59 protein-coding genes and 3 tRNA genes (2 of these 62 only partly in view) are annotated in these 54,170 nt (G+C 63.4%); 39 read left to right on the forward strand and 23 right to left on the reverse strand.

Annotated elements, in window-relative coordinates; genetic code table 11:
• On the reverse strand, nt 1-51 hold the start of the coding sequence (gene sfsA, locus NHF53_RS08490; RefSeq protein ID WP_252833826.1) for a DNA/RNA nuclease SfsA. Its footprint begins 678 nt before the window's first position; 51 of the gene's 729 nt are visible here — the first part of the coding sequence; the start codon lies at nt 49-51; its stop codon lies beyond the left edge, outside the window.
• Between the two features lie 9 nt (nt 52-60).
• Complete coding sequence (locus NHF53_RS08495; RefSeq protein WP_252833827.1) at nt 61-1,908, reverse strand: alpha/beta hydrolase; 1,848 nt, start codon at nt 1,906-1,908, stop codon at nt 61-63.
• Nucleotides 1,909-2,069: 161 nt separating this feature from the next.
• Between NHF53_RS08495 and NHF53_RS08500 the strand changes: the two genes are divergently transcribed.
• From NHF53_RS08500 to recJ, 4 genes are all read left to right on the forward strand, one after another.
• On the forward strand, nt 2,070-2,480 hold the full coding sequence (locus tag NHF53_RS08500) for an SHOCT domain-containing protein (RefSeq protein ID WP_114363117.1): 411 nt from the start codon (nt 2,070-2,072) through the stop codon (nt 2,478-2,480).
• A gap of 218 nt (nt 2,481-2,698) precedes the next feature.
• The gene (locus tag NHF53_RS08505; protein WP_114363298.1) at nt 2,699-3,922 is read left to right on the forward strand and encodes an LL-diaminopimelate aminotransferase; all 1,224 of its coding nucleotides are present in this window, start codon (nt 2,699-2,701) and stop codon (nt 3,920-3,922) included.
• A gap of 99 nt (nt 3,923-4,021) precedes the next feature.
• Nucleotides 4,022-5,344, forward strand: coding sequence for a homoserine dehydrogenase (locus tag NHF53_RS08510; RefSeq protein ID WP_114363118.1), 1,323 nt, complete (start codon nt 4,022-4,024; stop codon nt 5,342-5,344).
• Nucleotides 5,345-5,452: 108 nt separating this feature from the next.
• Nucleotides 5,453-7,255, forward strand: coding sequence for a single-stranded-DNA-specific exonuclease RecJ (recJ, locus tag NHF53_RS08515; protein WP_252834942.1), 1,803 nt, complete (start codon nt 5,453-5,455; stop codon nt 7,253-7,255).
• A 32-nt stretch (nt 7,256-7,287) separates the two neighbouring features.
• Here recJ and NHF53_RS08520 read toward each other — a convergent pair.
• From NHF53_RS08520 to gloA, 3 genes are all read right to left on the reverse strand, one after another.
• Nucleotides 7,288-7,362 (reverse strand) — tRNA-Glu (locus tag NHF53_RS08520).
• A 243-nt stretch (nt 7,363-7,605) separates the two neighbouring features.
• Complete coding sequence (locus NHF53_RS08525) at nt 7,606-8,322, reverse strand: hypothetical protein (protein WP_114363119.1); 717 nt, start codon at nt 8,320-8,322, stop codon at nt 7,606-7,608.
• Between the two features lie 121 nt (nt 8,323-8,443).
• Nucleotides 8,444-8,884, reverse strand: a complete 441-nt coding sequence (gene gloA, locus NHF53_RS08530) for a lactoylglutathione lyase (protein ID WP_252833828.1) — start codon at nt 8,882-8,884, stop codon at nt 8,444-8,446.
• Between the two features lie 184 nt (nt 8,885-9,068).
• Here gloA and NHF53_RS08535 point away from each other — a divergent pair, with 184 nt between their 5' ends.
• The 6 genes from NHF53_RS08535 to NHF53_RS08560 all read left to right on the forward strand — a co-directional run bounded on the left by NHF53_RS08535 (nt 9,069) and on the right by NHF53_RS08560 (nt 11,688).
• Nucleotides 9,069-9,647 carry a cold-shock protein gene (locus tag NHF53_RS08535; protein ID WP_114363121.1) on the forward strand — a complete coding sequence of 193 codons (579 nt, stop codon included), beginning with the start codon at nt 9,069-9,071 and terminating at the stop codon, nt 9,645-9,647.
• Between the two features lie 11 nt (nt 9,648-9,658).
• Complete coding sequence (locus NHF53_RS08540; RefSeq protein WP_252833829.1) at nt 9,659-10,132, forward strand: DUF192 domain-containing protein; 474 nt, start codon at nt 9,659-9,661, stop codon at nt 10,130-10,132.
• Between the two features lie 93 nt (nt 10,133-10,225).
• A tRNA-Pro gene (locus NHF53_RS08545) sits at nt 10,226-10,302 on the forward strand.
• 71 nt (nt 10,303-10,373) lie between these two features.
• Nucleotides 10,374-10,679, forward strand: a complete 306-nt coding sequence (locus tag NHF53_RS08550; protein WP_112689792.1) for an ETC complex I subunit — start codon at nt 10,374-10,376, stop codon at nt 10,677-10,679.
• Between the two features lie 60 nt (nt 10,680-10,739).
• Nucleotides 10,740-10,816 (forward strand) — tRNA-Arg (locus NHF53_RS08555).
• Nucleotides 10,817-10,923: 107 nt separating this feature from the next.
• On the forward strand, nt 10,924-11,688 hold the full coding sequence (locus tag NHF53_RS08560; protein ID WP_252833830.1) for a nuclease: 765 nt from the start codon (nt 10,924-10,926) through the stop codon (nt 11,686-11,688).
• An 86-nt stretch (nt 11,689-11,774) separates the two neighbouring features.
• On the opposite strand, the gene NHF53_RS08565 is transcribed toward NHF53_RS08560, so the two are convergent.
• The 4 genes from NHF53_RS08565 to NHF53_RS08580 all read right to left on the reverse strand — a co-directional run bounded on the left by NHF53_RS08565 (nt 11,775) and on the right by NHF53_RS08580 (nt 16,046).
• A complete protein-coding gene (locus NHF53_RS08565; RefSeq protein ID WP_112689790.1) occupies nt 11,775-12,545 on the reverse strand; it encodes an amino acid ABC transporter ATP-binding protein in 771 nt (256 codons plus the stop codon).
• 15 nt (nt 12,546-12,560) lie between these two features.
• A complete protein-coding gene (locus NHF53_RS08570; protein WP_252833831.1) occupies nt 12,561-13,718 on the reverse strand; it encodes an amino acid ABC transporter permease in 1,158 nt (385 codons plus the stop codon).
• 1 nt (nt 13,719) lies between these two features.
• Nucleotides 13,720-14,913, reverse strand: coding sequence for an amino acid ABC transporter permease (locus NHF53_RS08575; protein WP_252833832.1), 1,194 nt, complete (start codon nt 14,911-14,913; stop codon nt 13,720-13,722).
• Nucleotides 14,914-15,017: 104 nt separating this feature from the next.
• A complete protein-coding gene (locus NHF53_RS08580) occupies nt 15,018-16,046 on the reverse strand; it encodes an amino acid ABC transporter substrate-binding protein (protein ID WP_114363128.1) in 1,029 nt (342 codons plus the stop codon).
• Nucleotides 16,047-16,405: 359 nt separating this feature from the next.
• Here NHF53_RS08580 and NHF53_RS08585 point away from each other — a divergent pair, with 359 nt between their 5' ends.
• On the forward strand, nt 16,406-17,596 hold the full coding sequence (locus tag NHF53_RS08585) for a cystathionine beta-lyase (RefSeq protein WP_252833833.1): 1,191 nt from the start codon (nt 16,406-16,408) through the stop codon (nt 17,594-17,596).
• 2 nt (nt 17,597-17,598) lie between these two features.
• On the opposite strand, the gene NHF53_RS08590 is transcribed toward NHF53_RS08585, so the two are convergent.
• Nucleotides 17,599-18,762 carry an FAD-dependent monooxygenase gene (locus NHF53_RS08590; RefSeq protein WP_252833834.1) on the reverse strand — a complete coding sequence of 388 codons (1,164 nt, stop codon included), beginning with the start codon at nt 18,760-18,762 and terminating at the stop codon, nt 17,599-17,601.
• A 31-nt stretch (nt 18,763-18,793) separates the two neighbouring features.
• Entirely contained in the window at nt 18,794-19,039 is a 246-nt protein-coding gene (locus NHF53_RS08595) for a zinc-finger domain-containing protein (protein WP_114363131.1), read from the reverse strand.
• 175 nt (nt 19,040-19,214) lie between these two features.
• Between NHF53_RS08595 and NHF53_RS08600 the strand changes: the two genes are divergently transcribed.
• Nucleotides 19,215-20,000, forward strand: coding sequence for an alpha/beta fold hydrolase (locus NHF53_RS08600; protein ID WP_252833835.1), 786 nt, complete (start codon nt 19,215-19,217; stop codon nt 19,998-20,000).
• Between the two features lie 12 nt (nt 20,001-20,012).
• On the opposite strand, the gene NHF53_RS08605 is transcribed toward NHF53_RS08600, so the two are convergent.
• A complete protein-coding gene (locus tag NHF53_RS08605) occupies nt 20,013-20,816 on the reverse strand; it encodes an enoyl-CoA hydratase-related protein (RefSeq protein WP_252833836.1) in 804 nt (267 codons plus the stop codon).
• Between the two features lie 73 nt (nt 20,817-20,889).
• Between NHF53_RS08605 and cysE the strand changes: the two genes are divergently transcribed.
• The 8 genes from cysE (at nt 20,890) to NHF53_RS08645 (ending at nt 27,405) form a co-directional block, all read left to right on the forward strand.
• On the forward strand, nt 20,890-21,714 hold the full coding sequence (cysE, locus tag NHF53_RS08610; protein WP_252833837.1) for a serine O-acetyltransferase: 825 nt from the start codon (nt 20,890-20,892) through the stop codon (nt 21,712-21,714).
• 144 nt (nt 21,715-21,858) lie between these two features.
• Nucleotides 21,859-22,062: a DUF3126 family protein gene (locus tag NHF53_RS08615; protein WP_112689780.1), complete on the forward strand. Its 204-nt coding sequence runs from the start codon at nt 21,859-21,861 to the stop codon at nt 22,060-22,062.
• A 191-nt stretch (nt 22,063-22,253) separates the two neighbouring features.
• Nucleotides 22,254-22,613 carry a phasin family protein gene (locus NHF53_RS08620; protein ID WP_252833838.1) on the forward strand — a complete coding sequence of 120 codons (360 nt, stop codon included), beginning with the start codon at nt 22,254-22,256 and terminating at the stop codon, nt 22,611-22,613.
• Nucleotides 22,614-22,858: 245 nt separating this feature from the next.
• Entirely contained in the window at nt 22,859-23,206 is a 348-nt protein-coding gene (gene clpS, locus NHF53_RS08625; RefSeq protein ID WP_114363134.1) for an ATP-dependent Clp protease adapter ClpS, read from the forward strand.
• A 9-nt stretch (nt 23,207-23,215) separates the two neighbouring features.
• The gene (clpA, locus tag NHF53_RS08630) at nt 23,216-25,675 is read left to right on the forward strand and encodes an ATP-dependent Clp protease ATP-binding subunit ClpA (RefSeq protein WP_252833839.1); all 2,460 of its coding nucleotides are present in this window, start codon (nt 23,216-23,218) and stop codon (nt 25,673-25,675) included.
• Nucleotides 25,676-25,812: 137 nt separating this feature from the next.
• On the forward strand, nt 25,813-26,208 hold the full coding sequence (locus NHF53_RS08635) for a nuclear transport factor 2 family protein (RefSeq protein ID WP_252833840.1): 396 nt from the start codon (nt 25,813-25,815) through the stop codon (nt 26,206-26,208).
• Nucleotides 26,209-26,326: 118 nt separating this feature from the next.
• Nucleotides 26,327-27,079 carry an AzlC family ABC transporter permease gene (locus tag NHF53_RS08640; RefSeq protein WP_252833841.1) on the forward strand — a complete coding sequence of 251 codons (753 nt, stop codon included), beginning with the start codon at nt 26,327-26,329 and terminating at the stop codon, nt 27,077-27,079.
• A complete protein-coding gene (locus NHF53_RS08645) occupies nt 27,076-27,405 on the forward strand; it encodes an AzlD domain-containing protein (protein ID WP_114363137.1) in 330 nt (109 codons plus the stop codon). The genes NHF53_RS08640 and NHF53_RS08645 overlap by 4 nt, the downstream gene beginning before the upstream one ends.
• Before the next feature lie 3 nt (nt 27,406-27,408).
• On the opposite strand, the gene NHF53_RS08650 is transcribed toward NHF53_RS08645, so the two are convergent.
• Nucleotides 27,409-28,290, reverse strand: coding sequence for a LysR substrate-binding domain-containing protein (locus tag NHF53_RS08650; RefSeq protein ID WP_252834943.1), 882 nt, complete (start codon nt 28,288-28,290; stop codon nt 27,409-27,411).
• 115 nt (nt 28,291-28,405) lie between these two features.
• Here NHF53_RS08650 and NHF53_RS08655 point away from each other — a divergent pair, with 115 nt between their 5' ends.
• Nucleotides 28,406-29,272: a DUF1989 domain-containing protein gene (locus NHF53_RS08655; RefSeq protein WP_252833842.1), complete on the forward strand. Its 867-nt coding sequence runs from the start codon at nt 28,406-28,408 to the stop codon at nt 29,270-29,272.
• Nucleotides 29,273-29,287: 15 nt separating this feature from the next.
• Nucleotides 29,288-29,770: a hypothetical protein gene (locus NHF53_RS08660; RefSeq protein WP_252833843.1), complete on the forward strand. Its 483-nt coding sequence runs from the start codon at nt 29,288-29,290 to the stop codon at nt 29,768-29,770.
• Nucleotides 29,771-29,808: 38 nt separating this feature from the next.
• Here NHF53_RS08660 and NHF53_RS08665 read toward each other — a convergent pair whose 3' ends face one another.
• From NHF53_RS08665 to NHF53_RS08680, 4 genes are all read right to left on the reverse strand, one after another.
• Nucleotides 29,809-30,234, reverse strand: coding sequence for an HIT family protein (locus tag NHF53_RS08665; protein WP_112689772.1), 426 nt, complete (start codon nt 30,232-30,234; stop codon nt 29,809-29,811).
• A gap of 61 nt (nt 30,235-30,295) precedes the next feature.
• Nucleotides 30,296-31,489, reverse strand: coding sequence for a GNAT family N-acetyltransferase (locus NHF53_RS08670; RefSeq protein WP_252833844.1), 1,194 nt, complete (start codon nt 31,487-31,489; stop codon nt 30,296-30,298).
• A gap of 10 nt (nt 31,490-31,499) precedes the next feature.
• Nucleotides 31,500-32,234 carry a glycerophosphodiester phosphodiesterase gene (locus tag NHF53_RS08675; protein ID WP_252833845.1) on the reverse strand — a complete coding sequence of 245 codons (735 nt, stop codon included), beginning with the start codon at nt 32,232-32,234 and terminating at the stop codon, nt 31,500-31,502.
• Nucleotides 32,231-32,698 carry a RidA family protein gene (locus NHF53_RS08680; protein WP_252833846.1) on the reverse strand — a complete coding sequence of 156 codons (468 nt, stop codon included), beginning with the start codon at nt 32,696-32,698 and terminating at the stop codon, nt 32,231-32,233. Before NHF53_RS08680 ends, NHF53_RS08675 begins: the two co-directional genes overlap by 4 nt.
• 120 nt (nt 32,699-32,818) lie before the next feature.
• On the opposite strand from NHF53_RS08680, the gene NHF53_RS08685 reads away from it, so the two are divergent.
• The 14 genes from NHF53_RS08685 (at nt 32,819) to lpxB (ending at nt 46,999) form a co-directional block, all read left to right on the forward strand.
• The gene (locus NHF53_RS08685; RefSeq protein WP_252833847.1) at nt 32,819-33,643 is read left to right on the forward strand and encodes a cell envelope integrity EipB family protein; all 825 of its coding nucleotides are present in this window, start codon (nt 32,819-32,821) and stop codon (nt 33,641-33,643) included.
• Between the two features lie 199 nt (nt 33,644-33,842).
• The gene (rpsB, locus tag NHF53_RS08690) at nt 33,843-34,610 is read left to right on the forward strand and encodes a 30S ribosomal protein S2 (protein ID WP_112689767.1); all 768 of its coding nucleotides are present in this window, start codon (nt 33,843-33,845) and stop codon (nt 34,608-34,610) included.
• Between the two features lie 264 nt (nt 34,611-34,874).
• On the forward strand, nt 34,875-35,801 hold the full coding sequence (gene tsf, locus NHF53_RS08695) for a translation elongation factor Ts (RefSeq protein ID WP_129331002.1): 927 nt from the start codon (nt 34,875-34,877) through the stop codon (nt 35,799-35,801).
• Between the two features lie 94 nt (nt 35,802-35,895).
• Nucleotides 35,896-36,618 carry a UMP kinase gene (pyrH, locus tag NHF53_RS08700; protein WP_112689765.1) on the forward strand — a complete coding sequence of 241 codons (723 nt, stop codon included), beginning with the start codon at nt 35,896-35,898 and terminating at the stop codon, nt 36,616-36,618.
• A gap of 57 nt (nt 36,619-36,675) precedes the next feature.
• Nucleotides 36,676-37,236, forward strand: coding sequence for a ribosome recycling factor (frr, locus tag NHF53_RS08705; protein WP_114363147.1), 561 nt, complete (start codon nt 36,676-36,678; stop codon nt 37,234-37,236).
• A 52-nt stretch (nt 37,237-37,288) separates the two neighbouring features.
• Nucleotides 37,289-38,032: an isoprenyl transferase gene (locus NHF53_RS08710; protein ID WP_148157134.1), complete on the forward strand. Its 744-nt coding sequence runs from the start codon at nt 37,289-37,291 to the stop codon at nt 38,030-38,032.
• A gap of 2 nt (nt 38,033-38,034) precedes the next feature.
• Nucleotides 38,035-38,868 carry a phosphatidate cytidylyltransferase gene (locus NHF53_RS08715; protein ID WP_252833848.1) on the forward strand — a complete coding sequence of 278 codons (834 nt, stop codon included), beginning with the start codon at nt 38,035-38,037 and terminating at the stop codon, nt 38,866-38,868.
• Between the two features lie 24 nt (nt 38,869-38,892).
• The gene (rseP, locus tag NHF53_RS08720; protein WP_252833849.1) at nt 38,893-40,023 is read left to right on the forward strand and encodes an RIP metalloprotease RseP; all 1,131 of its coding nucleotides are present in this window, start codon (nt 38,893-38,895) and stop codon (nt 40,021-40,023) included.
• Between the two features lie 193 nt (nt 40,024-40,216).
• Complete coding sequence (gene bamA / locus NHF53_RS08725; RefSeq protein ID WP_252833850.1) at nt 40,217-42,547, forward strand: outer membrane protein assembly factor BamA; 2,331 nt, start codon at nt 40,217-40,219, stop codon at nt 42,545-42,547.
• A 50-nt stretch (nt 42,548-42,597) separates the two neighbouring features.
• Nucleotides 42,598-43,662: a UDP-3-O-(3-hydroxymyristoyl)glucosamine N-acyltransferase gene (gene lpxD, locus NHF53_RS08730; protein ID WP_252833851.1), complete on the forward strand. Its 1,065-nt coding sequence runs from the start codon at nt 42,598-42,600 to the stop codon at nt 43,660-43,662.
• The gene (fabZ, locus tag NHF53_RS08735; RefSeq protein WP_252833852.1) at nt 43,655-44,122 is read left to right on the forward strand and encodes a 3-hydroxyacyl-ACP dehydratase FabZ; all 468 of its coding nucleotides are present in this window, start codon (nt 43,655-43,657) and stop codon (nt 44,120-44,122) included. The genes lpxD and fabZ overlap by 8 nt, the downstream gene beginning before the upstream one ends.
• Nucleotides 44,119-44,934, forward strand: coding sequence for an acyl-ACP--UDP-N-acetylglucosamine O-acyltransferase (gene lpxA, locus NHF53_RS08740; protein ID WP_252833853.1), 816 nt, complete (start codon nt 44,119-44,121; stop codon nt 44,932-44,934). The genes fabZ and lpxA overlap by 4 nt, the downstream gene beginning before the upstream one ends.
• Before the next feature lie 5 nt (nt 44,935-44,939).
• Nucleotides 44,940-45,818, forward strand: a complete 879-nt coding sequence (locus NHF53_RS08745; protein ID WP_252833854.1) for an LpxI family protein — start codon at nt 44,940-44,942, stop codon at nt 45,816-45,818.
• Nucleotides 45,815-46,999: a lipid-A-disaccharide synthase gene (gene lpxB, locus NHF53_RS08750; RefSeq protein ID WP_252833855.1), complete on the forward strand. Its 1,185-nt coding sequence runs from the start codon at nt 45,815-45,817 to the stop codon at nt 46,997-46,999. Before NHF53_RS08745 ends, lpxB begins: the two co-directional genes overlap by 4 nt.
• Before the next feature lie 27 nt (nt 47,000-47,026).
• On the opposite strand, the gene NHF53_RS08755 is transcribed toward lpxB, so the two are convergent.
• Nucleotides 47,027-48,226 (reverse strand): GTP-binding protein, encoded by a 1,200-nt coding sequence (locus tag NHF53_RS08755; RefSeq protein WP_252833856.1) that lies wholly within the window; start codon nt 48,224-48,226, stop codon nt 47,027-47,029.
• Nucleotides 48,227-48,319: 93 nt separating this feature from the next.
• Nucleotides 48,320-49,285 (reverse strand): zinc ABC transporter substrate-binding protein ZnuA, encoded by a 966-nt coding sequence (gene znuA, locus NHF53_RS08760; RefSeq protein WP_252833857.1) that lies wholly within the window; start codon nt 49,283-49,285, stop codon nt 48,320-48,322.
• Nucleotides 49,286-49,388: 103 nt separating this feature from the next.
• Between znuA and NHF53_RS08765 the strand changes: the two genes are divergently transcribed.
• The 3 genes from NHF53_RS08765 to NHF53_RS08775 are packed head-to-tail and all read left to right on the forward strand — an operon-like array spanning nt 49,389 to nt 51,535.
• Nucleotides 49,389-50,315 (forward strand): metal ABC transporter ATP-binding protein, encoded by a 927-nt coding sequence (locus NHF53_RS08765; protein ID WP_252833858.1) that lies wholly within the window; start codon nt 49,389-49,391, stop codon nt 50,313-50,315.
• Nucleotides 50,308-51,117, forward strand: a complete 810-nt coding sequence (gene znuB / locus NHF53_RS08770) for a zinc ABC transporter permease subunit ZnuB (RefSeq protein ID WP_252833859.1) — start codon at nt 50,308-50,310, stop codon at nt 51,115-51,117. The genes NHF53_RS08765 and znuB overlap by 8 nt, the downstream gene beginning before the upstream one ends.
• Nucleotides 51,118-51,139: 22 nt before the next feature.
• On the forward strand, nt 51,140-51,535 hold the full coding sequence (locus NHF53_RS08775; protein ID WP_114363160.1) for a Fur family transcriptional regulator: 396 nt from the start codon (nt 51,140-51,142) through the stop codon (nt 51,533-51,535).
• 21 nt (nt 51,536-51,556) lie between these two features.
• Here NHF53_RS08775 and NHF53_RS08780 read toward each other — a convergent pair whose 3' ends face one another.
• From NHF53_RS08780 to NHF53_RS08795, 4 genes are all read right to left on the reverse strand, one after another.
• Entirely contained in the window at nt 51,557-52,084 is a 528-nt protein-coding gene (locus tag NHF53_RS08780) for a gamma carbonic anhydrase family protein (protein ID WP_252833860.1), read from the reverse strand.
• A 41-nt stretch (nt 52,085-52,125) separates the two neighbouring features.
• Nucleotides 52,126-52,389 (reverse strand): hypothetical protein, encoded by a 264-nt coding sequence (locus NHF53_RS08785; protein WP_252833861.1) that lies wholly within the window; start codon nt 52,387-52,389, stop codon nt 52,126-52,128.
• A 51-nt stretch (nt 52,390-52,440) separates the two neighbouring features.
• Nucleotides 52,441-53,874, reverse strand: a complete 1,434-nt coding sequence (locus NHF53_RS08790; protein ID WP_374591172.1) for an SPOR domain-containing protein — start codon at nt 53,872-53,874, stop codon at nt 52,441-52,443.
• 156 nt (nt 53,875-54,030) lie between these two features.
• Nucleotides 54,031-54,170, reverse strand: partial view of a hypothetical protein gene (locus tag NHF53_RS08795; protein WP_252833862.1) — the final stretch only. 658 nt of this gene lie beyond the right edge of the window; the window shows 140 of its 798 coding nt (coding positions 659-798); its start codon lies off the right edge, out of view; the stop codon is at nt 54,031-54,033.

Genomic DNA, 54,170 nt, shown 5'->3' on the forward strand with positions numbered 1-54,170 from the left:
CTTGTAACGCCGGATGAGTGTGGCGGGGACGAGAGGCGGATCGAACCTCATTGTCCGACGTCACGCCCGTTCGAGGACGTAGGTTCCGGGGGCGTCGGCGATCGCATTCAGCGCGCCGCCGCCGACCTTGCGGGCAGGGACCCGCTTGCCGTCGAGCGACTCGATCCAAGTTTGCCAGTGCGGCCACCAGGAGCCCGGCGTCTCCTCGGCCTTTTCCAGCCAGTCCTCGAAGGCGCCGGTCGGCTCGCCGTCGGTCCAGTACTGGTATTTCTGCTTTCCGGGCGGGTTGACGACGCCCGCGATGTGGCCGGAACCGCTGAGGACAAAGGTGACCGGCCCGCCGAACAGGTCGCTGCCGACGAAGACCGATTTTGCCGGTGCGATATGGTCCTCGCGGGTCGCGAGATTGTAGATCGGGATCTTCACGTCCTTCAGCGACAGCGTCTTGCCGGCGATCTTCATCCGGCCCTTGCTCAGAGCATTGTCGAGATAGCAGTTGCGTAGGTAAAACGAATGGTTGGCTGCCGCCATCCGGGTCGAGTCCGAATTCCAGAACAGCAGATCGAAGGGCATCGGCTCCTCGCCCTTCAGGTAATTGTTCACGAAATAGGGCCAGATGAGCTCGGAAGCCCTCAGCATGTTGAAGGCGGATGCCATCTTCGAGCCATCGAGATAGCCGCTCGCCCGCATGCGCTCTTCCATGGCGTCGAGCTGTTCCTCGTCGACGAACACCTTGAGATCGCCCGCATGGGTGAAGTCGACCTGGGTGGTGAAGAGCGTCGCGCTCGCGATGCGTTTGTTGCGCTCCTTGGCGTGCAGGGCGAGCGCCGCCGAAAGCAGTGTGCCGCCGACGCAGTAGCCGATTGCGTTGACCTTGCTCTCGCCGGTCGCCTTCTCGACGGTCCCGAGCGCAAAATCGATGCCCTCGCGGATATAGGCTTCCCAGTCCTTCGTAGCATGTCGCTCGTCGGGATTGACCCACGAGATGACGAAGACGGTATGCCCCTGGTCCACGCACCACTTGATGAAGGACTTTTGCGGGTTGAGGTCGAGGATATAGAACTTGTTGATCCACGGCGGCACGATCAAGAGCGGCCGCTTGAGGACCGTGTCGGTCGCCGCCTCGTATTGCAGGATTTCGCAGATATCGTTCTGGGCGATCACCTTGCCGGGTGTGACGGCCATGTTCTCGCCGACGGTAAACTTGCTGTAGTCGGTGTGGCGTAGCCGCAGGTCGCCGCCGCCGGCGGCGATATCCTCGGCGAGCATCTTCATGCCGCGAACGAGGTTGTCGCCGTGGCTGGCGACTGTTTCGCGGTAGACCTGCGGATTGGTGACGACGAAATTGGCGGGCGAAAGGGCAGCCGTGATCTGCCGGACGTAGAAGGCCGCCTTGTGCCGGGTGTGCTCGTCGAGCCCCTCGGCATCGCTCACCATGCGCTCCGCCCACTCGCTGCCGATGAAATAGACCTGGCGCAGGAAGTCGAAGAACGGATTGCGCTGCCAGTCCTCGTCGGAGAATCGCTTGTCGTTCGGAAGTTGTGGCGAAGGCTCCGCGGTTTCTCCTCCGGCCAGCCTCTGCGCCGTCCGCGTCCAGGCGCCGAACATGCCGGCAAGCAGATAGCTCTGCGCTTCCAGCGTCCGCTTCGGGTCCGACATCCAGTACTCGGCGACCTTCGACATCGTCTTGACGAGTTCCGTGAGCGGCTGCGATACGGGGTCGACGATTTCGCCCCGCTCGCGCGGCGCAAGCCACGTCGAAGCGGCCTTGCCGAGGTTTTCGAGCGCACGGGCGACGTTGAGCGCCAACGCTTCGGGATCCTTGACGATGTAGGGTTCAATCAGCTTCGGATCGAAGCCTTGGGCCGTGGCACCGGATGTAGTACCGTCGTCGGTGTCTCTGCTCAAGCTGTTCCTCCCGAGAGCGCTCCTGCGAGTCCTCTTTTGTGTTTGCCTATCCTGCCCGAAAACGACTACAAGTTCCAGCAATACGAAAGCCACTCCTGACGTATTCGGGAGTAGGGATCAACCGCCGGATGCAGCGTGCGGCCGGTATGGGATATATAGGTATGATTGCAGCGATGTGGGCGATGAAAACGTGGCGTCTTGGCTCCAGTCTGGTACTGGCCTCAGCACTCGGTCTCGCCACGGGATGCTCGTCGACGGGCGGGAAGACGGCCGCGGCCGAGCCGCGTTCCTCCGTGCTCGACGTGACCGTCACCGACGACGCTCGCGCCCCGCAGACGCCGGCGCTCGGCACGTCTCCGGACGGTTACCCGGATTTCTCGCAACCACTGACGGCCGCGAGCGTTCAGATGAGCGACGAGGAGGCGGTGGCCCTGCAGGCGAAACTGTCTGCGCTCGCCTCCGCCCGCAAGGCAGGCACGATCTCCGAGGCGGAATACCAGCAACGCGTGGCGGAGCTGCGCAAGCTCGCCGCCGAGCACGGCGTCGACGTACAGGCAGCGCTGGCCAAATAGCGCTTGCCTTTGTGCTGTTTTGGAAGCAAAGCAAACAAGGTGCGACCGCTCGCTTCGGCCCGTCCGTCGCTTTTCGACGGACATAGATTTGCCGCAGCGTTTCGCCATTGCATCATAACAAAGTCTGTTCCGGTTTCGGGTTCGTTGCGGAACATGTCAGGAGCAACAAACGAACCCGCTTGACGCGGATGCTGCCGCGCGATCCCACGGGGTTTGAGATGGAAGAGTTTCATAAAGTTCGGCGCCTGCCGCCCTATGTTTTCGAACAGGTCAACCGTTTGAAAGCTAGCGCGCGAGCCGGTGGCGCCGACATTATCGACCTTGGCATGGGTAACCCCGACCTGCCGACCCCGAAAGCCATCGTCGACAAGCTCTGCGAAGTGGTCCAGGACCCGCGCACCCACCGCTATTCGTCTTCCAAGGGCATTCCGGGCCTGCGCCGCGCCCAGGCCGCGTATTATGCCCGCCGCTTCGGTGTGAAGCTCAATCCGGAAACCCAGGTCGTCGCGACGCTGGGTTCCAAGGAAGGTTTCGCCAACATGGCGCAGGCGATCACGGCGCCGGGCGACGTCATTCTCTGCCCGAACCCGACCTATCCGATCCACGCTTTCGGCTTCCTGATGGCCGGCGGTGTCATCCGTTCGATGTCGGTGGAGCCGGACGAGACCTTCTTCCCGCCGCTCGAGCGGGCCGTGCGCCATTCGATCCCGAAGCCGCTCGCGCTCATCATCAACTATCCGTCGAACCCGACGGCGCACGTCGCCTCGCTCGACTTCTACAAGGACGTGATCGCGTTCGCGAAGAAGCATGACCTGATCGTGCTCTCCGACCTTGCCTATTCTGAGATCTACTTCGACGACGCCCCGCCGCCGTCGGTTCTCGAGGTCCCGGGGGCTATGGACATTACGGTCGAGTTCACCTCGATGTCGAAGACCTTCTCGATGCCGGGCTGGCGCATGGGCTTTGCCGTCGGCAACGAACGGCTGATCGCGGCGCTGACCCGCGTGAAGTCCTATCTCGACTACGGCGCCTTCACGCCGATCCAGGTGGCGGCGACCCACGCCCTCAACGGCGACGGTTCCGACATCGCCGAGGTCCGTTCCGTCTACAAGCGCCGCCGCGACGTTCTGGTCGAGACCTTCGGCAAGGCCGGTTTCGAGGTGCCGCCGCCGGCGGCGACCATGTTCGCGTGGGCCAAGATCCCGGAAAAGTTCCGCCCGCTCGGCTCGCTCGAATTTTCCAAGCTTCTCATTGAGAAGGCGGACATTGCCGTCGCCCCCGGTATCGGTTTCGGCGAGATGGGTGACGATTATGTCCGTATCGCGCTGGTCGAGAACGAGCACCGCATCCGCCAGGCCGCGCGCAATCTCAAGCGCTTCCTGTCGACGGCCGACGAGACGATGCACAACGTCATTTCGCTGAACGCCCACCGCCAAGGTTGAGCTTTCCCGCCGACGACGATAACGTCACCGATCATCAGGTCCAGGCGGCCCGTTCGCGGCCGCCTTTCATGCAATTCGTAAGTTTCGGGAAATTGATCTATGGCGGATGCCCTCAGGATTGGCATTGCGGGTCTGGGCACCGTCGGTGCCGCGCTGGTTCGCATTCTTCAGCAGCGCAGCAATGAGCTTGCCATTTCCTGCGGCCGGAAGATCGAGATTGCGGCGGTGTCCGCCCGCAACCGGAATAAGGATCGTGGCATCGATCTTTCCGGGATCGCCTGGTACGACGAACCTCTCGACCTTGCCGCCAATGCCGATATCGACGTCTATGTCGAACTGGTCGGCGGTGCGAACGGTGCGGCGGAGGCATCCGTCAGGGCGGCGCTGGCGCGGGGTCTGCATGTCGTGACCGCCAACAAAGCGCTGCTGGCGCGCTACGGCGTCGAACTGGCGCGCATCGCGGAAAAGAACGGCGCGCTCCTCAATTACGAGGCGGCGGTCGCCGGCGGCATTCCGGTGATCAAGGCGCTGCGCGAATCGCTGACCGGCAACCATTTCTCCCGCGTCTACGGGATCATGAACGGCACCTGCAACTACATCCTCAGCCGGATGGAGAAGGAGGGCCTTTCCTTTGACGAGTGCCTGAAGGATGCCCAGCGGCTCGGCTATGCCGAGGCCGATCCGAGCTTCGACATCGAGGGCAACGACACCGCCCACAAGCTCGCGATCATGACGACGCTCGCTTTCGGCAGCGAGATCGCCGCCGATGACATCTACCTCGAAGGCATCACCAATATCTCGATCGAGGACATCCGCGCGGCGAACGAACTCGGCTACCGCATCAAGCTCCTGGGCGTCGCCCAGAAAACCGATACCGGCATCGAGCAGCGCGTTCACCCGACCATGGTGCCGCTCGATTCGGTGATCGCGCAGGTCGATGGCGTCACCAATGCCGTGGCGCTGGAATCCGACATTCTCGGCGAGCTGCTGATGGTCGGCCCGGGTGCCGGCGGCAGCGCCACGGCATCGGCGGTGCTCGGCGACATCACCGACATCGCCAAGAGCCGTCCGGGTGCCCAGCAGGTGCCGGTGCTCGGTCGCCCGGCGCATCTGCTCGAACCCTATCGTCGCGCACAGATGCGCAGCCACGAAGGCGGCTATTTCATCCGGCTGACCGTTGCCGACAGGATCGGCGTCTTCGCGAACATCGCGACCCGGATGGCCGATAACGGCATCTCGCTCGAATCGATCGTGCAGCGCTCGCAGCCCGATGCCGAGCCCGGTGCGCCGGTGACGATCATTCTCGTGACCCATGCGACGATGGAGGAAGCGGTCCGCAACGCGGTCTCGGCCATCCGCGCGGAGGGATATCTTGTCGGCGAGCCGCAGACGATCCGCATCGAGCGGCCGAAGACGGTGTGACCGCCTCCTGCCTTCCGGGCGGGGCGGCCGAGGCTGTCTCCGGCTTGCTGCGTGCGATCTCGTATGGGCGCGAACCTGGAATGATGACGGGTGGGAAGACAAATGGGCATGATTGAACCGGTCGATCCGGTGCCGCGCGCATTTTTGAGCGTGGAGAGTTCCGTGAGCGGCCAGCGGTGGGTCTCGCGCCTGGATCAGGCCGGACAGAACCGCGCGCTCGCCATCGCCCAGCTTCACGGAATGCCGGAGCTTCTGGCCCGCGTGCTGGCTGGCCGCGGTGTCGGCGTCGATGACGCGCCGGCCTTTCTCGATCCGACCATCCGTTCCCTGATGCCGGACCCGGCCTCGCTTACCGACTGCGAGGCGGCGGCGGCACGGCTCGCGCGGGCGATCGCCGCGGGCGAGCGTATCGCGATTTTCGGCGACTATGACGTCGACGGTGCAGCCTCGTCGGCGCTCCTCTACCGCTTTCTTCAGCATTTCGGCGCTGAGGCGGAGATCTACATCCCCGACCGCATTTTCGAGGGGTATGGTCCGAACCCGGCGGCGATCGGCCAGTTGATCGAGCGCGGTGCTCGGCTGGTGGTCACCGTCGATTGCGGTTCGACGAGTTTCGACGCGCTGGAGGAGGCACGCCGGCGCGGTATCGACGTCGTCGTCATCGACCACCACCAGATGGCGCACGCCATGCCGGCCTGTCACGCGCTGGTCAATCCAAACCGCGAGGACGACCTGTCGGGGCAGGGGCATCTCTGCGCGGCGGGCGTCGTCTTCCTCGTGCTGGTCGCCACGTTGCGCCTGCTGAGGCAGCAGGGCAACAGCCGTGCCGGATCGCTCGACCTGCTCGCCTGGCTCGATCTCGTGGCGCTCGCGACGGTCTGTGACGTCGTTCCGCTCAAGGGACTGAACCGTGCCTATGTGGTGAAGGGGCTGGTCGCCGCCCGCCATCAGCAGAATGCCGGTCTCGCCGCCCTGCTGCGCGTGGCCGGCATCGGCGGTCCGGTGACACCCTATCATTTCGGTTTCCTCGTCGGTCCCAGAATCAATGCGGGCGGTCGTATCGGCGACGCGGCGCTCGGAAGCCGGTTGCTGACGCTCGATGATGCTGCCGCCGCCGGTGAGATCGCCGCGCGACTCGACGAACTCAACCGCGAGCGTCAGGCGATGGAGGCCGCCATGCTGGCGGAGGCGGAGGCTGAGGCGCTGGCCGAATACGGAACGGGCGAAACCGCCTCCGTCATCGTCACGGCCCACGAGAACTGGCATCCGGGCATCGTCGGACTGCTTGCCGCCCGCCTGAAGGAGAAGTTCAAGCGGCCTGCCTTCGCGATCGCTTTCGATCCTTCGGGGAAGGGGACCGGCTCAGGGCGCTCTATCAACGGCTTCGACCTCGGGCGGATGGTACGGGCGGCGGTCGACGCCGGCCTGCTCGTCAAGGGTGGGGGCCACGCCATGGCGGCCGGTCTGACCGTCGAACGCGCCAATCTGGGCCGGCTGCGCGCCTTCTTCGACGAGGCAACAGGCAGCCAGGTATCGACGCTTGCCGCCAATCGCAGTCTGAAGATCGACGGAGCGCTGGGTGCATCCGGCGCCACCATCGCGCTGATCGACCAGCTGGAGACGGCCGGCCCCTATGGGGCGGGCCACCCGCAGCCCTGTTTCGCGATCCCTGCACACCGGTTGCGGGATTCGCGCCTCGTGGGCGTCAATCATGTCAAGGTGACGGTCGAGGCGCAGGACGGATCGCGGCTCGACGGAATCGCATTCCGCGCCGCCGAAACGCCGCTCGGCGATTTCCTGCTGTCCTCGCGAGGCAGCCAGATCCACATCGCAGGCTCGCTCAGCGCCGAGCACTGGCAGGGAACGCGGCGCGTGCAGATGCGCATCATCGACGCAGCGAAGGCGTTCTGAGGAGACTCTGGCGGTGTTCGGGAGATTGGAAGTGGCACGCCCTAGGGGAGTCGAACCCCTCTTCCCAGAATGAAAATCTGGTGTCCTAACCGATAGACGAAGGGCGCGTGCGCTTCGTTGTGGCGCCCTTATAGTCAGGGCTTCAGAATCCCGCAAGCGGCTTTTCTCTGTTTTTTGCAAAAAATGTGACGGCTGTGGATTCTTCCGAAGAAAGCACAGGAAAGACGTATTATATCAACTACATAATGGCTGATTCTACGCTGTCTTTAGGCCGTATTGCCTTACGGAAGGCTGCCAAAACGAGCGGCACACCCTCCACCTGTTGAGCTGCAGGGAGCGGGAGGCGCGCTCTACGACTTCGCCTTGCCGAGCAGGCGACCGAGAATCGGCAGAAGCGTCTTCTTCTTCGCAGGTTCTGTCGGCGTTTCCTCGGCCATAGGTGTGGCCGGGTCCGTGCTGGCTTCCTCTTCGGGCTCCGATGCGGTCGGCAGGCCGGCAGCATCGGCGAGGGGAGCTTCTTCGGGCGGCAATCCGGTCGCCTGCTCGTCAGCCGGCAGACCGGCCGGCTCGACGGAGGCATATTGCGGGGCACTGAACAGGCTGCCGGTCATCGGATTTACGCGCCGCGTCGGCATTTCGGCGGGCACGAGGCTCGCGGCCGTCATCGTCGAGGCGCCGGCCTCGACCGGCACCTGCTCCGCTTGCTGGGCGAAAATGCTGGAACGACCGGCATTGATCGCGGCCGGCTGCATGACGACATCGCCGAGGTTGGCGGGGTTGGCGAACGCCGGCGAGGCCGCGTACGAAGGCCGGGCGGCGGCGGCGTCGCCCGGGGCCATGGAAACCACTGTCGGGTCCGAATAGCCGGCATCTGCCGGCCCGGGCTTCCTTGCTGCCACGGCCTTGGCGGGAGAGCCTGTGGTCTGCGCAGCAGGTGCGGCGACTTTCTCGATGGACGCCTTTTCGCCGGTCGTCGCGCAGCCTTGCAGCGCCGTCAGGGCGACGCCGCAGAGGGCGAGGCGAAACGCGATCCCGCGACGCACCGACGATATCGGCAGGCAGTCCATGGAAGAAACCCCGCAGAACTGGTTGGCAGCGGCCCGGCACCGGAACAGCGAGTGAGTCGGCGCGGCCGCAGGTTCTGCATGGAGGTAGCCCGCCAAGCTTGCGCGAGGCGGGCCGAAGCCGTCACCAGGCGCCGGTATTCGGCATCGAGAGCCAGGGCTCGGCCGGGGCCAGACCCTCGCCCTTCTGCAGGATCTCGATCGAGATGCCGTCCGGTGAGCGCACGAAGGCCATGTGGCCGTCGCGCGGCGGACGGTTGATCGTCACGCCGTTTTCCATCAGCGTCCGGCAGGTGGCGTAGATATCGTCGACCTCGTAGGCCAGGTGACCGAAGTTGCGACCTCCGGTGTAATCCTCGGTGTCCCAGTTATAGGTGAGCTCCAGGCAGGGCGCCTTGTTGTCGCGCGCGGCCTCGACGTCGTCCGGGGCGGCCAGGAAGACCAGCGTGAACCGGCCCTTTTCGTTCTCCATGCGCCGGACCTCGATGAGGCCGAAGACACGGCAGTAGAAGTCGAGCGACGCATCAAGATCTTTGACGCGTACCATGGTGTGAAGATAGCGCATGATGTCCTCCTAATAACGTGTCCGGATATGGAACAGACGACAGCTTCGAGCAAGGATGAAGCGTCAAAAGGATTTGGGTATATCTTAGACAGGGACTTGCGCGACACCAACCTGCGAATGTTAATCTGATAGTCAAGAATCAGTTAACGAACCGGTGTGACGCGTTTTCGAGGGGCGTGAGGAAATGGCCGACAGGATTTCATCGAAAGGGCTCGCCGAGTTCGAAGAGCTGTCCGGCGAAGCCGTCGAACTTCTCGAGATCACCGGCGTGGTCAAGTGGTTCGACGTCGCCAAGGGGTTCGGCTTCATCGTTCCGGACAACGGCATGCAGGATGTCCTGCTGCACGTGACCTGCCTGCGACGTGACGGCTACCAGACCATCCTGGAGGGCACGCGCATCGTTGCGCTGATCCAGAAGCGCGAGCGCGGTTACCAGACCTTCCGCATCCTCTCCATGGACCAGTCCACGGCGATCCACCCCTCGCAGATGCCTCCGGTGCGCACCCATGTGCAGGTAACGCCGACGAGCGGGCTGGAGCGGGTGCTGGTGAAGTGGTTCAACCGCACCAAGGGTTTCGGCTTCCTGACGCGTGGCGAGGGTACCGAGGACATTTTCGTTCACATGGAAACCCTTCGGCGCTATGGTCTTACGGAACTTCGGCCCGGCCAGAGCGTTCTGGTGCGCTTCGGTAATGGCGACAAAGGGTTGATGGCCGCCGAAATCCATCCCGACAATCCGGGTCCGGCGACCCGAGCCCATTGAGGCACTGTCTCATGATCCGTGAAATCTGGAGAAGCGCTGTCCTGGCGCTTTTTTTGTTGCTTCCGGTCGCGGCGTCGGCGGAAGAGGCCGGCCTGCGCAAGGTGGCGCTGGCGATTGAAACGCCGGGCGGCGACCGCCATGTCTTTCAGGTGGAATGGGCAGGCACGCCGGCAGAGCGCGAGCGTGGCCTGATGTTCAGGACCGAGCTTGACGCCGACGCCGGCATGATCTTCGATTTCGGCGAGGTCCGGACGGTGATGATGTGGATGAAGAACACGCCGCTGCCGCTCGATATGCTGTTCATCGACGAGAAGGGCGTCGTCAGCCGGATCGCCGAGCGCACCGTGCCCTATTCGCAAGATATCATCGCCTCTGCGGGGCCCGTACGCTACGTGCTGGAGATCAACGGCGGGCGGTCTGCTACGCTCGGCATCGTCCCGGGCAGCCGCGTAGATGTCGATGCGGCCCGGGCGTCGTTGAAATGACAGCGTTTTTGTGACCGTTCATGGTGGCGGAAAGTCGATTTTAGCTGTTGCCCCTGACGGGTGAACCGTGTATCTCGGCATTGATCGCTGGAACGGAGTGTAGCGCAGTCTGGTAGCGCATCTGGTTTGGGACCAGAGGGTCGGGAGTTCGAATCTCTCCACTCCGACCACCGCGGTGGTCCTGCGATCGTCCGGGGAGGGGACCTTCCTTCTTTCGCAGTCCTTTGGAGCTCGTTGCGACATGACCGCCAAGATTTATCGCCCCGCCAAGACCGCCATGCAGTCGGGCAAGGCCAAGACGCAGTTCTGGCTGCTTGAGTACGAGCAGGAAGTGCCGCGCAAAGTCGAGCCGATGATGGGCTATACGAGCTCGGCCGATACGCGCCAGCAGGTCAAGATCACCTTCGAGACGCTCGAACAGGCAGAAGCTTTCGCCAAGCGCAACGGTATCGAATACCGCGTGATCCTGCCCAAGGAAGCCAAGCGCCAGGTCGTATCCTATACCGACAATTTCCGTTATAACCGCCTGCAGCCCTGGACGCACTGACCGCGTCCGGCCTTGCAGGACCGCCGTCGTCGTTCGCCGGACCAGAAGGCGACGCACGGAGGCCCCTTAGCTCAGCTGGATAGAGCACCTGCCTTCTAAGCAGGTTGTCGTTGGTTCGAGTCCAACAGGGGTCGCCATTCTCCCCGTTACGCGCGCCCGCCGTCGCGACGTGTTCCCGTCTCGTTCTCATGGCCTCTGGCGACGACTCCCTTGCCGTGATAATGGCGGGACGTGAGGTATTCGCATGGCCCGTTCTCCTTCGTCGTCACCCAAGCGCGCGCCGCGCAAGCGCCGCAAGTCGTCCAGCTCGCGTTCGTCCGGCAGCCTCTGGCCATGGGCTGGCGCGCTGATCGTCGTTGCCGGCGCCATCGCCGTTTACGATAGTCGTGATCAGTGGCGCGGGAGCTGGCCGAGGATTGCCGCTCTGGTGCAGCCGAAGAGCGGCGGCGCTGGCAAAAGCGAGGACAGAAAGCCCGCGAGCAAGCCGTCGTCCGCAAGACCCGTTCCACCAGCGCCTGTCGGCGCGTCACCGAAGCCGAAATCCGAACCGGGCCGAACAACGACAGCGGCACTGATCCCACCCGCGCCCGTCGGGGCTGCTTCGCCGCAGACCGTACCCCAGCAGCGGCCGGCAGAGGGTGGCATGGAGGGCAGGGGATTTGCCGGAACCTTCTACTATTGCGGTACATCCGGGCTCGACAACTGCGTGGCGAGCGGCGACACCTTCTGGCATCGCAGGACGAGGATCGTGCTTGCCGATGCCGTCGCGCCGCAGACCGAGAGGGCGAAGTGTCAGGCCGAACGGGACAAGGGCTTTGCCGCCAAGGTCCGTCTCAAGGAGTTGCTCAACGCCGGAACCTTCGATCTCGTCGCGCCGGGCATGCCGGTTGCGGCTTCAGGCAGTGAATTCAAGGTGGTGCTGCGCAACGGGCGTTCGCTCGGTACGATCCTTCTGAACGAGGGGCTGGCGCAGCCGCGGACGGGGGAACGCAAGGGCTGGTGCCCGTAGGCGGCACTCGGGAATGGCAGGAAGCAAAGAGAAACCCGCCGCGACGCGAGCCGGGCGGGTTTTCGTTCAGGCGCTGAGTCTGCCTCTCAGTGCAGGATCTGGCTCAGGAACAGCTTGGTACGCTCATGCTGCGGATTGTCGAAGAACTCGGCCGGCGAGTTCTGCTCGACGATCTGGCCCTGGTCCATGAAGATCACGCGGTTGGCGACCTGACGGGCAAAGCCCATTTCATGCGTCACGCAGAGCATGGTCATGCCCTCTTCGGCGAGGCCGACCATGGTGTCGAGCACTTCCTTGACCATTTCCGGGTCGAGTGCCGAGGTCGGCTCGTCGAAGAGCATGATCTTCGGCTTCATGCAGAGCGCGCGCGCGATCGCCACACGCTGCTGCTGGCCGCCGGAAAGCTGGCCCGGATACTTGTTCGCCTGTTCCGGGATCTTCACGCGCGTCAGGAAGTGCATGGCGACCTCTTCCGCTTCCTTCTTCGGCATCTTGCGGACCCAGATGGGCGCAAGTGTGCAGTTCTCGAGGATCGTCAGGTGCGGGAAGAGGTTGAAGTGCTGGAACACCATGCCGACTTCGCGGCGGACCTCGTCGATCTTCTTGAGGTCGTTGGTAAGCTCGATACCGTCGACGATGATCTGCCCGGCCTGATGCTCCTCGAGCCGGTTGATGCAACGGATCATGGTCGACTTGCCCGATCCGGAGGGACCGGCGATGACGATGCGCTCGCCCTTCATGACCTTGAGGTTGACGTCGCGCAGCACGTGGAAATCCCCGTACCACTTGTTCATGTTGACGATTTCGACGGCGACTTCCGTCTGCGAAATTCCGGGTTGAACGGCTTGCTGGGCCATGTTTGTTCCTCTCATTTATCTCTTGTGGCCTCTGTCCAGGCGGCGCTCGACGAAAGCCGAGTAGCGCGACATCCCGAAGCAGAACAACCAGAATACGAAGCCGGCGAAGATAAGGCCGGTGAGCGGGGTCACCGGGGTCAGCCAGCTGGCATCGCCGAAGCTCGCCTTCACGATGCCGAGCAGGTCGTACATGTTGATGATCGACACGAGCGAGGTGTCCTTGAACATGCCGATGAAGGTGTTGACGATGCCAGGAATGACGAGCTTGATCGCCTGCGGCATGATGATCAGGATCATCTTCTGCCAGTAGGTGAGGCCGAGAGAGTCGGCGCCTTCGTACTGACCCTTCGGAATGGCCTGCAGACCGCCGCGGATGACTTCCGCCATGTAGGCGGAGGCGAAGATCGAGACGCCGACCAGAGCGCGCACGAACTTGTCGATGTTGTTGCCGGGCGTCAGGAAGAGCGGCAGCAGCACGCTCGCCATGAAGAGCACGGTGATCAGCGGCACGCCGCGGACGAGCTCGATGAACCCGATGGAGGCGGAGCGCACGATCGGCATGTCGGAGCGGCGGCCGAGCGCGAGCACGATGCCGAACGGCAGTGAGACCACGATCCCCACGAAGGAGAGGATCAGTGTCACCATCAGCCCGCCCCACTGGCTCGTCTCGACGTGCGAGAGGCCGAACCAGCCGCCGAGCAATAGCACATAGGCGAGGATCGGCAGGGCGGCGAGGAGCAGTAGCGCGTTGAGCCCCTTGCGCGGTGCAGACGGAACGAGCATCGGGACGAGCAGGCCGACGAAGAGAATGGCGATCAGGATCGGACGCCAGAGCTGGTCGCGCGGATAGGAACCCACCATGAACTGGGTGAACCAGTCACCGACATAGGCCCAGCATGCGCCGCTCCAGCCTTCCGGCTGGATACCGCCCTGAACGGTGGTGGCGCAGACAGCACGGTCTTCGCCCGTCCAGACGGCCGAGACGAACAGCCAGTCGAACGCCGATGAGGCGAACCAGAGGATGATCGCACCGAAGACGACCGTCGTGACCGCGTCGAGCGGGGTTGCAAACAGGTTCTTGCGGGCCCAGCCGAACGCCGAGCGGTCGCTGAGCGGAGCGGGCTGGGGCGCCAGGAACTCCTGGCGGAGATAGGAGACGTTGTTTTCGCTCATGTCAGCGCTCCACCAGGGCCATCTTGGCGTTGAACCAGTTCATGAAGAGAGAGGTCGCGAGGCTGATCGACACGTAGATCAGCATCCAGATCGCGATGATCTCGATGGAATGGCCCGACTGATTGAGGATCGTTCCGCCGACCGCGACCAGATCGGCGTAACCGATGGCGACGGCGAGCGAAGAGTTCTTCGTCAGGTTGAGGTACTGCGAGGTAAGCGGCGGAATGATGATCCGCAGCGCCTGCGGCAGGACCACAAGACGCGTCGTCGGGCCTCTGCGCAGGCCGAGCGCGCTCGCCGCCTCTGTTTGACCTTTCGGCACGCCCCGGATGCCCGCACGGACGATCTCGGCGATGAAGGCGGCTGTGTAGAACGACAGCGCCATGTAGAGCGACAGGAACTCCGGACCGATGGCTGTGCCGCCCCGCATGTTGAACTTGCCGAGCTCCGGAATGTCGAAGGTGACCGGTGCGCCGATGATCGCGAAGGCGACAAGCGGCAGGCCGATGATCAGCGCGATATTGATCCAGAGGACGGGCGGGCGCTTGCCGGTGGCGAGCTGTTTCTTCGTCGCCCAACGCGCATAGAGGATGGCTGCGACGACGCCCGCGACGAAGGCGGCGGCGACCAGGGACATGCCCTCACCGAAGACTGGCGCCGGCATGTAGATGCCGCGGTTGCTGACGAAGACCGACAGAGGCAGTGCCAACGACGAACGGACGTCCGGCAGCAGCGAGAGAACGCCCTTGTACCAGAAGAAGATGACGAGCAGCGGCGGGATGTTGCGGAACACCTCGACATAGACCGTTGCGAGCCGCGAGATCAGCCAGTTGTGCGAAAGTCGGCCGATGCCGACGATCAGCCCGATGATGCTGGCCGTGATGATCCCGCAAACGGCGATGATCAAGGTATTGACGAGGCCGACTGCGAGCGCCTGCAGATACGTATTGTCGCTCGAATAGGCGATCGGCGTCTGGGCGATGTCGAAGCCCGCCCGGTTTCTCAGAAACTCGAACCCGGCCGTCATGTTGGCGCGAGCGAGGTTCTGGGCGGCATTGGTTCCGGCGAACCAGAACAGCCAGACGATGAAGACGAGGGTCAGTGCCTGATAGACGAACTGACGGAAAGCTGGATTGTACAGCAAAGAGTGCACCGAACGGCTATTGCCGTCCCGGCCCGAGGCGACCACTGCCATGCATTATCCCCTGTTCGCAGCCATCATTTTTCGTAGCTGCCTTTTTTCATTCTGTCGATCGGAAAGGCGCCGTGGCGCCTTTCCGGTATGCTGGTTGCGACCGCTTAGCGGATCGGCGGAGCGTACTGCAGACCGCCCTTGGTCCACAGGGCATTGAGGCCGCGCTCGATCTTCAGCGGGCTTCCGGCGCCGACATTGCGCTCGAAGGATTCGCCGTAGTTACCGACCTGCTTGACGATGTTGTAGGCCCACTTCTCATCCAGGCCGAGGTCCTTGCCGATCGTCTGGTCCTTTTCTTCGCCGAGGAAGCGCTTGATGTCCGGGTTTTCGGACTTCAGCATTTCGTCTACGTTGGCGGAGGTGATGCCGAACTCTTCAGCCGAAACCATGGCGTAGTGTGCCCAGGTCACGACGTCGAACCACTTGGAGTCGTTCTGGCGAACGGCCGGACCGAGGGGTTCCTTGGAGATGATTTCGGGCAGGACCATGTGGTCGTCGGGGTTCGCGAGCGACAGGCGGATCGAGTAGAGGCCGGACTGGTCGGTCGTGTAGACGTCGCAACGGCCGGACTGGTAGGCGGCGTCGACTTCTTCCTGCTTCTCGAACACGACCGGCTTGTACTCGAGGCCGTTGGCCTTGAAGTAGTCGGCGAGGTTGAGTTCGGTCGTCGTGCCGGACTGAACGCAGACGGCGGCGCCCGACAGCTCGAGTGCGGACTTCACGTTGAGGCCCTTCGGAACCATGAAGCCCTGGCCGTCGTAGTAGTTGACGGCGCGGAAGTCGAAGCCGAGCTGCGAGTCACGGCTGGCGGTCCAGGTCGTGTTGCGGGCCAGCATGTCGATTTCACCCGACTGCAGGGCCGGGAAACGGTCCTTCGCGGAGAGGGGGGTGTACTTGACCTTGGTCGCGTCGCCGAAAACGGCAGCGGCGACGGCACGGCATACGTCGACATCAAGACCGGCCCAGTTGCCCGAGGAGTCCTGGGCGCCGAAGCCGGCGAGATTGGAGCCGTTGACACCGCACTGCACGAAACCCTTCGCCTTCACGTCGTCGAGCGTTCCGGCGAATGCAGCCGGTGCACCAAAACCGACGACTGCAGCGCCGAGAGCGACTGACAGAAGCTTCTTGTTCATTTTTCCCAACCTTTGTCTATTGTTCTTGAAAATACCCGACGGTCACGTTCGCTCGAACGATTTCATGCCTCCGCCGGCCCGCTGACCTCCCGGTGCGAGCCGCGCTATCACAGTCTTAAAATGAACCACGGTCAAGACTGCGGTCCGCGAAATGGGGCAGAAAATTGGAAAAATGCCTAATTCGCATCAAAATCAGGCAGGAAATGGCGGAAAAAATCGGAAATTGGCTAAAAAAGCACCGATTCGCCGCATAACCACCATCGAAACACCTGCCGGGGAGGGCGCAACGTGCCTTGACGTCCTTCGTCCGGGATACGACAAATCCGCTCGTCATATTCCCGAGGAAAGGCTTGGTTCTCATGAGAGACAGAAAAGAGATGCTGGCGGCCGCCGGTACGGACACGCGCCTGTGTCACGTCGGCAATGATCCGATGAGCTATTATGGCTTCGTCAACCCGCCCGTGGTCCACGCCTCGACCGTTCTGTTTCCGAATGTGGAGACGATGGAAACGCGGACGCAGAAGTATACCTACGGCACGCGGGGCACGCCGACGACGGACGCGCTTTGCGAGGCGATCGACGAATTCGAGGGATCGGCCGGCACCATCCTCGTCCCGAGCGGGCTTGCCGCGATCACGGTTCCATTCCTCGCTTTCCTGTCGGCCGGCGACCACGCTCTGATCGTCGATTCGGTCTATGGACCCTGCCGCCACTTCTGCGACACTATGTTGACCCGCCTTGGCGTCACCGTCGAATACTACGATCCGGAGATCGGGTCCGGAATCGAAGCGCTGATCCGCCCGAACACAAAGCTCGTCCACACCGAGGCGCCGGGCTCCAACACCTTCGAGATGCAGGATATCCGGACGATCGCCGAAGCGGCGCACAGGCACGGGTGCGTCGTTACGATGGACAACACCTGGGCGACCCCGATCTATTTCAAGCCACTCGATTTCGGCGTCGACGTCTCGATCCACGCGGCGACGAAGTATCCGTCCGGCCATTCCGACATCCTGATGGGCACGGTCTCGGCCAACGCCGCCCACTGGCCGCAGTTGAAGGAAGCAAACGGCACGCTCGGCATCTGCGGTTCGCCGGATGATTCCTACATGATCCTGCGCGGGCTGCGGACGATGAACCTGCGGCTGGAACACCACAACAAGAGTGCGCTTTCGGTCGCGAACTGGCTCGAGGCGCGCGACGATGTCGCAAAGGTCCTGCACCCGGGCCTGCCGAGTTTCCCCGGCCACGACATCTGGAAGCGGGACTTCAAGGGCGCGAGCGGCATCTTCTCCTTCGTGCTGAAGGTGGATGAGCGGGAAAATTTCAAGCCGAAGGCGCGGGCCTTCCTCAATGAACTTTCGCTCTTCGGGCTCGGCTATTCCTGGGGCGGCTACGAGAGCCTCGCCGTTATGGTCGACCTCACCGACCGCAAGATCCGCAAGGCGCCGACCGAAGGACCGGTCATCCGGCTGCAGATCGGGCTGGAAAACGTCGAGGACATCATCGCCGACCTCGAACGCGGGTTCAGGGCTGCCGCAGCCGTCTGAGATCAGCCCTTCGCGCGATAGCCGTAGAGCCAGTCGAGATCGGCGGCGAGGCTCTGCGGCGAGCGTGTCGCGAGCACCAGGTCGCGCGCGATGCGGATCGGGCCGCGCGCGTGATAGGCGAAGCGGTTGAACGCGCCGCGTTTGCCGACCCGGGCGGCGCGCGCCTGACGAACGCGCTCGTAGGTCGCGAGCGCCTCTGGGAGGGGTGTATTTGCGACAAGCCCGGCGAGTTCGAAGGCGTCTTCGATCGCCATCGCCGCACCCTGCGCGGCAAACGGCATCATCGCATGCGCGGCATCACCGATGAGCGCGGTGTCGCGCCCATTTTGCCATCGCCCGGGGCCTGCCTGGTAGAGCGGCCAGAAGGTGGCGCCGCGCAGGTTTGAAAGCAGCGTGCGGATTTCCGGGTGCCATGCCGAGAACTGTTCCGCAAGCATACGGCCCTGCCGCTCGCTGCCTTCCGCCGACCAGGTTTCGCCGGGATCGAGGCCGGCGGCGATCGCCACGACGTTGAAGCCGCCGATCTCCTTCAGGGGATAGCAGACGAGGTGGGTTTTCGGGCCGAGGAAGGCGGTGACGTTTGAGGGATCGAGGAAGCCCGGCGCATTGTCGCCAGCCATCGTGAAGCGCCAGGCGATGTTGCCGGAGAAGTGCGCCTTGGGCGCGCCCGGGATGCGGGCACGGGTTCTCGACCAGACGCCGTCGGCGCCAATGACGAGATCCGGCTGCTCCCCGATCGCACGAGCGATCTCCGTGTCGCCGGGCTTTTCGATGCGACAGCCGAGGTGGACCTTGCAGAGCGGATTGCGCAAGACCGCCGAAAGCAGCGCCTGCTGGAGCGTCGATCGGTGCAGGACACCGTAGGGTGCGCCCCAGCGGTCCCGCGCGAAGGCGCCAACCGGAACGGCGGCGAGCGCCCCGAGGGTCACGCCGGATTGCAGCCGGATTTCCTGCGGCTCGCACCAGCGATGCTCTATGTCGGCAAGGATCCCCAGCTCACGGAGAATTCGCGAGGCATTGGGGGAAATCTGCAGGCCGGCACCGACTTCGCCGAGCTGGGGCGCCTGTTCGACGATCTCGCTGCGGATCCTGTGTCGTGCCAGCGACAGCGCAGCCGTAAGCCCCGCCATCCCGGCTCCGACGATGGCGACGACGTTGGTGGACATGGCCTTGCCGATCGTGAAATGCGGGTGGCGGTCAGGCCGCCTTGACGTGATAGACGCAGCCGGCAGGGTTGGTCTGCTCGGCCTTCAGCGACGGATTATAGCGATAGAGGGTCGAGCAGTAGGAGCAGACCTTCTCGTTGTCGTCGCCCATGTCGATGAAGATGTGCGGATGATCGAAGGGGGCGGAAGCGCCCGTGCACATGAACTCCTTCACGCCGATCTCGATCACGCGGTGTCCGCCGTCGTTCTGGAAGTGGGGAATGGTGTGCCCGGCCATATGTCTCTCCGAATGCCTTTTCACTTTGCGGCGGACATTATCCTCCTTCGCCGCGAATGTGTAGAGACAAAGACGCCGCAAACCCACAGAAAAGAAACCGATGCGCCTTTGATGCGTGGCTGCGTTTCACTAAGGTGCGCGCCGTCAATCCCAGAACAAGACATGGACCGAAGCGATGAATCTGAATGCGCCGGCATTCTCCCTCTTCTATCACGACGGATTGCAGCTCGCCTATTTCGACGCCGGCGATCCGTCCGGCCCGCCGATCCTGCTGATCCACGGGTTCGCCTCGACGGCGACGGTGAACTGGGTTCATCCGGGCTGGCTGAAGACGTTGGGGGAGGCCGGCTACCGCGTCATCGCAATCGACAATCGCGGCCACGGCGCGAGCGATCGTCCGCATGAGCCGGAGGCCTATCATCCCTCACGGATGGCCGCGGATGCCGCCGCATTGCTCACCCATCTCGGGCTGCCGGACGCCGACGTCATGGGCTATTCGATGGGCGCGAGGATTTCCGCCTTCATGGCGCTCGAACATCCCCACCGCGTGCGCTCGCTGGTCTTCGGCGGGCTCGGCATCGGTCTCTGTGATGGCGTCGGCGACTGGGATCCGATTGCGGACGCGTTGCTGGCGCCGTCGCTTTCCGACGTGACCCATGAGCGGGGACGGATGTTCCGCGCCTTCGCCGAACAGACCCGCAGCGACCGCATCGCGCTTGCCGCCTGTATCCAGGAGTCCCGCGTGCTCGTCGATCGCGCCGATATCGCTCGCGTCGATGTACCGACACTGATCGCCGTCGGCACCCGGGACGACATTGCCGGCTCGCCTCAAAAACTGGCGGCGCTGATGCCGGACGCGAGGGCCGTCGATATCCCGAACCGCGACCACATGCTCGCCGTCGGCGACAAGGTCTTCAAGAAGGCCGTGCTCGACTTCTATCGCGAGATTGGCCGTCAGTGACCACCGCGCCGGCTACTCGCCGGTGAAGACGGGTTTGCGCTTCTCCGCGAAGGCGCGCCGACCCTCCGCATAGTCGGCACTTTCGAAGGTCGAGGCGCCGGTGACCTCCGCCTCCCGCAGAAGGTCGTCGTCCTTTTCCGCGGCGGCGCGCAGCGCGAGCTTCGACGCCTGCACCGAAAGCGGGGCGTTGGTGGCGATCGTTTCGGCGAGCGTCAGGACCTTGTCGTCCAGCGTATCGGGTGTGGTGATGTCGAGCAGGAAACCGCAGGCGAGCAGTTCGGCGGCGCGCATCGCCGCGCCGGTGTAGAGCGCCCTGCGGGCCATCTGGTCGCCGAGCGAGCGCGCGAAGTCCTGGACGGCGTCGGCCGGATAGGCAAGGCCGAGGCGGGCGGCGGGGACTGCGAAGGCCGCCGTATCGTCCGCGATCCGGAGGTCACATGCCGCGGCGAGCCCGAAGCCGCCGCCGTAGCAGATGCCGCGGATGGCCGCGATGACGGGTACGCGTGCCGCCCGTATGGCGGCGAAGGCGGAGCTGTTGTCGGCTTCATAGAGCCTGGCGGTCGCCGTATCCTTCCGCACGACGGGGAACTCCGAGATATCCGCGCCGGCGCTGAAATCCCGTCCGCCCGCTCCCGACAGAACGATTGCGCGGGCGCCGGCCTCGCCGCACAGCCAGTGAACGGCGTGGGGGATCGACCGCCACATGGCCGCCGTGACGGCATTCTTTCGTTCCGGATTGTCGATGACGAGGAGACCGACGCCGTCATGGCTCTCGGCGCGTATTCTTCCGGCAGCGAAATCACGGATCTGCTTCATCGTTTCTGCCCATCTGGTTTGCGTCGCAGATAGCCTATATAATGTAATCTCGATGGAACAGAGGAGACCGGCGATGGCCGCAAAGACTGAAGTCCTCCATGGCGAACACATCAAGTCGATGGATCCGATCTGGGATACGCTTCGCCACGAGGCGCGCGCGGCGGCCGAGCACGACCCGCTCCTCGCGGCCTTCCTCTATTCGACGGTCCTCAACCATCGTTCGCTCGAAGACTGCGTCATTTACCGGATCTGCGAGCGGCTGGACCATCCGGATCTGCAGGCGATCCTGCTGCGCCAGACCTTCGAGGAGATGGTGCGGGACTGGCCGGAATGGGGCCAGATCATGCGCGTCGACATCCAGGCGGTCTACGACCGCGACCCCGCCTGCACGCGCTTCATGGAGCCCGTGCTCTATTTCAAGGGATTCCATGCAATCCAGACCCACCGTCTCGCACATTGGCTGTGGAACCGTGGACGGCGCGATTTCGCTCTCTATCTGCAGAGCCGCTCCTCCAGCGTGTTCCAGACGGACATCAACCCGGCGGCGCGGATCGGCAAGGGTATCTTTCTCGATCATGCCACGGGCCTCGTCGTCGGGGAGACGGCGCGGATCGGCGACAATGTCTCGATCCTGCACGGTGTCACCCTCGGCGGCACCGGCAAGGAGGGGAGCGATCGTCACCCGAAGATCGGCGACGGCGTGCTGATCGGGGCGGGGGCGAAGGTGCTCGGCAATATCGAGGTCGGTTGCTGCTCGCGCGTGGCCGCGGGTTCGGTTGTCTTGAAGCCGGTTCCCAAGGGCTCGACCGTGGCCGGCGTTCCGGCGCGCGTGGTGGGCGAGGCGGGCTGCGCCGAACCGGCCCGCTCGATGGACCAGATGCTCGCCTCGGAGGCTTGACCGCAAACGACCGCATTGGCAACGGTGGCCGGAGGACGGCGAGGGGCTCTGGCCGGCGTTCATTTGTCCGCAGCCGCGTCTTTACATCATCCGAGCGGCCGTGCGACAAGCGCCCGAACTTGAATCGCCCCATGGAGAACTGTAGTGAAGCCCGACGAAATCAAGAAGCTCGACGCCTATTTCAAGCGGATGTTCAACCCGGCCATCGTCGTCAAGGCTCGTCCCCGCAAGGACGACTCCGCGGAAGTCTATCTCGGTGACGAGTTTCTCGGCGTGGTTTTCCGCGACGACGAGGACGGCGATCTCTCCTACAATTTCTCCATGGCCATCCTCGACGTCGATCTCTAAGCCTCTAGTTGCAGGCTTTCTGATATATGTTTGCCATTTCAGCATGCAGGGTCGCCCGTATTCCAGGCGGCCCTTCTTTTTGGCGCTGCATGCAACCTGCGCGCGATATTGCATCGCGGAAAACAATTGACAAAAATTGTGCATGTGCTATGTGCGTTCGCAGCGAAATGAAGCAGAAGGGACACTGCCGTATGTTTAATTTCGATGAAGCGAACAGGAAGGGCAAGGAAGCCATGGACGCGATGCTGAAGAATTACGCAGAGATCGCGAAGGGCTTTCAGGCCATCGCGACGGAAGCTACCGAATATTCGAAGAAGTCCTTCCAGGACGCGGTTGCGCATATGGAAAGCCTGGCCGGCGTGAAGAGCGTCGAAGGTGCGGTCGAACTGCAGACGAACTTCGTGAAGGGGGCCTACGAAGGCCTCGTTTCCGAGGCGACGAAGCTCACGGAAATGTATGCCGATCTGGCGAAGAGCGCCTACAAGCCCTACGAAGCCCCGGTCGCGAAGGCATCGAAGTCCGCCGGCGTTCCGGCCGCAACGGCAGCCTGAAACGAAGCCGTCGCGCCATCGCGCGTTGAATAAATCAAGGCCGGCTACGGGACCCGTAGCCGGCCTTGCGCGTTTACCTTTCACGGCCTGTCCCCGCTTTTCTCGACGGCGGCGGCCGTTATAACGCAAATCTGTTTGCACTCCTTTGCGGGGGGCTTAAAATCACCAAATTACGAACTACCTTAATGTGCTAAGTGTTCGCTGCGGCGCAAGCCGGCCGGCGAACCACTGGAGAATGGAAGAACATGATCGCCACGCCGGTCTTCATGCAGCAGAAAAGTGACGGCGACAACGCCGGTCGCGGCACATCCGTGATCACGCGGACGAAGCCGAAAACCAAGAAGCCGAATCTGTATCGCGTGCTGCTGCTCAATGACGACTACACCCCGATGGAATTCGTGATCCATATCCTGGAGCGCTTCTTCCAGAAGGACAGGGAAGCGGCCACGCGCATCATGTTGCATGTTCACAATCATGGCGTCGGGGAATGCGGTGTCTTCACCTACGAGGTCGCCGAGACCAAGGTCAGCCAGGTGATGGATTTCGCCCGGCAGCACGAGCACCCGCTGCAATGTGTGATGGAAAAGAAGTGAGGATCTGACGTGCCAACATTTTCTCCGAGCCTCGAAAAGGCGCTGCACCAGGCACTGACCTACGCGAACGAGCGGCATCACGAATATGCCACGCTCGAACACCTTCTGCTCGCGCTGATCGACGACGCCGACGCTGCAGCCGTGATGGGGGCGTGCAACGTCAACCTCGACGTGCTGCGCAAGACCGTCAGCGACTACGTGGACAACGAGCTTTCCAATCTGGTGACGGGATACGACGAGGATTCCAAGCCGACCTCGGGGTTCCAGCGTGTCATCCAGCGTGCGGTCATCCACGTCCAGTCGTCCGGTCGCGAAGAGGTGACCGGCGCGAACGTGCTGGTGGCGATCTTCGCCGAGCGCGAGAGTCATGCGGCCTATTTCCTGCAGGAGCAGGAGATGACCCGCTACGATGCGGTCAATTATATCTCCCACGGCATCGGCAAGCGCCCGGGCGCTTCGCAGGTGCGCCCGCCGCGCGGTGTCGAGGAGGGCGAAGCCGAAGCCAAGCAGGCGCGCGACCAGGAGGAAGGTGCAGCGAAGGGCAAGCAGGAAGCCCTCAAGGCCTACTGCGTCAACCTCAACGAAAAGGCGCGTGCCGGGCGTATCGACCCTCTGATCGGCCGCAACGACGAGGTCAACCGCACGATACAGGTGCTTTGCCGTCGTTCCAAGAACAACCCGCTCTATGTCGGCGATCCCGGCGTCGGCAAGACGGCGATCGCCGAGGGACTCGCCAAGCGTATCGTCGAGGGCCAGGTACCCGAAGCGTTGAAGGACGCGACGATCTTCTCGCTCGACATGGGGACGCTGCTCGCCGGCACCCGCTATCGCGGCGATTTCGAGGAGCGCCTGAAGCAGGTCGTCAAGGAACTCGAGGATTACCCGGGCGCGGTGCTCTTCATCGACGAAATCCACACCGTTATCGGTGCGGGCGCGACCTCCGGCGGCGCAATGGACGCCTCGAACCTCCTGAAGCCGGCGCTTTCCTCGGGTGCGATCCGCTGCATCGGCTCGACCACCTACAAGGAATACCGCCAGTTCTTCGAGAAGGACCGGGCGCTGGTCCGTCGCTTCCAGAAGATCGACGTCAACGAGCCTTCGATCGACGATGCGATCGAGATCATGAAGGGCCTGAAGCCCTATTTCGAGGACTACCACAAGCTCCGCTACACGAACGAGGCGATCAAGGCGGCCGTCGAGCTTTCGGCGCGCTATATCTCGGACCGCAAGCTGCCCGACAAGGCGATCGATGTGATCGACGAGACCGGTGCCGCGCAGATGCTGCTGCCCGCCTCCAAGCGGCGCAAGCTGATCACCGAGCGGGAGATCGAGGCGACGATCGCGACGATGGCGCGGATTCCGCCGAAGACCGTCTCCAAGGACGACGAGATGGTGCTCGCCAATCTCGAGAAGGAACTGCGTTCGGTGGTCTACGGTCAGGACAAGGCGATCGAGGCGCTTTCGACCTCGATCAAGCTTGCCCGCGCCGGCCTGCGCGAACCGAACAAGCCGATCGGCTGCTACGTCTTCTCCGGGCCGACAGGCGTCGGCAAGACGGAAGTCGCAAAGCAGCTTGCCGCCTCGCTCGGCGTCGAGTTGTTGCGTTTCGACATGTCGGAATACATGGAGCGTCACACCGTCTCGCGGCTTCTCGGGGCGCCTCCCGGCTATGTCGGCTTCGACCAGGGCGGTCTGCTGACCGACGGCGTCGACCAGCATCCGCACTCGGTGGTCCTGCTCGACGAAATCGAGAAGGCGCACCCGGACATCTACAACATCCTGCTGCAGGTGATGGACCACGGTTCGCTGACCGACCACAACGGCAAGAAGATCGATTTCCGCAACGTCATCCTGATCATGACGACCAATGCCGGGGCGACCGAGGGCGCGAAGGCGGCGATCGGTTTCGGCTCATCGAAGCGGACGGGCGAGGAAGAGGAAGCACTCAACCGCCTCTTTACCCCGGAATTCCGCAATCGTCTCGATGCGACGATCCAGTTCGCGCCGCTGCCGACCGAGGTCATCCACCAGGTGGTGCAGAAGTTCGTGATGCAGCTCGAGGCGCAGCTCTCCGAACGCAATGTCACTTTCGACCTCGCGCCGGAAGCGATCGCCTGGCTTGCCACCCGCGGCTACGACGAGAAGATGGGCGCCCGTCCGCTGGCGCGCGTCATCCAGGAGCACATCAAGAAGCCGCTCGCCAACGAGATCCTCTTCGGCAAGCTGAAGAAGGGCGGTGTCGTCAAGGTCGGCGTCAAGAAGGATGAGACCGGCGCCGAGGTGCTCGATCTTGAGGCGGTGCCGGATGTCGCGCCCGTGAAGCCAAAGGCGGAAGCCGAAGCGCTTGCCGGAGAAGCCAAGACCGCGCGCAAGGCGAAGGCCACGGCAGAGAAGCTCGAAGGGCCGGGAGAGGCTCCGGCTGCGTCGAAGAAGCGAGCCTCGGTTCCCAAGGTGCCGAAGAAGAAATAGCGGTTGGTCTTCGGATGGTGATCTTCTGCCATACAAAGAGGTGAATTGACCCCTCGCGGCCGAGCTGCGAGGGTTTTCGTGTCGGCGCTGCCGACGGTGATCGGGGGAACCGAGGGATGGAGCATGAGAGCGGCGGAATGCCTCGTCTTGGCGATGAGGAGCAGCTGCTCTGGGAGCACGTCCAGATGCTCTGGGAGATCGCCCGCCGGCGCGAGACGGCCCCGGTTCGCAAGCTCCTTCATCCCGATTACTCCGGCTGGGTAACCGGTCTCGACAAGCCGCACGACTTTGAGGCCGCCGTGGCGTCGGTCGGACCCGACTCGCCGCGCATTCTCCGCTACCGGCTGCAGCCGCTCGAAGTTACGGTCTTCGACCACGAGGTCGGCGTCGTGCACTATCGCTACGAGGCGGACGTCGAGGCTGCCGGCGGCGGATCGCAGACGATCGCGGGGCGCTGGACGGAGGTCTACAAGCGTCGCGGACGCGGCTGGTTGATGATCTCCGTGAGCGGCGGACCGGACGGCATGCGCTGAGGTGATGGCGGGGTTGCGGAAAATCGCTGTCTCGCTCCGGGAATCGCCGGTATAGCTTGCCGCGAGCCTTTTCTTCGGATCGGAGCGCCGGTCCCTCCCGTCTTCCGCGGAATCGCCGATGTCCCTGTTGAGAGCCGATCCCGAGTCATTTCGCTGGTTCCGGCGTGGTGCCCGCGGCATCTTCAGCCTGCCGGCACTGATCCTCATGACCTCCTTCGTCGGTTTCGCCGCCTTCGCGCTGGAGGCCGGGATTTCGCGTGGTGCGGCCATGTTCATGACGCTGATGGTCTGGGCGCTTCCCGCCAAGATGATCCTGACGGGGATGTTGGCGAGCGGCGCGCACATCCTGGCGATCATCGTCGCCGTTTCGCTCTCCTCGATCCGCATGATGCCGATGGTGGCCTCGCTCGTCCCGGAGATCCGCACGCCGCGCACGCCCGTCTGGTTGCTGCTCTTCCTTTCGCATTTCATCGCGATCACGGCTTGGGTCTTCACCACCCAGAACATCGGCAAGGTTCCGCGTGAGCATCGAACCGTCTACTTTGCCGGCTTCGCGATCACCCTGACGCTCACGAACACGCTTCTCGTCGGCATCTGCTACGGCCTCGTCGAGACTTTTCCGCCGCTGGTGGCCGGGCTGCTGTTCTTCCTCACGCCGGTCTATTTCGTCGCCTCGATCTGGGCGACGTCGCGCCAACCCGTCCTTCGCCTGGCGTTCCTCATCGGCGTCGTCGGCGGGCCGCTGTTGTCGATGGTTGTGCCGGGACTGGACGTACTGATCGCCGGCCTCGGTGGCGGAACGCTGGCCTATCTCGTCGACCGGCTGGTGTTTTCCGGCCGGCGGAAGCGTCGAGAGGGAGAGAGCCGATGAACGACTACACGATCTATGCCGTGATCCTCGTGGCGGGCTGGCTGGCGACGGATGTCTGGCGCTGGCTCGGCGTGATTGCCGGCAACCGGATGAACGAGGATTCCGAGGCACTGAAATGGGTGAGGGCGGTCGCCACATCGCTTGTCATGGCGGTGACCTCCAAGCTGATCGTCTTCCCGACCGGCAGTCTCGAAGCCACGCCGCTCTGGCTGCGTCTCGCCGCTGCAGCGCTCGGCTTTGCCGCCTTCCTCGCCGCCGGGCAGCGGGTCATCGTCGGCGTCGTGGTCTCCGTGGCGCTCCTGGCGCTCGGTCTCGTCTTCGTCTGAGGTTTAGGGACCGGAGGGGGTTGCGTCGGTCGCCTCCGCCAGCAGCCAGTCCCGCATCAGCACCGCCTCCGGCGAGAGGTTCTTCGCCTCCGTCAACCAGTAGGCCTTGTCCGTGTCTGTCGCCCGGTCGAACAGAACCTCGAGTTTGCCTTGGTTCAGATCGTCGCCGATCAGTGCGGTCGGGCAGAGGGCGACGCCGAGCCCGGCGGTCAGCGAACTCAGGAGCAGGTTGAAATCGGCGAAGATCGGTCCGGTCTCGCGCGGGCTTTCGAGACCTCCTTCGGAAAACCACCGTCGCCAGGCAGTCGGACTTTCATCATGGAGAAGGTCCGCAGCGAGCAGTTCGCGAGGATCGCGGATCGGACCGTTGCGATTGAGATAGGACGGGGCGCAGGTCGGCCGAGTGGCACCGGAGAGGATCGGCAAGGCCCCGGCATCCGGACGAGTGCCGTGCTGGATCAACAGATCGGCCGTCGCCTCGGCCGCCGTTTTCGCACCGGCCGCATAGGAGATCGCAACCTGTATGTCGGGATGCGCGGCGCGGAAACGGGGCAGCCGCGGCGCCAGCCAATGGGCGACGACCGAAGGAAGACAGGCGAGGCGGACCGTGCGGCGCCTTGCACCCGCGGTGAGCCGTTCGGCGGCAGCGGCGATGCCGGCGAGGCCCGCGGACACGGCATCGCCGAACTCTCGTCCGGCGGGCGTCAGCCGCACGCCGCGGGCGCTGCGCTCGAAGAGCCTTACGCCGAGCCAATCTTCGAGGCTGCGCACGTGCTGGCTGACGGCGGCCGGTGTCATGCCGAGTTCTGTTGCCGCCTGGCGGAAATTCTCACGGCGAGCGGCGGCTTCGAAGGCGCGGAGGCCTGGCAGTGGCGGGAGCTTCATGGAAACAAGGATAAGTGACACTTACCCTTATGGCAAGGAGATGCCGTATTGCCAGCCGCCTTGCCGGCGTGCAGTGTCCGTCCTGTTGTTTGCCCTTGAGAGTGCAGGATCGTTCATGACCGCCAAGTCCGCCATCCAGGCCCCCATTCAGGTTCCCGTCGACACCGCCGAGCGACGCGCCCGTCGCCCCGTCGTCGTCTACCCCAACGGAACGCTGCCGGCTCCGGACATGACACGACTTCAAGAAGCGCGCGCAACGCTCGAAAAGATCGACGAAATTATCGTTTCGCCGCGCGAGGGCGGAGCGTTCGATGTGCCGAAGGGGCATTTCTTCCGTGTCGTCAGCGTCGAGGGGCCGCAGGTCGGCGACCTCAACCTCTGGAACGCCGCGGACCTTTCCGAGCGCTTCTTCAGCGGCAAGACCCGGGCGCTGCATGCGACCCATGTCTCGGTCGGCGACCGGCTCTGGAGCTCGCTGCCGCATCTGCGGCCGATGGCGACGATCACCCATGATACGCTCGCCTGGTACGGGTGGGATGACGACGGGGCGGGCCTGCATGATGTCATCGGCACGCGCTGCGATCCCTATACCAACCGGCTGCTTTCCGGCGGCGACTATCACCACTGCTGCCATTCCAACCTGACACGCGCGCTCGCCGGGGCGAAGGGGCTCGCCTTCCGCGAGGCCGAACCGCACGTCCATGACGTGCTCAACGTCTTCATGTGCACCGGCTTTACGAGGGACACGCACCAGTATTTCATGAAGGCGAGCCCGGTGCGTCCCGGCGACTACATCGAGTTCTTCGCCGAGATCGACCTCATCGGCGCGCTTTCGGCCTGCCCCGGCGGCGATTGCAGCGCCACCCATTCGAGCGATGCTGCCGCGTGCTATCCGCTGAAGGTCGAGATTTTCCGGCCGGACATGGCGCTTTTGAAAGATTGGCCGTTCCCGGAGAGGAGCGGCTATCGCAATCCGGAATAGACGGGAGCAGACGGAATGCGGAAGAGTATCGTCACGTTGCTGCTGTCGGTTGCCTGCATTTCCTGCTCGCCTCCTTCCGGTGAAGCGGGGAAATTGGAAAACGCTCTCTTAGCAATCCCCGTTGGTTCATCGGTCAGATTCGAGGATCTCTCGCAATTTGCCGGAAGAACGATCTGTATGGTTCAGCCATACCAGGACAGTTTGGCTCTACGAGATCCTCTGGCGGATCAGGTGAACGAGTATCTTGCAGATCAAGGATTCGGGGCAAACGAAGCGTATTTTGCGTTTGTTTTGGTCGGTGACAATGAATTCGATGTCGTCAAGCTACCACGCTCGGACAAGCTCGACATCCTCGCGCTTCATCAAGCTTCGAAACTGTCGCGGGGGACGTTGCCACAAGGCTTCGTCCCTCGCGAATGCGTCACCGGTCCAGATGCGGCGATTGCCAAGATTGAGTTTATGGGTCGTGCGTATATCCGCTTGGGGCGGATGCAGTAGCAACGTAGCGACCGGTACGGATCGGTGCCAAGGTCGCTTTACAGCGCCGCCTTGATCTTCTCTGCGTGCGCCTTCAGCACCTCGATGTCTTCCATCTGACCGGAATGCGGCCGGAGCGGCACGCCCTCGTAACGGGGAATGACGTGGAAATGCAGGTGGAAGACCGTCTGGCCGGCGGGGAGTTCGTTGAACTGGGTGACGAGAACGCCGTCAGCGTCGAGCGCCTCCTTGGCGGCAACCGCGAGCTTCTGGACGACCGGGATCGTGCGGGCGAGGACCGCGGGATCGGCGTCGAGCAGGTTGCGCGATCCTTCCTTGGGAATGACCAGCAGATGGCCCGGCGACTGCGGCATCACGTCCATGAATGCGAGCGTATGCTCGTCCTCGTAGAGACGAACCGAGGGAATTTCGTTGCGCAGGATCTTGGCGAAGATGTTGTTGGGGTCGTAGGCCGGGCTGGTCATCTTGGGGCTCCTCGTTTCGCTGCGTACCTAACGCGACCGAGGGGGCTCGATCAAGCACCCGTCAGTCTTCGCGGCACTGGCGCTCGCCCTTCCTGAACGGGGTGTGTTCGCCGAGATACTCGCCGATCTCTTCGACCTCGCGGCGCTCGTGTTCGAGATAGTCGGCGACGGCGCGCCTGAGGCCGGCATGGGCGATGAAATGGGCGGAGTGGGTGGTCACCGGCTGGTATCCGCGGGCGAGCTTGTGCTCGCCCTGTGCGCCGGCCTCGACCTTCTGGAGCCCCTTGGCCAGGGCGAAATCGATCGCCTGATGATAGCAGACCTCGAAGTGCAGGAAGGGATGCTCCTCGATGCAGCCCCAGTGGCGGCCGAAGAGCGTGTCGCTGCCGATGAAGTTGATCGCACCGGCGATGTAGCGCCCGCCGCGCTTGGCCATCACCAGCAGGATGTCGTCGGCCATCCTTTCTCCGATCAGCGAGTAGAAGTCCCGTGTGAGATAGGGACGCCCCCACTTGCGGCTGCCGGTATCCATGTAGAAGGCGAAGAACTGGTCCCAGACGGATTCGGTCAGGTCGGAGCCGGTGAGCCAGTCGATCGTGATGCCGTTTTCGAGCGCGGCGCGTCGCTCCTTCTTCAGCGCCTTGCGCTTGCGCGAGGCGAGCGTGTCGAGGAAATCGTCGTGGTCCCTGTAGCCGGCGTTCAGGAAATGGAACTGCTGGTCGGTGCGGTGAAGATAGCCCCGTCCCTCGAAGGCGGCGAGCTCGTTTTCGGGCAGGAAGGTGACGTGGGCGGAGGAGGCTCCGAGCTTTTCGGTGACCTCGCGCAAGCCTCCGGCGAGCAGCGCACGGACCTCGGCCCGGTGTCGGCCTTGCGCCACCATCAGCCGCGGCCCCGTCGCGGGGGTGAAGGGAATGGTGACCTGCAGCTTGGGATAATAGCGCCCACCGGCGCGCTCGTAGGCGTCGGCCCAGCCGTGATCGAAGACGTATTCGCCGCGGCTGTGGCTCTTGAGATAGCAGGGGACGGCGCCGATCAGGGTTCCGGCGGCGTCCTCCAGCAGGAGATGATGCCCGAGCCAGCCGGTCTCGGCGGTCGCCGATCCCGACTCCTCGAGCGCGGAGAGGAATCCATGCGAGTTGAAGGGATTGTAGCCCCCGCCGGCCTTGTCGCGACCCGCACCCTCGAGCGTGGCCCAGAGTTCGGGCCGGATCGCTGCAAAGGGCCGTTCGATCCGGATGGACACCTCTTGCTTCATGCTGCTCCCGTCAGGCGGTCGCGACCGTCGTCTCCCGGGGATCGAACCCCTCGAAGGTCATCTGCTCCGCATATTTATAGGTATGCTGTCGCATGATTTCATCCCTGACCGTCCAGGTAATGACCGGAATGCCGCGTTCGCGCTGGGCGGTGACGAAGCTGTTCGGCAGATGCGCGGCGCAGTAGGAGATGAAATCGAGCCCGAGCTGCATCGCTTCGTCGTGGGCAAAGAAGGTTTCGGGCTTGGCGCCTTCGGCGGTCAGCCCGACGGGGTAGGGGCAGTCGAGCGCCTTCAGGTCCTTCAGCAGCCAGTGATCGAAGCTCATCAGCGCGACCTTGCCTTCGTAGCCCTCGAGCACGTCGAGCACGGTCACGGCAAAACCGTCGTCCTCCTCGGCACTCGTGCCCTTGAGCTCGATCACCAGCGGAACGCGGCCCTTGACGAGCGTCAACATCTGCCGAAGCGTCGGAATGCGATCGGCGGTGCCGCCGACGGACAGCAGGCCGAGCTCGGCCGCGGTGCGCTCGCGCACATCACCGGCAATGCCGCACAGCCGCTGCAGGTCGTGGTCGTGGAACACCACCGGCACGCTGTCGGCCGAAAGCTGGATGTCGCATTCGATCGCGAAGCCTGCATCGATCGCCCGCTGGAAGGCCGAAAGGGTGTTCTCCCAGACGGCCTTGTTCATGTCGTGGAAGCCGCGATGGGCGACCGGCAGGTCCTTGATCCAGGTGGCGTCGGTCACAGGGTGATCTCCAGGATCGCGTCGATCTCGACGGCGGCATTGAGCGGCAGGGCGGCCATTCCGACGGCTGCGCGGGCATGCTTGCCGGCGTCGCCGAGGACGTTGGCGATGAGGTTCGAGGCACCGTTGATGACGAGATGCTGCTCGGTAAAGCCGGGCGCCGAGGCGACGAAGCCGTTGAGCTTGATGACGCGGGCGATGCGGCCGAGGTCGCCGAGCGCCGCCTTCGTCTGTGCAAGAATGTTGATGGCGCAGAGTTCCGCGGCCCGCTGGGCGGCCGCGAGATCGACGTCAGCGCCGACCAGGCCGGTCACTGCGATCTTGCCGTCTTCCATCGGAAGCTGGCCGGAAAGGTAAAGCAGGTTGCCGCTGATGACGTACGGAACATAGTTCGCAGCCGGTGCGGCGGCGACCGGAAGGCGGATACCCATGGCTTCCAGACGATTGTCGATTGTCTCGGACATTCTAGTTTCCCGGTTTTGTTGTAAACATTGAAAAAGAATCTTGCATTACACGAAGGCGTGCCTCGCTTTCGCCGGGACAGTTCTTATATCATCGCCGGCCAGTCCAACAGGAGGTATTGAATGTTTCGCTCGAGCTATGCGGTTGCCGCTCTGGCCACCCTCGGAGCCACCGGCTGGGCGGCGAGCGGGGCGGAAGCTGCCGCCGGGCGTCTGGCGCCCCACAGGGCCGTCTACGACGTCGAGCTGAAGGAAGCCTCCGAACGGGCCGGCATCGAGGCAATACGCGGTCGCATGGTCTACGAATTCGACGGATCGGAGTGCAAGGGTTACACGACCAACTTCCGCTTCGTGACCCGAATCGACACAGGCGAGCAGGTGCGGGTAACCGACCAGCAGAGCCGCACCTTCGAGGACATCGCCAACGGCAAGTTCCGGTTCGAGACGAAGTCGTTCACCGACGACCAGCTCGACAAGGACGTCAAGGGCAAGGCCGCCGACGATAACGGCCGGGTCAAGATCGAGATCGAGGGGCCCGCGAAGCGCGCCGTGGAACTGGTCGACAGCCGCTTCCCCGCCGAGCACATGCTGGAAGTCATCGACAGGGCGAGGAAGGGTGAAACCTTCTTCGAGGCACGCATCTTCGACGGGTCGGAGGACGGCGACCGCAGCTACGTGACGACGACCATCGTCGGCCATGCGACCGAGCCGGGCAAGGACGAACCGGACGCCGGAAAAGCCGGCGCGATGGCCCCGGCGAAGTACTGGCCGATCTCGATCGCCTACTATGACGACAAGACGGCCGGAGACCAGTTGCCGGTCTACACCCAGTCCTTCAAGCTTTACGAGAACGGCGTCACCCGCGACCTGACCCTCGACTACGGCGACTTCATCCTGAGCGGTCATCTCTCGAAACTGGAGATGCTCGAGGACCGCGGCTGCAAATAGTCTTGCTGATACCGGTACGCGCAAACGATCTTTGCCGACAAAAGCCTTGATTTCCTGACGAAGTCGCTATAAGGCGGGCGGCATTCCACACGTAAGGCATGGGATTGTCCGGGAGAAATCCGGACGTTTCCGCCGGTGGCATTCTCGAAGAGGGTGCTGTTCGCCTTGCGGAGGTTCAACCGGAAAAGGAGAAAAAGGCATGGCATTGCCTGATTTCAGCATGCGCCAGCTTCTGGAAGCTGGTGTTCACTTCGGTCACCAGACGCACCGCTGGAACCCGAAGATGAAGCCGTACATCTTCGGCGATCGTAACAACATTCACATCATCGACCTCGCGCAGACCGTGCCGATGCTTTCGCGCGCCCTGCAGGTCGTTTCCGACACCGTCGCCCGCGGCGGCCGCGTACTGTTCGTCGGCACCAAGCGTCAGGCCTCCGACCTGATCGCCGACAGCGCCAAGCGTTCGGCCCAGTACTACGTCAACTCCCGCTGGCTCGGCGGCATGCTGACCAACTGGAAGACCATTTCGAACTCGATCGCTCGCCTCCGCAAGCTCGACGAGATCCTCGCTTCGGAAGCCCAGGGCTATTCGAAGAAGGAACGCCTCAACCTCGAGCGCGAACGCGAAAAGCTGAACAAGGCTCTCGGCGGTATCCGCGATATGGGCGGCACCCCGGACCTGATGTTTATCATCGACACCAACAAGGAAAAGATCGCAATCGATGAAGCTAAGCGCCTGGGTATCCCGGTCGTTGCCATCATCGACTCGAACTGCGATCCGGACCAGATCGACTACGCGATCCCCGGCAACGACGACGCCTCGCGCGCCATTGCTCTTTACTGCGACCTGATTGCCCGTGCGGCGATCGACGGTATCGCACGTCAGCAGGGTGCCTCCGGTCGTGACATCGGCGCCTCTGCCGAAGCCCCGATCGAGCCGGCGCTCGAAGACGAAGCCGGCGCCTGACGATGGCGAGCGGCGGAGCCCTTTCGGTCTTCGCCGCGTTTTCCTGATACGGGACGGGGCCGCTCTCAGCGATGCTGTTGGCGGCCTGTTCCTTTGCGGTGCGGACGTTTCGAACTCGCCGCCGCGATAGTCACCAGAGTTTATTACCGTGATGGCGCTGCTTCATCACGTTGTCATACTTCCGGGTACAGTTCGTGCCCCAAACAGGGCGCCTTCCGTCGTTTCGGGGGCGGGCGCACCGCTTGAACCGACAAGAGGCAAACAATGACCGAGATCACTGCTGCAATGGTGAAGGAACTGCGCGAAAAGACCGGCGCAGGCATGATGGATTGCAAGAAGGCGCTCGCCGAGACCAACGGCGACATGGAAGCCGCCATCGACTGGCTGCGCGCCAAGGGCATCGCGAAGGCCGACAAGAAGTCCGGCCGTACCGCAGCGGAAGGTCTCGTCGGCATCGCCGGCGCCGGCACCAAGGCCGTCGTCGTCGAAATCAACTCCGAGACCGACTTCGTCGCTCGCAACGACGCCTTCCAGGACCTCGTTCGCGGCGTTGCCGGCGTTGCGCTTTCGACCGACGGCTCGGTTGACGCGATTGCCGCCGCCACCTACCCGGCAACCGGCAAGTCCGTCGCCGAGAGCCTCAAGGATGCGATCGCCACGATCGGCGAAAATATGACGCTGCGTCGCGCGACCCTGCTCTCCGTCGAAGACGGCGTCGTCGCCACCTACATCCACAACGCCGTCGCCGACGGTCTCGGCAAGCTCGGCGTGCTGGTCGCGCTGAAGTCGACCGGCAACAAGGACGCGCTGAACGCCATCGGCCGCCAGGTCGCCATGCACATCGCCGCCACCAATCCGCTCGCCATCCGAGCCGAGGAAGTCGACGCGGCTGTCGCCGAACGCGAACGCAACGTCTTCATCGAGCAGTCGCGCGCTTCCGGCAAGCCGGACAACATCATCGAGAAGATGGTGGAAGGCCGCATGCGCAAGTTCTTCGAAGAAGTCGCGCTGCTCTCGCAGGCCTTCGTCATCAATCCCGACCTGACGGTCGGCGCTGCGATCAAGGAAGCCGAGAAGGAAGTCGGCGCTCCGATCGAAGTTACCGGCATGGCTCGCCTGCTGCTCGGCGAAGGCGTCGAGAAGGAAGCGACCGACTTCGCCGCCGAAGTCGCAGCCGCCGCCAAGGGCTGATCGGCGCTTTCGTCCTTCATTGGAAAAACATGGGCATCGCGTGACAACGCGATGCCCTTCGTGTATCCGGCATCTAGTCATTCAAGGAGCGATCATGTCTTCCGCACCTCTCTATAAACGCGTTCTTCTGAAGGCCTCCGGGGAAGCCCTGATGGGCAGCCAGGGTTTTGGTATCGATGTGGCGGTCGCGGACCGTATCGCCTCCGATATCGCCGAAGCGCGGGCCATGGGTGTGGAGGTCGGCGTCGTGGTCGGCGGAGGCAACATCTTCCGTGGTGTCGCGGTGGCCTCCAAGGGCGGAGACCGGGTGACCGGCGACCACATGGGCATGCTCGCGACCGTCATCAACGCTCTGGCGCTTGCAACCTCGCTGCGCAAGCTCGACATCGACACAGTGGTGCTCTCGGCCATCGCCATGCCCGAAATCTGCGAAAGCTTCTCGCAGCGCGCGACGCTCTATCACTTGTCGCTCGGTCGCGTCGTGATCTTCGCGGGCGGCACGGGCAACCCCTTCTTCACGACCGACTCGGCTGCGGCGCTTCGTGCCGCGGAGATGGGCGCCGAGGCGATCTTCAAGGGAACCCAGGTGGATGGCATCTATTCGGCCGATCCGAAGAAGGACCCGACCGCCACCCGCTTTGAAAAGCTCACCCACGACGAGGTTCTGCAGAAGGGCCTTGCGGTGATGGACGTCGCCGCCGTCGCGCTGGCGCGCGAGAACCACATTCCGATCATCGTCTTCTCCATTCACGAAAAGGGCGGGTTCCGTGACATCCTCGCCGGTGGCGGCAGGAAGACGGTCGTTTCCGACACCTGAAACGCCGGGGCATTCTTTCTCCAGGCCGCCGGCCATATCGACTACAGGAGTATCATCATGACTGCAGAGGTTGATCTCAACGATCTGAAGCGCCGCATGGAAGGCGCGATCAACGCGTTCAAGCACGATATCGCGTCGCTGCGTACCGGCCGCGCTTCGTCCAACCTGCTCGACCCGGTCCAGGTGGAAGCCTACGGCTCGCGGGTGCCCCTCAACCAGGTGGCCAACATCACCGTCCCGGAGCCGCGCATGCTCGGCGTATCCATCTGGGACAAGTCGATGGTCGGCGCCGTCGACCGGGCGATCCGCGAATCGAATCTCGGTCTCAATCCGATCATCGACGGCCAGAACCTGCGCATTCCGCTGCCGGAACTGAACGAGGAACGCCGCAAGTCTCTGGTCAAGATCGCCCACGATTATGCGGAGAAGGCGAAGGTCGCCGTTCGCCACGTGCGTCGCGACGGTATGGACGGCCTTAAAAAGGCCGAGAAGGACGGCGTTATCGGTCAGGACGAGAGCCGTGCGCAGTCGGACAAGGTGCAAAAGATGACCGACGATACTATTTCTGAGGTCGACCGCTTGCTCGCGGAGAAGGAAAAGGAAATCATGCAGGTCTGAGGACGCCGGGCGCGTCCCTTGTCGTCCTGCCGAACGGAGAACCGGATCGAACATGTCCATATCCGAGAGCCGCGCTGCCCCGCAGCATGTTGCGATCATCATGGATGGCAACGGCCGTTGGGCAAACGCGCGCGGCCTTCCGCGGGCGGTCGGTCACCGCAAGGGGGTCGAAGCAGTCCGGGAGGTCGTTCAGGCAGCCGCCGACGCGGAGATCAAGTACCTGACCCTCTTCGCCTTTTCCTCTGAGAACTGGCGGCGCCCTCAGGCCGAGGTCAATGATCTGTTCGGGCTTCTGAAGACCTTCGTCCAGCGCGACCTTGCGGAACTTCATCGCAAGGGCGTCCGCATCAGGGTGATCGGCGACCGCGTGCACCTGCGCGACGACATCCGCCTGCTCCTTCTCGAGGCGGAAGAGACGACGCGCGCCAATGGTGCGCTGACCTTGATCATCGCGTTCAACTACGGCTCCCGCGACGAGATCGCGCGAGCCTGCGCGGGGATCGCGGCGGACGTCCAGGCCGGCCGCCTGCAGCCTTCGGACATCGACGCGCAGATGATCAACGACCGGCTGGATACCGCCGGCATTCCGGATCCGGACCTCGTTATTCGCACCAGCGGCGAGGAGCGGCTTTCCAATTTCCTGCTTTGGCAGGCGGCCTATGCGGAACTGATGTTCGTGCCGGAATACTGGCCCGATTTCACCCGCGAGATCTTCTTTTCGGCACTCGATCGCTATGCGGCGCGCGACCGGCGATTTGGCGGGCTGTCGGCCACGCCCGTGGCTGTGAGCTCGTAACGATGGCCCAAGAACTCCGTCTTCGCATTTATTCGGCAATCGTCCTTGCCGCGATCGTGCTCGCCGCGACCTGGATCGGAGGTCTGGCGTTTCGCATCGTCGCCTCGGTGATCGGCCTGCTCGTCTATTACGAGTGGTCGATGATAACTGGGCTCGCAGAAAAGAGCGTGCGCGGCAACGCCTGGGGATGGTTTTCCGTCCTGGCCGTGATCGCGACGTTACTGCTGACCTCGGGCGAGATGACGGTTCCGCTCTTCGCCGGTCTGGTGCTGACGGCGGCATTGCCGGCAATCGCAGGGCGCTGGAGCTGGTGGCAGCCTGGCGGCATCTTCTATGCGGGCCTGAGCGCGATCTCGCTTTCGGCGATCCGCGGCGAGGATTCGCTGGGCTTCACGGCCATGCTCTTCGTCTTCGCGGTCGTCTGGGGTACGGATATCCTCGCCTATTTCGTCGGCCGGGCGCTCGGCGGACCGAAGCTCGCGCCCAAGATATCACCCGGCAAGACGTGGTCCGGTGCCATTGGCGGCACGGTTGCGGGTGTTGTTGGTGGGATTGCCGTCGCGCTCGCCTATTTCCAGAGCGTCGCGCTGTGGGTCCCGGCCGTCGCCTTTGCGCTCTCGGTGTCGAGCCAGATCGGGGATCTCTTCGAGTCCTTCATAAAGCGTCGCTTCGGCGTGAAGGACTCCGGACGGATCATTCCGGGACACGGCGGCATCATGGACCGCGTCGACGGACTTGTTTTTGCCTGTTTTTCGGCTTTCCTTCTGGCTGTCGGCTATTCGGCCGTCACCGGCGCCGGAATAGAATCGCTCGGCGGCTTCCTGCTCGGCCTCTGACGCAAACCATCAAAGGGAGCGGAAATGGATCAGATCACGGCGTTTTTCGGGTTCCTCACGGGCTATATCCTGCCCTATGTGATCATCCTGTCCCTGCTCGTCTTCGTGCATGAGATGGGTCACTATCTCGCCGGGCGCTGGTCCGGCATCCGCATTCTCGCCTTTTCCGTCGGCTTCGGACCGGAGGTCGTGGGCTTCACCGACAAGCACGGCACGCGTTGGAAGATTTCCGCGATCCCGCTCGGCGGCTATGTTCGCTTCTTAGGCGATGCGGACGCGGCAAGCCGTCCGGGCGGCGAACTGGAAGGCCTGAGCCCGGCGGAGCGCGAACAGACGCTCGCCGGTGCGCGGCTATGGAAACGGGCGGTCACCGTCGCCGCCGGTCCGATCGCCAACTTCGTTCTCGCGATCGTCATCTTTGCGGCGATCTTCGGCGCCTACGGCAAGCCGGTTGCCGATCCCGTGGTCGCCGAGGTCAAGGCAGAGAGCGCAGCCGAGGCGGCGGGTGTCAAGCCGGGCGACCTGCTGATCGCGCTCGACGGTTCCAAGGTGGAGACGTTTGATGACGTTGTCCGCTACATCACCATGCGGCCGGAAATCCCGGTCGTCGTGACCGTCAAACGTGGCGAGAGCCTCCTCGATCTCGACATGGTGCCGCGCCGGACGGTGACGACCGACCGCTTCGGCAACAAGATGGAAGTCGGCCAGATCGGCATCGTCACCAACAAGGACAGCGGCAATTTCCGCATCGAGCCGCTGTCGCCGCTGCAGGCCGTGGGCGAGGGCTTCCGCCAGACCTGGCACATCGTCACCGGAACCGTCGACTATATCGCCAACATGTTCGCAGGGCGGATGAATGCCGATCAGCTCGGCGGGCCGGTGAGGGTCGTGCAGGCGTCCGGCCAGATGGCCTCCCTCGGCGTTCTGGCGCTCCTCAATCTTGCGGCCTTATTGTCCGTTTCTCTTGGACTGTTGAATTTGATGCCAGTTCCGGTCCTTGACGGAGGCCATCTTGTGCTCTACGCGCTTGAGGCCCTGCGCGGGAAACCGGTCGGGGCGGCGGCTCAGGAAATTGCCTTCCGGATCGGTCTGGCGATGATCCTGTCGCTGATGGTTTTCGCGACGTGGAACGACATCAGCCGGCTGATCGGATGAGGCCGTCTTGAAAGGTAAGATACAATTTGTTTACGATGTTTCAAACTCGTAGTGGCGATTGGGTCACGGATACAAACGAAGTAAATAGAAATTAACGTCCACACTTGCTTGTAGGGTAAAACCCGTTAAAACCACTCACGGGCCGGAGTCGGCATACGGCTGCGGGACATTGGGAAGAAGGTTGGAAATACACATGAAGGCTGGTTCAAAGTTTTTGAACGCAGTATCGGCGGTCGCTCTGTCTGCTGGTGTTGTTTCATCTGGCGCAGGCGTTGCCTTTCTCGCATCGGCGGTTGTTGCCGAAGCGGCGGTTATTCAGCGTATCGATGTCCGGGGTGCCCAGCGGGTCGGCGTCGAGGCCGTGCGTTCCAACATCACCATCAAGCCGGGCAAGAGCTTCTCGAATGCGGATATCGATGAGTCCGTGAAGCGCCTTTACGAGACCGGCTTCTTCTCGGATGTCCGGATTTCCGTTTCCGGCGGCACGCTTGTGGTTTCCGTCGTGGAAAACAAGCTGGTCAATCAGGTGGTCTTCAACGGCAACCGAAAGATCAAGGATGACAAGCTGCAGACGGTCGTGCAGACCCAGTCGCTCGGTCCCTACAGCGAGAGCCTGATCGCAGCCGACATCCAGCGCATCAAGGAAGCCTATTCCGCGATCGGTCGCAGCGACGTCGAAGTAACGACCCAGGTCGCCGAAGTCGGCGAGGGGCGCGTCAATCTCGCCTTCGTGATCAATGAGGGTGAGCGCACCAAGATTTCCCAGATCAACTTCGTTGGCAATCAGGCCTATAGTGACGGTCGCCTTGCGTCTGTCATCCAGACGAAGCGTTCGAACATGCTGTCGTTCCTGACACGTCGCGACGTCTACAATGAGGACAAGCTGCGCGCCGACGAAGAGGCGTTGCGCCAGTTCTACTACAATCACGGTTATGCCGACTTCCGTGTCGTTTCCTCCGATGTGTCTCTGAACGAGGCAGGCAACGAGTACACGATTACGCTGACGGTCGATGAAGGTGAGCGCTACAAGTTCGGCGACATCAAGGTTGAATCGACCGTCGAAGGCGTCGATGGCGAAGAGTTGAAGCGTTACGTCGAGTCGCGTGCCGGCGATACCTACAGCGCCAAGGATGTTCAGAAGTCGATGGAAGCGATCTCGCGTCGCGTCTCGTCGGCAGGCTATCCGTTTGCTCGCGTCGTTCCGCGCGGCGACCGCAATTTCGAAAACAACACGATCGGCGTGACCTATCTCGTCGATCAGGGCGAGCGCGCCTACGTTGAACGCATCGAGATCCGCGGCAATACCCGGACGCGTGACTACGTCATCCGTCGCGAGTTCGACATCAGTGAAGGCGACGCCTTCAACCAGGAAACCATCTCGGCGGCCAAGCGTCGTCTTGAGGCGCTCGGATACTTCACGACGGTCAATATCTCGACCGCACCGGGCAGCGCTCCCGACCGCGTCGTCGTCGTCGTGGAGGTCGAAGATCAGCCGACCGGTTCGTTCGGGGTCGGCGCCGGCTACTCGGTCGGTGGTGACGGGTTCGTCCTGGAAGCGTCGATCGAAGAAAAGAACTTCCTCGGTCGCGGCCAGTTCATCCGTTTGGCGGCTGGCGGCGGTTTCCAGAATGCTCGCAGCTACAACTTCTCCTTCACGGAGCCGTACTTCCTCGGTTACCGTCTGGCGGCCGGTTTCGATCTCTTCAAGAGCTCGACGAGCAGCAACGATCACTACGATTACGACGAGAAGGGCGGTACCGTCCGCGTTACTGCGCCGATCACGGAAGATCTGGCGACGACGCTGAAGTACACCTACAAGGAAATCGATTACAGCGCGAGTGCTGCAGATAAGGCGTTGCTTTCGCTTCCCTATCAGGATCTGGTGAACGGCAGCCCGTGGAAGCAGTCGATCATCGGCAATACCTGGGTCTACAACACGCTGGACGACCGCATCATCGCGCGTGAAGGCATGTACCTGAATGTCACGCAGGAATATGCGGGCCTCGGTGGCGATTCCGACTTCTACAAGATCTACGGTCGCTTCCGTTACTTCCAGAGCCTGTCCGATGAGCTTGACATCATTGGGTCTGTTTCGCTGGCTGGTGGCCACGTGGTTTCGACCAACGGATCGCTCAAGGTCTTCGATCAGTTCATGATCGGCGGCAAGGATCTGCGTGGCTTCGAAAGCAGCGGTATCGGCCCGCGCATGGCAAATGGCGATGCGCTCGGCGGCACGACCTACTTCACGGCTTCGGCTGAGGCGAGCTTCCCGATGCCGGGCATCCCGCAGGACTTCAACCTGCGCGGCGCGGTCTTCGCCGATGCCGGTACGCTTTACGGCAATGACGTCGCCAACAGCGCTGGTGCAGTTGGCACGGACATGTCGTGGCGCGCCTCCGTCGGCGCCGGCATCGTCTGGGTGTCGCCCTTCGGCCCGCTGCGCTTCGACTATGCTGTCCCGGTCGTCAAGGAAGACTTCGACAAGGTTCAGAACTTCCGCTTCAGCATGGCGAACCAGTTCTGAGTTGAGTGCTCCCGGACTGCAGGCAGTAATACGTTCTGGGGCTATGGCTTATGGAGCATGAGTATTTTTTTCCGCCCCATGATGGCATAAGCTTGGCTTCGTTGGCTGCGCAGATCGGGGCGGAACTCGAAGACGAGAATCACGCAGATCGACTGATCCACTCCGTTTCGCCCGTGTACCGGGCGAAACGGGGGCAGATCTGCTATATCCTCTCGCGCAAGAACCGCGAGGAACTGCAGACCTGCGAGGCCTCGGCGATCCTGTGTGACAAGGCGTTGCGTTCTCTCGTCCCCGATCACATTCCCGTCCTTCTCACCAAGACGCCGCACACCGCCTTTGCGATGGCAGGTTCCATCCTGCATCCGAAGGCGATGCGGCCGCTGATGACGGCTGAAAAGGCGGAGGGCATTTCGCCGGCTGCGTTCGTCGATCCGACGGCAAGGCTTGAGCCGGGTGTCGTCGTCGAGCCGACGGCGGTGATCGGCGCTCACGTCGAGATCGGCAGTGGAACGCGGATCGGCGCCGGCGTGGTGGTCGGCGAGCATGTCCGCATCGGCCGGGAATGCTCGATCGCTTCCGGCGCGACCATTCTGGCGGCGCTGATCGGCAACAACGTCATTATCCACAACGGTGCCCGCATCGGTCAGGATGGTTTCGGCTATGCGCCGGGTCCGCGCGGCATGCTGAAGATCGTTCAGGTCGGGCGGGTCATCATTCAGGATCACGTCGAGATCGGCGCGAACACGACAATTGATCGCGGCACGATGGATGACACCGTGATCGGCGAGGGTACGAAGATCGACAATCTCGTGCAGATCGGTCACAACGTGCGGATCGGCCGTCATTGCGGCATTGTGAGCCAGGTCGGCATTGCCGGCAGCGCGAAGATCGGCGACGGCGTGATGATCGGTGGTGCCTGTGGCGTCAACGGACATATTACGATCGGCGACGGTGCACAGATCGCGGCGATGAGTGGCGTTCTGGCAGACGTGCCACCCGGCGAACGCTATGGCGGCGTGCCGGCTCGGCCGCTCAAGGATTATCTGCGCGAGGTGGCTGCGGCGCTCGGCCAGGCGGACAGCCGCGCAAAGGAGAAAGGGGGCAAGAATGACTGAAGACGCGAAGCCGACACTGGGTTCGGCGGATATCCTCGAGATCATGAAGCTGTTGCCCCATCGCTATCCATTCCTGCTCGTGGACCGGATCGTCGAGATCGACGGCGACAATTCCGCGATCGGCATCAAGAACGTCACGGCGAACGAGCCACATTTCACCGGCCACTTCCCTGAGGCTCCGATCATGCCGGGCGTGCTGCTCGTCGAGGGAATGGCCCAGACGGCGGGTGCGATCTGTGCGCGCAAGCAAGGCGAAGGTGGCAATCTCGTCTACTTCATGACGATCGACAACGCGCGCTTCCGTAAGCCTGTCGTTCCCGGTGACCGCGTCGAGTTCCACGTCGTGAAGCAGAAGCAGCGCGGCAACATCTGGAAGTTCCATTGCGAGGCAAAGGTCGACGGCGCGCTTGCAGCCGAGGCCGATATCGGCGCCATGATCATGCGCAAGGACGATAAATGAGCGGTATCGCAGCAAGCGCCGTCATCCATCCGCTCGCGGTCGTCGAGGACGGTGCGGTTGTCGGCGAAAACGTGAAGATCGGGCCATTCTGCCATGTCGGCCCGAAGGTCACGCTCGGCGACGGATGCGAGCTGCTGTCGCATGTCTCAGTAACGGGGCTTACGACCATCGGTCGGAATGCGCGGATCTTTCCGTGCGCTGTCATTGGCGGCGAGCCGCAGAGCGTGCATCACGAGGGCGAGGAAACCACGCTCTCGATCGGCGACAACTGCACGATGCGCGAAGGCGTGACGATGAACGCCGGCACGGTCGGCGGTGGCGGCAAGACCATCGTCGGTAACAACAACCTGTTCCTCGCCAATTCGCATGTCGCCCATGACTGCAGGCTCGGCGATCACATCATCCTGTCGAACAACGTCATGCTGGCGGGGCACGTCACGGTCGAGGACCGGGTGATCCTTGGCGGCGGATCGGCCGTGCACCAGTTCACCCGCATCGGCCGTCAGGCCTTCATCGGCGGGCTGTCGGCGGTCAGCTACGATGTCATTCCCTACGGCATGCTGAACGGCAATCCCGGCGTGCTCGGCGGTCTGAACGTTGTCGGCATGACGCGTGCAGGCGTCGAGCGCTCGGTGATCCACCGTGTTCGTCGCGCCTTCAAGCAGATCTTCGAAGGCGAAGGTTCGGCGCGCGCCAATGCCGCCGCCATTCGCGAGGAATACCTCGATTGCCCGCAGGTGATCGAGATCCTGGACTTCATCGCCGTCGAGAGTGACCGGGCGCTTTCCTCGCCCTTCCGCGGAAAGAACTGACGGCGATGTCCGCCCCTGCCGGAGAGCATGACGGTCGGCTGGCGATCGTCGCCGGCAGCGGCATGCTTCCGCATTTCGTTGCCGAGGCGGCGCGCGAGGCGGGCGAGGACCCTTTCATCTTCCGGCTCAGCAACGAATCCGACCAGACCTGGGACGGTTTCGACAGTGCGGTGATCGGCGTCGGCGACATGGCCGGGCTTTCCCGTCTCGTGAAGGCGAAGGGTATCGGCCGCGTGGTGCTGTCCGGTGGTGTCAAGCGTCGTCCGGCCTTTCGCGACATCCACGTCAATCTGCGTTCGCTGATGAAGCTGCCGATGGCGGTGAAGACCCTGCTTGCGGGTGGCGACGACGCGGTCCTGAAGATGGTGATCGCGCTGATCGAGGCGCAAGGTTGCAGGGTCCTCGGGGCACACGAAATCGCGCCTGATCTCCTTGCCTCTACGGGCCCGCTCGGCAGCATCAAGCCTTCCGGCGACGACATGCGCGACATTGCGCGGGCCGCCGAAGCCGCGGAAGCGCTCGGAAGGCTGGACGTGGGGCAGGGCGCCGTCAGCGTCGGCGGCCGCATCGTGGCGCTGGAAGGCGTCGAGGGTACGGACGCCATGCTGGCACGCGTGGCCCGGCTTCGCTCGGAGGGCCGTATATCGAGCTACCGCAAGGGCGTGCTTGTGAAGCTCTGCAAACCGCAGCAGGATATCCGGGCCGACTTGCCGGCAATCGGGCGTTCGACGGTGGAGAATGCCGCGAAGGCGGGGCTTGCCGGCATTGCCGTCGAGGCGGGTCGCGCTCTGATCATCGAACGAGCGGCGGTGCTGGAGGCTGCCGACGCCGCCGGTATCTTCGTCTGCGGGATTGATCTTGGTCTGCCGGGAGAACTGATGTGAGCGCGAGGAGCCTGAAGATCGCGGTCATCGCCGGCGAGGTCTCCGGCGATCTTCTGGGTGGCGATCTCGTGGCGGCGCTCAAGGCGCGGTATCCGGGTCCGGTGGAGCTGGTGGGTGTTGGCGGCGAGGCGTTGCAGGCGCAGGGCCTGAAATCGCTCTTCGATTTTTCCGAACTCTCTGTGATGGGACTGACCCAGGTTCTCGCGCGGCTTCCGCGGTTCATCAAGCTCATCTCGTGGACGGCCGAGGCGATCATCGCCGAAAAGCCCGACCTGCTGCTGATCGTCGACAGCCCGGACTTCACGCATCGCGTAGCGAAGAAGGTCCGCAAGGCACTGCCCGACCTGCCGGTCGTGGATTATGTCTGCCCGAGCGTCTGGGCCTGGAAGGAATACCGCGCTCGCGACATGCTCGCTTACGTCGACCGCGTGCTTGCGATCCTGCCGTTCGAGCCCGAGGTCATGGAGCGGCTCGGCGGTCCGGAAACCCGCTTCGTCGGCCACCGGCTCACCGCCTATCCGAAGCTCGTGGAGACGCGCGCCGCCCGCACTGCCGGAGGGGCTCCGGTCGAAGGGGCCACGCGGACGGTCCTGCTGCTGCCGGGGTCGCGCAAGGCGGAGGTCGCGACGCTCCTCCCGATCTTTGGCGAAGTCGTGCACCAGTTCGTCGAGCGCAACGGACCAGCGCGTTTCCTGCTGCCGGCCGTGCCGAAACAGGTGGAGCGGATCCGTGCGATCACCGATGCGTGGGCCGTGAAGCCGGAGATTCTCCTCGGCGAGGAGGACAAGTGGCGGGCCTTCGAAGCCGCCGATGCCGCGCTGGCCGCCTCGGGCACGGTCATCCTGGAGCTCGCGCTCGCCGGAATCCCGACTGTCTCGGCCTATAAGGCGGACTGGTTGATCACGTTCCTGAGGAATCGCATCAAGGTCTGGTCCGCGGCGCTACCGAACATCATCGCCGATTACCCGGTCGTGCCGGAATATCTGAACGATGCAGTCCGGCCCGGTCCGCTGGTTCGCTGGCTGGAGCGGCTTTCGGCCGATACGCTCGACCGCAGGGCCATGCTCGCCGGGTTCGACGAGGTCTGGGCCAGGATGAAGACCGAGACGGCGCCGGGTGAGGCGGCCGCAGCCGTGGTTCTCGATCTCCTGCGGCAGAGGGGTGTTGTCTCTTCGCTTTGAAACGGGCGTCCGTGGAGACGCGCGCCGCTACGCACGCGTCGCCCAGGAGGCGAACGGATCGGGCAGGTTGCGCCACGCCTCCGGCGTGAAACCGTCCGCAAGAACGAGGCAGTCGTCGAGTTCGGCGCGGATATCCTTCTCGCTCATGGGATCGCAACCGATGAAGACGAGTTCCTGCCGGCGGTCGCCCCAGACGGGATCGAGATAGGGCGTCATTGCGCGCAGGAAACCCGGGTCGTCCGGCCATTGTTTACGCGGCACGGAAGCCCACCAGAGCCCCATCCGACCGGTGCGGACGAGCGGCCCGGCCTGGCTGAGTTCGCCGACATGATGCGGCCGGGTTGCGAGCCAGAAGAAACCCTTGGCACGAATAACTCCCGGCCATGGGCTGTTGAGGAAAGCCTGAAACCGCGTCGGGTCGAAGGGCGCGCGCGCCTTGTAGACGAAGGAGCGGATACCGTATTCCTCCGTCTCCGGAATGTGGTCCTTGAAGCCGTGCAGTTCCTTGAACCACAGCGGATGCGTTTCGGCCTCGGCGAAATCGAAGAGCCCGGTTCCGAGGATGTCGCCCGGCGCCACCGCTCCGAAATCCGTTTCAATGATCCGCGCATCGGGGTTGAGCCCGGCGATGATCTTGCGGGCTGCATCGCGGTCTTCGGCGCTCGCGAGACCGATCTTGTTGAGCACGACCACGTCGGCGAACTCGATCTGCTCCACCAGCAGGTCGACAATGGTGCGCGCGTCTCCGGGGCCCGCCGTCTCGCCGCGGTCGGCGAGGAAGTCGGACGAGCTGTAGTCACGCAGGAGGTTCGCCGCATCGACCACGGTGACCATGGTGTCGAGCCGGGCGATATCGGAGAGGCTCATGCCGTTCTCGCCGCGGAATTCGAAAGTGGCGGCGATCGGCAACGGCTCGGCGATACCGGTCGCCTCGATCAACAGGTAGTCGAAACGTCCCTGCGCGGCGAGGTCGCGCACCTCCGTGAGAAGATCGTCACGCAGTGTGCAACAGATGCAGCCGTTGCTCATCTCCACCAACTGTTCGTCGGTGCGGGAAAGGGCGGCGTCCCCGCCGCGCACCAGCGCGGCATCGATGTTGATCTCGCTCATGTCGTTGACGATGACGGCAACCCTGAGCCCGCTGCGGTTCCGCAGCACATGATTGAGCAGGGTCGTCTTGCCGGCGCCCAGGAAGCCCGAAAGGACGGTGACGGGGAGCTTGTTCATTGGGTCTGTCCTGCCATTGATGATGTAATACTATAACAAGTTGAGCGCAAAAGAAGGCGGATGTCGCCATCCGCCGTCTTCAGTTTCTCCTGATTACATGGAAAGGCAGGCGACGAGCGAGGTCGCCATGGCGCGCAGGAGATCGCCATAGAGGGCCGGACCTTCGGCGAGAGCCCCGCCCGCAGGATCGAGCACGCCGGACTTTGCCGCCGTGCCCTCGGTGACGACGTTCAGCAGCTTCGGCTCGAACTGCGGTTCGGCGAAGACGCATGCCGCGCCGAGTTCGCCGATCTTGGCGTGTATCGCCGAAAGGCGCTCCGCGCCCGGCATCGTCTCGGGGCTCACGGTGACGGAGCCGGCGACGCGGACATGATAGCGGTTCTCGAAATATTGGTAGGCGTCATGGAAGACGACGAAGGGCTTGTCCTTGACCGGCGCGATGGTCGCCGCGATCTCCCGATCGAGCGCGTCGATCTGGTTGTCGAGCACTTCGGCATTCTTCCGATAAGCGTCGGCATTGGTCGGGTCTGCGGCGACAAGCGTGTCCCGGATCTCGGCGGCCATGGCCTTGGCGTTCATCGGGTCGAGCCAGAGATGCATGTCCGTGCCCCCATGCTCATGCTCGTCATGGTGTTCAGCTTCGCTGCCCACCTCGGCAGCATGGTCTTCGTGGTCGCCGTCATCATGGGCCTCGAAGGGGCCACCTTCGCGGAAGGGAAGCTTGACGAGCCCGGGTGCGTCACTCAGGGCGACGACCTTGGCGTCGCCCGGCAGCGCTTCGAGCGGCTTGTCGAGGAATGCCTCGAAATCGTGCCCGATCCAGAAGACGACGTCGGCATCCTCGAGCTTCTGCGCGTCCGATGGCTTCAACGAGTAGGTATGCGGGGAGGCGGCGCCGCCGACGATGAGTGCGGGCTCGCCCACACCTTGCATGATTGCGGCGACCAGCGAATGCACCGGCTTGACCGAAGCGACGACCCGAACCTCGGCTGCGGCGAGGGAGGGCATGACGAGCAGCGCGGCGACCGATGCTGCCGCGCGGAAGAGGCTTTGATTCATTTCGAGGCTCCTGCTTGCGAACGGTATGTAATGTTATTACATCAATTGCGTAATGCTATAACGTGTGTCATAGCCGTTCGCAACAGCAAAACGTCAGGTCACCATGCTTCATTCTGCCAAACCGGGCGGCAAGCCGCTCGTCAGTCTCTCCGGCGCCGGCGTTCGCCGTAACGGTCGCTGGCTCGTCCGCGGCGTCGATTTCACCGTTCACCGCAGCGAGATCGTGACCCTGATCGGGCCGAACGGATCGGGAAAGTCGACCAGCGCCAAGATGGCGATCGGTGTCTTGCGGCCGGACGAAGGGCAGGCGGTGCGCGAGCCGGGCCTGACCGTCGGATATGTCCCGCAGAAGCTCGCCGTCGACTGGACGATGCCGCTCACCGTGCGTCGGCTGATGACGCTGACTGGCAGGCTTTCCGAACGAGACATCCTCGAAGCGCTGGATGCCGTCGGCATCGCCCATCTTGCAGGTGCCGAGGTCCAGCACCTTTCGGGAGGTGAGTTCCAGCGCGCCCTGCTGGCAAGGGCGATCGCCCGCAAGCCCGACCTGCTGGTGCTCGACGAGCCCCTCCAGGGGGTGGATTTTGCCGGAGAGATTGCCCTCTACGATCTCATCACCTCGATCCGCAACCGCACCGGCTGCGGCATCCTGCTGGTTTCTCACGACCTGCATGTCGTCATGGCGGAGACGGACACGGTCATCTGCCTCAACGGCCACGTCTGCTGTCGCGGCACGCCGGCCCATGTCAGCCAGAGCCCGGAATATATGCGTCTCTTCGGGGCAAGGGCGGCCGGTACGCTCGCCGTCTATCGTCACGAACACGACCATACCCATCTGCCGGACGGGCGGGTACTCCATGCCGACGGTTCGGTGACGGAACACTGCTATCCCGGTGACGGCCATCACGGCCACGCGGGACACGATCGTCACGATCACGGCCATGACCACGATCATGACGGCGCCCATCAGCATGAGGCTGCCAGCGGCCCGGCCCACGGCGAAGAAAGAAGGGGCGACCGCCATGCTTGACGACTTCTTCACCCGCGCGCTGATCGCCGGCATCGGTCTCGCGCTGACGACCGGGCCGCTCGGCTGCTTCGTCGTCTGGCGTAGAATGGCCTATTTCGGTGATACGATGGCGCATTCCGCCCTGCTCGGGGTTGCCCTCTCGCTGCTCTTTTCGGTGAACCTGATGGCGAGCGTGTTCGCGGTCGCGGTCACGGTCTCGCTGGTCCTTCTCCTCCTGCAGCGTCGGCAGGCGCTTTCCGCCGATGCACTGCTCGGCATACTGAGCCACGCGACGCTCGCCGTCGGCCTCGTCATGGTCGCCTTCATGTCCTGGGTGCGCTTCGATCTCATCGCCTTCCTGTTCGGCGACATTCTCGCGGTTACGCCCACCGACATTGCGATCATCTGGGGCGGCGGCGCGGCGGTGCTGGCTCTTGTTGCCTGGCTCTGGCGACCGCTGCTTGCGGCGACCGTCAATCCCGAGGTCGCCGAGGCGGAGGGCATGCATCCCGAACGGTCGCGGCTGGCTTTCATGCTGCTGATGGCGCTGGTGATCGCGATTGCGATGAAGATCGTCGGCATTATGCTGATCACGTCGCTGCTGATCATCCCGGCGGCGGCCGCACGTCGCTTTTCGTCGACGCCGGAGACGATGGCCGTGCTCGCCTCGCTGATCGGCGCGCTTGCCGTCGCGGGCGGCCTGTTCGGATCGCTGACCTATGACACGCCGTCGGGACCGTCGATTGTCGTCGCGGCGACGGTCCTGTTTCTCGCAAGCCTGCTGCCCTTCAGGCTGCGGCGTGCGGAGACCACGGCCCGTTGAGAAAGTGAACCCGGAGGAGACCATGACCACACCGCAACTGACGCGCAATCAGTCTCTCGTCTTCGACACGCTCATGCGGTCGGAAGGGCCGATGTCGGCCTATACGATCCTCGACCGGCTGCGTGATCACGGGTTTCGGGCGCCTCTGCAGGTCTACCGTGCGCTCGAGAAGCTGGTGGAATTCGGGCTGGTCCATCGCCTCGAGAGCATCAACGCTTTCGTTGCCTGCTCCCATCCGGCGGAAGAGTGCTGCCGGCACGGCACGGTCGCCTTCGCGATCTGTAACAGCTGCGGCGGCGTCACCGAGTTTCACGACCACTCGATCGACCACCGGCTGTCCGAATGGGCCAAGGGACAACAGTTCAAGGCGGAGAAGACGACCATCGAGATCCGCGGTCTCTGCCGCCAGTGTAGCTGAGGGGAGGCGACAAGTGCCCCTTCAGAGAGGCCGCAGCTCGCGCGCAAACCGCTGCCAGTTGCGGACGTAGTTCTCGGCCGAGAGCCTGAGGCCCGCGGCGGCCCGCTCGTCGAGCGTGCGAACGATTCGCGCAGGCGAGCCGACGATCAGTGAATTGTCGGGAAATTCCTTGCCTTCCGTCACCAGTGCGTTGGCTCCGATCAGGCAGTTGTTGCCGATTTTCGCGCCGTTGAGCACCGTCGCCCCCATACCGATCAGCGAATTGTCGCCGATCGTGCAGCCGTGGATGATCGCGTGATGGCCGATCGTGCAGCCCTTGCCGATCCGCACCGGAAAGCCTGGATCGACGTGTACCATGGCGCCTTCCTGGATATTGCTGCCGTCGCCGATCACGATCGACTCGTTGTCACCGCGCAATACCGATCCGAACCAGATTCCGACGTCGAGCCCGAGTTCGACCTGGCCGATCACATGGGCATCCGGCGCGAGCCAGAAGCGGTCGGCGGCAGGCGTCTTCGGGACGAAGTTTCCGAGCGCATAAAGGGGCATTGCGGCACTCCGTGCTACCGGCTGGCGTTGGTTGCGTGGCTTCAGCGAAGTCTCAGTACCACCGGCGCGCGGCCTCCGGGTGCGCAGACATGCAGGTGGATGTTGGTTTCCGGCTGCGAGTAGCGCCAGGCGCGCGCGCCGTGGCAGAGGAGAAGACCGATCAGGTCCTTCGTCATCGACCTCTTCCGACCGAGATCGGCGATCCGCATCGCCGCCTCGTGGAGCGGATGCAACGTGTTACGGCTAGGCCTTCTCGCCTCTCCGCCATGGGGCGAGAGGCCGAAGCTGTTCTCGTTCGATGCCATGTCTGCTACCTCGTACTCACTACATTTCGAGGTGGCCTACGGGCGTCCTGCTTACTGCAGGGAAGCCCAACAGCCAAATCCTTTGCTCTTCAGCGCCTTGCACGCGTTCACGGCTGCCTTCTGGTCGGCGAACCCGCCGAAGCGTGCACGGTGGACCTGTTCGGAACCGCTGCCATAGGCGACGGTGAAGGGGGAGGCGGAACGCAATACCTTGCCGCCTTTGTCCTGCGCCTTGCGCAGAAGCTCCATTGCGAGTTTCTTGTCGGCCGCGGCACCGATCTGGATCACCCATCCCGACGGGGCCTTCGGGGTCGAAGCGGTCACGGTGTTGTCGATCTCATCGGTGGCAGGCGCAGGCGCCGCAACCGGTTCGAGAGACGCCTGCTCGTTCGTGACGCGGGCGGTCTTCAGGCTCGATTCCGGCATATAGGCAGGCGCGGGCTCGGGCACCGGAAGGCTGGCGGCTGCCGGAGCGGCGACGGCTTCCAGCGCAGGACTGGCGCTGCCCGTGCTCGCGTAGGCGGTCTGCATGCCGGCCGGTTCGTAACGGATTTCCGGAAGCGGGCCGCGCGAGGGAAGATCGACGGCAGACGCAGAAGCGGATGCCGCGGCCGCCGAAGGCTCTGCCGAGAGGGGCGCTTCCGGTGCGATGGTCGATTCGCTGCGGGCGACGACAAAATCGCCAGTGCCGGACCGCGAGGCCTTCGGAAGGTAGCGAAGCACGAGCTGCTTCATCGTCTCATTGCGCTTGGCGCCGGAAGAGGACCCCATGACGACGCCGACGATCGAGTGGCCGTCCGCCTGGGCCGACGTCACGAGATTGAAGCCGGCGGCACGCGTATACCCGGTCTTGATGCCGTCGACGCCACGAACGGCACCGAGCAGGCGATTGTGATTGCCGATCACCTGATTACCGAACTTGAAACTGCGGGCCGAAAAGTACCCGTAGTACTGCGGGAAATGCTGGCGCAGCGCGATACCGAGGCGCGCCTGGTCACGCGCGGTGGTCATCTGCGCGGTGTTCGGCAGGCCGTTGGCGTTGCGGTAGGTCGTCTTGCTCATGCCGAGGCTGCGGGCCTTGGCGGTCATCATCTTGGCGAAGCGGGCTTCCGAACCGCCGAGGTACTCGCCGAGGGCCGTCGCGATGTCGTTCGCCGAGCGGGTGACGAGTGCAAGGATCGCCTGCTCGACGGTTACCGAGCGACCGGCGCCGACGCCAAGCTTGGACGGCGGTTCGGCCGCGGCATTGGCGGACACCGGAACGCGGCTGTTCAGGCTGATCTTGCCAGAATTCAGGGCCTCGAAGGTCAGATAGAGCGTCATCATCTTGGTGAGCGACGCAGGGTAGCGCAGGCTGTCGGCGTTCTCGCTATAGAGCACCTTGCCGGTATTGGCGTCGATCACGATGCCGGCATAGGTCGGGGCCGCATTCGCCGGCGCGCAGACAATGAACAACAGCGCCGAGAAAGCCATGGCAGTCACCATCACCTTGCGTGCCGACGCCGAGAGGATGGAGGTCAAGCCTTGGAAATACCTGATATTTTTCACCGCGAAACTCTTCGTATGCTAACGACGACGAATTGAGCGCGCCCCCACGCGACCATTTCGCCAGAGCTTACGGCGGCAGCCTTACCAAGAGGTTTATAATGAATCATTTCTTGCCGGCTCATCTGCAATTTTAGTGAAAGCAGATGAAGACGCCGCCGAATGATCGAGATGAGAAGTGACGTAGGTGCGAACGGCCGTATCGATCGCGCTCCAGTCGGAGAGGAGGGCGCTCG

Source organism: Ciceribacter sp. RN22, assembly GCF_024054295.1.
Classification (GTDB): domain Bacteria; phylum Pseudomonadota; class Alphaproteobacteria; order Rhizobiales; family Rhizobiaceae; genus Allorhizobium; species Allorhizobium lividum.

What these genes read in the sequence shown, in the direction of transcription:
- NHF53_RS08655 (WP_252833842.1), top strand. Translation starts at nt 28,406, where the DNA reads ATGACCGCCAAGTCCGCCATCCAGGCCCCCATTCAGGTTCCCGTCGAC.
- NHF53_RS08505 (WP_114363298.1), top strand. Translation starts at nt 2,699, where the DNA reads ATGGAAGAGTTTCATAAAGTTCGGCGCCTGCCGCCCTATGTTTTCGAA.
- NHF53_RS08600 (WP_252833835.1), top strand. Translation starts at nt 19,215, where the DNA reads ATGAATCTGAATGCGCCGGCATTCTCCCTCTTCTATCACGACGGATTG.
- lpxA (WP_252833853.1), top strand. Translation starts at nt 44,119, where the DNA reads ATGAGCGGTATCGCAGCAAGCGCCGTCATCCATCCGCTCGCGGTCGTC.
- NHF53_RS08775 (WP_114363160.1), top strand. Translation starts at nt 51,140, where the DNA reads ATGACCACACCGCAACTGACGCGCAATCAGTCTCTCGTCTTCGACACG.
- NHF53_RS08510 (WP_114363118.1), top strand. Translation starts at nt 4,022, where the DNA reads ATGGCGGATGCCCTCAGGATTGGCATTGCGGGTCTGGGCACCGTCGGT.
- NHF53_RS08745 (WP_252833854.1), top strand. Translation starts at nt 44,940, where the DNA reads ATGTCCGCCCCTGCCGGAGAGCATGACGGTCGGCTGGCGATCGTCGCC.
- znuA (WP_252833857.1), bottom strand. Translation starts at nt 49,285, where the DNA reads ATGAATCAAAGCCTCTTCCGCGCGGCAGCATCGGTCGCCGCGCTGCTC.
- NHF53_RS08585 (WP_252833833.1), top strand. Translation starts at nt 16,406, where the DNA reads ATGAGAGACAGAAAAGAGATGCTGGCGGCCGCCGGTACGGACACGCGC.
- NHF53_RS08635 (WP_252833840.1), top strand. Translation starts at nt 25,813, where the DNA reads ATGCCTCGTCTTGGCGATGAGGAGCAGCTGCTCTGGGAGCACGTCCAG.
- tsf (WP_129331002.1), top strand. Translation starts at nt 34,875, where the DNA reads ATGACCGAGATCACTGCTGCAATGGTGAAGGAACTGCGCGAAAAGACC.
- NHF53_RS08590 (WP_252833834.1), bottom strand. Translation starts at nt 18,762, where the DNA reads ATGTCCACCAACGTCGTCGCCATCGTCGGAGCCGGGATGGCGGGGCTT.
- NHF53_RS08685 (WP_252833847.1), top strand. Translation starts at nt 32,819, where the DNA reads ATGTTTCGCTCGAGCTATGCGGTTGCCGCTCTGGCCACCCTCGGAGCC.
- lpxD (WP_252833851.1), top strand. Translation starts at nt 42,598, where the DNA reads ATGGAGCATGAGTATTTTTTTCCGCCCCATGATGGCATAAGCTTGGCT.
- NHF53_RS08500 (WP_114363117.1), top strand. Translation starts at nt 2,070, where the DNA reads ATGATTGCAGCGATGTGGGCGATGAAAACGTGGCGTCTTGGCTCCAGT.
- NHF53_RS08710 (WP_148157134.1), top strand. Translation starts at nt 37,289, where the DNA reads ATGTCCATATCCGAGAGCCGCGCTGCCCCGCAGCATGTTGCGATCATC.
- clpS (WP_114363134.1), top strand. Translation starts at nt 22,859, where the DNA reads ATGATCGCCACGCCGGTCTTCATGCAGCAGAAAAGTGACGGCGACAAC.
- NHF53_RS08525 (WP_114363119.1), bottom strand. Translation starts at nt 8,322, where the DNA reads ATGGACTGCCTGCCGATATCGTCGGTGCGTCGCGGGATCGCGTTTCGC.
- NHF53_RS08715 (WP_252833848.1), top strand. Translation starts at nt 38,035, where the DNA reads ATGGCCCAAGAACTCCGTCTTCGCATTTATTCGGCAATCGTCCTTGCC.
- frr (WP_114363147.1), top strand. Translation starts at nt 36,676, where the DNA reads ATGACTGCAGAGGTTGATCTCAACGATCTGAAGCGCCGCATGGAAGGC.
- NHF53_RS08765 (WP_252833858.1), top strand. Translation starts at nt 49,389, where the DNA reads ATGCTTCATTCTGCCAAACCGGGCGGCAAGCCGCTCGTCAGTCTCTCC.
- fabZ (WP_252833852.1), top strand. Translation starts at nt 43,655, where the DNA reads ATGACTGAAGACGCGAAGCCGACACTGGGTTCGGCGGATATCCTCGAG.
- NHF53_RS08680 (WP_252833846.1), bottom strand. Translation starts at nt 32,698, where the DNA reads ATGTCCGAGACAATCGACAATCGTCTGGAAGCCATGGGTATCCGCCTT.
- NHF53_RS08670 (WP_252833844.1), bottom strand. Translation starts at nt 31,489, where the DNA reads ATGAAGCAAGAGGTGTCCATCCGGATCGAACGGCCCTTTGCAGCGATC.
- cysE (WP_252833837.1), top strand. Translation starts at nt 20,890, where the DNA reads ATGGCCGCAAAGACTGAAGTCCTCCATGGCGAACACATCAAGTCGATG.
- NHF53_RS08640 (WP_252833841.1), top strand. Translation starts at nt 26,327, where the DNA reads ATGTCCCTGTTGAGAGCCGATCCCGAGTCATTTCGCTGGTTCCGGCGT.
- NHF53_RS08535 (WP_114363121.1), top strand. Translation starts at nt 9,069, where the DNA reads ATGGCCGACAGGATTTCATCGAAAGGGCTCGCCGAGTTCGAAGAGCTG.
- NHF53_RS08645 (WP_114363137.1), top strand. Translation starts at nt 27,076, where the DNA reads ATGAACGACTACACGATCTATGCCGTGATCCTCGTGGCGGGCTGGCTG.
- NHF53_RS08790 (WP_374591172.1), bottom strand. Translation starts at nt 53,874, where the DNA reads ATGGTGACTGCCATGGCTTTCTCGGCGCTGTTGTTCATTGTCTGCGCG.
- NHF53_RS08660 (WP_252833843.1), top strand. Translation starts at nt 29,288, where the DNA reads ATGCGGAAGAGTATCGTCACGTTGCTGCTGTCGGTTGCCTGCATTTCC.
- NHF53_RS08595 (WP_114363131.1), bottom strand. Translation starts at nt 19,039, where the DNA reads ATGGCCGGGCACACCATTCCCCACTTCCAGAACGACGGCGGACACCGC.
- rseP (WP_252833849.1), top strand. Translation starts at nt 38,893, where the DNA reads ATGGATCAGATCACGGCGTTTTTCGGGTTCCTCACGGGCTATATCCTG.
- NHF53_RS08665 (WP_112689772.1), bottom strand. Translation starts at nt 30,234, where the DNA reads ATGACCAGCCCGGCCTACGACCCCAACAACATCTTCGCCAAGATCCTG.
- NHF53_RS08575 (WP_252833832.1), bottom strand. Translation starts at nt 14,913, where the DNA reads ATGGCAGTGGTCGCCTCGGGCCGGGACGGCAATAGCCGTTCGGTGCAC.
- recJ (WP_252834942.1), top strand. Translation starts at nt 5,453, where the DNA reads ATGATTGAACCGGTCGATCCGGTGCCGCGCGCATTTTTGAGCGTGGAG.
- znuB (WP_252833859.1), top strand. Translation starts at nt 50,308, where the DNA reads ATGCTTGACGACTTCTTCACCCGCGCGCTGATCGCCGGCATCGGTCTC.
- NHF53_RS08570 (WP_252833831.1), bottom strand. Translation starts at nt 13,718, where the DNA reads ATGAGCGAAAACAACGTCTCCTATCTCCGCCAGGAGTTCCTGGCGCCC.
- rpsB (WP_112689767.1), top strand. Translation starts at nt 33,843, where the DNA reads ATGGCATTGCCTGATTTCAGCATGCGCCAGCTTCTGGAAGCTGGTGTT.
- NHF53_RS08650 (WP_252834943.1), bottom strand. Translation starts at nt 28,290, where the DNA reads ATGAAGCTCCCGCCACTGCCAGGCCTCCGCGCCTTCGAAGCCGCCGCT.
- pyrH (WP_112689765.1), top strand. Translation starts at nt 35,896, where the DNA reads ATGTCTTCCGCACCTCTCTATAAACGCGTTCTTCTGAAGGCCTCCGGG.
- NHF53_RS08580 (WP_114363128.1), bottom strand. Translation starts at nt 16,046, where the DNA reads ATGAACAAGAAGCTTCTGTCAGTCGCTCTCGGCGCTGCAGTCGTCGGT.
- NHF53_RS08605 (WP_252833836.1), bottom strand. Translation starts at nt 20,816, where the DNA reads ATGAAGCAGATCCGTGATTTCGCTGCCGGAAGAATACGCGCCGAGAGC.
- NHF53_RS08620 (WP_252833838.1), top strand. Translation starts at nt 22,254, where the DNA reads ATGTTTAATTTCGATGAAGCGAACAGGAAGGGCAAGGAAGCCATGGAC.
- NHF53_RS08785 (WP_252833861.1), bottom strand. Translation starts at nt 52,389, where the DNA reads ATGGCATCGAACGAGAACAGCTTCGGCCTCTCGCCCCATGGCGGAGAG.
- NHF53_RS08565 (WP_112689790.1), bottom strand. Translation starts at nt 12,545, where the DNA reads ATGGCCCAGCAAGCCGTTCAACCCGGAATTTCGCAGACGGAAGTCGCC.
- NHF53_RS08780 (WP_252833860.1), bottom strand. Translation starts at nt 52,084, where the DNA reads ATGCCCCTTTATGCGCTCGGAAACTTCGTCCCGAAGACGCCTGCCGCC.
- NHF53_RS08560 (WP_252833830.1), top strand. Translation starts at nt 10,924, where the DNA reads ATGGCCCGTTCTCCTTCGTCGTCACCCAAGCGCGCGCCGCGCAAGCGC.
- NHF53_RS08540 (WP_252833829.1), top strand. Translation starts at nt 9,659, where the DNA reads ATGATCCGTGAAATCTGGAGAAGCGCTGTCCTGGCGCTTTTTTTGTTG.
- NHF53_RS08550 (WP_112689792.1), top strand. Translation starts at nt 10,374, where the DNA reads ATGACCGCCAAGATTTATCGCCCCGCCAAGACCGCCATGCAGTCGGGC.
- bamA (WP_252833850.1), top strand. Translation starts at nt 40,217, where the DNA reads ATGAAGGCTGGTTCAAAGTTTTTGAACGCAGTATCGGCGGTCGCTCTG.
- gloA (WP_252833828.1), bottom strand. Translation starts at nt 8,884, where the DNA reads ATGCGCTATCTTCACACCATGGTACGCGTCAAAGATCTTGATGCGTCG.
- NHF53_RS08755 (WP_252833856.1), bottom strand. Translation starts at nt 48,226, where the DNA reads ATGAACAAGCTCCCCGTCACCGTCCTTTCGGGCTTCCTGGGCGCCGGC.